Source organism: Ancylobacter sp. (genome assembly GCF_965229075.1).
In the GTDB taxonomy this organism is placed as follows: Bacteria; Pseudomonadota; Alphaproteobacteria; order Rhizobiales; family Xanthobacteraceae; genus Ancylobacter.
Map to the genome: position 1 here is coordinate 890,681 of NZ_CBDDIO010000001.1, position 55,719 is coordinate 946,399.

Annotated in this window: 54 protein-coding genes (2 of these 54 only partly in view); 12 read left to right on the top strand and 42 right to left on the bottom strand. The window is 66.3% G+C overall.

The genetic code is table 11. The features are described 5' to 3' along the window. Positions 1–216, bottom strand: the start of a protein-coding gene (locus tag ACO07Z_RS04440) for a DUF3363 domain-containing protein (protein WP_421697560.1). 1,893 nt of this gene lie to the left of the window's left edge; 216 of the gene's 2,109 nt are visible here — the first part of the coding sequence; it begins with the start codon at positions 214–216; its stop codon lies off the left edge, out of view. Positions 217–824: 608 nt separating this feature from the next. Continuing rightward, positions 825–1,265, bottom strand: coding sequence for a helix-turn-helix domain-containing protein (locus ACO07Z_RS04445; protein WP_421697561.1), 441 nt, complete (start codon positions 1,263–1,265; stop codon positions 825–827). On the opposite strand from ACO07Z_RS04445, the gene ACO07Z_RS04450 reads away from it, so the two are divergent. Together ACO07Z_RS04450 and ACO07Z_RS04455 are read left to right on the top strand one after the other, a co-directional pair. Further along, positions 1,213–1,878, top strand: a complete 666-nt coding sequence (locus tag ACO07Z_RS04450) for a hypothetical protein (protein ID WP_421697562.1) — start codon at positions 1,213–1,215, stop codon at positions 1,876–1,878. The genes ACO07Z_RS04445 and ACO07Z_RS04450 overlap by 53 nt on opposite strands. A gap of 152 nt (positions 1,879–2,030) precedes the next feature. Further along, positions 2,031–2,288, top strand: coding sequence for a hypothetical protein (locus ACO07Z_RS04455; protein WP_421697563.1), 258 nt, complete (start codon positions 2,031–2,033; stop codon positions 2,286–2,288). Between the two features lie 218 nt (positions 2,289–2,506). Here the strand turns inward: ACO07Z_RS04455 and ACO07Z_RS04460 are convergent, their stop codons facing one another. Beyond that, positions 2,507–3,529 carry a hypothetical protein gene (locus ACO07Z_RS04460; RefSeq protein WP_421697564.1) on the bottom strand — a complete coding sequence of 341 codons (1,023 nt, stop codon included), beginning with the start codon at positions 3,527–3,529 and terminating at the stop codon, positions 2,507–2,509. A gap of 612 nt (positions 3,530–4,141) precedes the next feature. On the opposite strand from ACO07Z_RS04460, the gene ACO07Z_RS04465 reads away from it, so the two are divergent. Beyond that, entirely contained in the window at positions 4,142–4,972 is an 831-nt protein-coding gene (locus tag ACO07Z_RS04465; protein WP_421697565.1) for a putative phage abortive infection protein, read from the top strand. A gap of 539 nt (positions 4,973–5,511) precedes the next feature. Here the strand turns inward: ACO07Z_RS04465 and ACO07Z_RS04470 are convergent. The 7 genes from ACO07Z_RS04470 to ACO07Z_RS04500 all read right to left on the bottom strand — a co-directional run bounded on the left by ACO07Z_RS04470 (position 5,512) and on the right by ACO07Z_RS04500 (position 18,433). After that, positions 5,512–12,129: a hypothetical protein gene (locus ACO07Z_RS04470; RefSeq protein WP_421697566.1), complete on the bottom strand. Its 6,618-nt coding sequence runs from the start codon at positions 12,127–12,129 to the stop codon at positions 5,512–5,514. Between the two features lie 661 nt (positions 12,130–12,790). Next, entirely contained in the window at positions 12,791–14,011 is a 1,221-nt protein-coding gene (locus ACO07Z_RS04475) for a glycosyltransferase (RefSeq protein WP_421697567.1), read from the bottom strand. Beyond that, entirely contained in the window at positions 14,008–14,898 is an 891-nt protein-coding gene (locus ACO07Z_RS04480) for an aminoglycoside phosphotransferase family protein (protein WP_421697568.1), read from the bottom strand. Before ACO07Z_RS04480 ends, ACO07Z_RS04475 begins: the two co-directional genes overlap by 4 nt. Continuing rightward, positions 14,895–16,064, bottom strand: coding sequence for a hypothetical protein (locus tag ACO07Z_RS04485; RefSeq protein ID WP_421697569.1), 1,170 nt, complete (start codon positions 16,062–16,064; stop codon positions 14,895–14,897). Before ACO07Z_RS04485 ends, ACO07Z_RS04480 begins: the two co-directional genes overlap by 4 nt. Continuing rightward, a complete protein-coding gene (locus ACO07Z_RS04490) occupies positions 16,048–17,436 on the bottom strand; it encodes a nucleotidyltransferase domain-containing protein (protein WP_421697570.1) in 1,389 nt (462 codons plus the stop codon). The genes ACO07Z_RS04485 and ACO07Z_RS04490 overlap by 17 nt, the downstream gene beginning before the upstream one ends. Before the next feature lie 221 nt (positions 17,437–17,657). Continuing rightward, a complete protein-coding gene (locus tag ACO07Z_RS04495; protein WP_421697571.1) occupies positions 17,658–17,885 on the bottom strand; it encodes a helix-turn-helix domain-containing protein in 228 nt (75 codons plus the stop codon). A gap of 5 nt (positions 17,886–17,890) precedes the next feature. After that, positions 17,891–18,433, bottom strand: coding sequence for a hypothetical protein (locus tag ACO07Z_RS04500; RefSeq protein ID WP_421697572.1), 543 nt, complete (start codon positions 18,431–18,433; stop codon positions 17,891–17,893). A 106-nt stretch (positions 18,434–18,539) separates the two neighbouring features. On the opposite strand from ACO07Z_RS04500, the gene ACO07Z_RS04505 reads away from it, so the two are divergent. Further along, entirely contained in the window at positions 18,540–18,911 is a 372-nt protein-coding gene (locus ACO07Z_RS04505; RefSeq protein WP_421697573.1) for a chlorophyllide reductase, read from the top strand. A gap of 27 nt (positions 18,912–18,938) precedes the next feature. Here ACO07Z_RS04505 and ACO07Z_RS04510 read toward each other — a convergent pair whose 3' ends face one another. The 13 genes from ACO07Z_RS04510 to ACO07Z_RS04570 all read right to left on the bottom strand — a co-directional run bounded on the left by ACO07Z_RS04510 (position 18,939) and on the right by ACO07Z_RS04570 (position 33,676). After that, positions 18,939–19,640 carry a response regulator gene (locus tag ACO07Z_RS04510; RefSeq protein WP_421697574.1) on the bottom strand — a complete coding sequence of 234 codons (702 nt, stop codon included), beginning with the start codon at positions 19,638–19,640 and terminating at the stop codon, positions 18,939–18,941. Beyond that, positions 19,637–22,360, bottom strand: a complete 2,724-nt coding sequence (locus ACO07Z_RS04515) for an ATP-binding protein (RefSeq protein WP_421697575.1) — start codon at positions 22,358–22,360, stop codon at positions 19,637–19,639. The genes ACO07Z_RS04510 and ACO07Z_RS04515 overlap by 4 nt, the downstream gene beginning before the upstream one ends. A gap of 17 nt (positions 22,361–22,377) precedes the next feature. After that, on the bottom strand, positions 22,378–22,968 hold the full coding sequence (gene kdpC, locus ACO07Z_RS04520) for a potassium-transporting ATPase subunit KdpC (protein WP_421697576.1): 591 nt from the start codon (positions 22,966–22,968) through the stop codon (positions 22,378–22,380). Between the two features lie 14 nt (positions 22,969–22,982). Beyond that, complete coding sequence (kdpB, locus tag ACO07Z_RS04525; RefSeq protein WP_421697577.1) at positions 22,983–25,025, bottom strand: potassium-transporting ATPase subunit KdpB; 2,043 nt, start codon at positions 25,023–25,025, stop codon at positions 22,983–22,985. Positions 25,026–25,033: 8 nt separating this feature from the next. After that, entirely contained in the window at positions 25,034–26,725 is a 1,692-nt protein-coding gene (kdpA, locus tag ACO07Z_RS04530) for a potassium-transporting ATPase subunit KdpA (RefSeq protein WP_421697578.1), read from the bottom strand. Positions 26,726–26,736: 11 nt separating this feature from the next. Beyond that, entirely contained in the window at positions 26,737–26,826 is a 90-nt protein-coding gene (kdpF, locus tag ACO07Z_RS04535) for a K(+)-transporting ATPase subunit F (protein WP_421697579.1), read from the bottom strand. Between the two features lie 231 nt (positions 26,827–27,057). Beyond that, positions 27,058–28,131, bottom strand: coding sequence for a 2,3-butanediol dehydrogenase (locus tag ACO07Z_RS04540; protein WP_421697580.1), 1,074 nt, complete (start codon positions 28,129–28,131; stop codon positions 27,058–27,060). 30 nt (positions 28,132–28,161) lie between these two features. Next, positions 28,162–28,515, bottom strand: coding sequence for a carboxymuconolactone decarboxylase family protein (locus ACO07Z_RS04545; RefSeq protein WP_421697581.1), 354 nt, complete (start codon positions 28,513–28,515; stop codon positions 28,162–28,164). 9 nt (positions 28,516–28,524) lie between these two features. Then, the gene (locus ACO07Z_RS04550) at positions 28,525–29,310 is read right to left on the bottom strand and encodes a glucose 1-dehydrogenase (protein ID WP_421697582.1); all 786 of its coding nucleotides are present in this window, start codon (positions 29,308–29,310) and stop codon (positions 28,525–28,527) included. Positions 29,311–29,367: 57 nt separating this feature from the next. Beyond that, positions 29,368–30,477 carry an acetoin dehydrogenase dihydrolipoyllysine-residue acetyltransferase subunit gene (locus ACO07Z_RS04555; protein WP_421697583.1) on the bottom strand — a complete coding sequence of 370 codons (1,110 nt, stop codon included), beginning with the start codon at positions 30,475–30,477 and terminating at the stop codon, positions 29,368–29,370. A gap of 12 nt (positions 30,478–30,489) precedes the next feature. Next, the gene (locus ACO07Z_RS04560; RefSeq protein ID WP_421697584.1) at positions 30,490–31,512 is read right to left on the bottom strand and encodes an alpha-ketoacid dehydrogenase subunit beta; all 1,023 of its coding nucleotides are present in this window, start codon (positions 31,510–31,512) and stop codon (positions 30,490–30,492) included. 30 nt (positions 31,513–31,542) lie between these two features. Next, complete coding sequence (locus ACO07Z_RS04565) at positions 31,543–32,526, bottom strand: thiamine pyrophosphate-dependent dehydrogenase E1 component subunit alpha (RefSeq protein WP_421697585.1); 984 nt, start codon at positions 32,524–32,526, stop codon at positions 31,543–31,545. Positions 32,527–32,587: 61 nt separating this feature from the next. Next, a complete protein-coding gene (locus ACO07Z_RS04570) occupies positions 32,588–33,676 on the bottom strand; it encodes an ATP-NAD kinase family protein (protein ID WP_421697586.1) in 1,089 nt (362 codons plus the stop codon). Between the two features lie 339 nt (positions 33,677–34,015). Here ACO07Z_RS04570 and ACO07Z_RS04575 point away from each other — a divergent pair, with 339 nt between their 5' ends. Continuing rightward, positions 34,016–36,031: a sigma-54-dependent Fis family transcriptional regulator gene (locus ACO07Z_RS04575; protein ID WP_421697587.1), complete on the top strand. Its 2,016-nt coding sequence runs from the start codon at positions 34,016–34,018 to the stop codon at positions 36,029–36,031. Positions 36,032–36,042: 11 nt separating this feature from the next. Here ACO07Z_RS04575 and ACO07Z_RS04580 read toward each other — a convergent pair whose 3' ends face one another. From ACO07Z_RS04580 to ACO07Z_RS04600, 5 genes are all read right to left on the bottom strand, one after another. Next, positions 36,043–36,300: a hypothetical protein gene (locus tag ACO07Z_RS04580; RefSeq protein WP_421697588.1), complete on the bottom strand. Its 258-nt coding sequence runs from the start codon at positions 36,298–36,300 to the stop codon at positions 36,043–36,045. Between the two features lie 82 nt (positions 36,301–36,382). Beyond that, on the bottom strand, positions 36,383–36,916 hold the full coding sequence (locus tag ACO07Z_RS04585; RefSeq protein ID WP_421697589.1) for a GNAT family N-acetyltransferase: 534 nt from the start codon (positions 36,914–36,916) through the stop codon (positions 36,383–36,385). Positions 36,917–37,083: 167 nt separating this feature from the next. Then, positions 37,084–37,638 carry a phage tail protein gene (locus tag ACO07Z_RS04590; protein ID WP_421697590.1) on the bottom strand — a complete coding sequence of 185 codons (555 nt, stop codon included), beginning with the start codon at positions 37,636–37,638 and terminating at the stop codon, positions 37,084–37,086. A 10-nt stretch (positions 37,639–37,648) separates the two neighbouring features. Continuing rightward, positions 37,649–38,218, bottom strand: coding sequence for a phage tail protein (locus ACO07Z_RS04595; protein ID WP_421697591.1), 570 nt, complete (start codon positions 38,216–38,218; stop codon positions 37,649–37,651). A gap of 154 nt (positions 38,219–38,372) precedes the next feature. Continuing rightward, on the bottom strand, positions 38,373–38,942 hold the full coding sequence (locus tag ACO07Z_RS04600) for a phage tail protein (RefSeq protein ID WP_421697592.1): 570 nt from the start codon (positions 38,940–38,942) through the stop codon (positions 38,373–38,375). Between the two features lie 229 nt (positions 38,943–39,171). Here ACO07Z_RS04600 and ACO07Z_RS04605 point away from each other — a divergent pair, with 229 nt between their 5' ends. After that, entirely contained in the window at positions 39,172–39,339 is a 168-nt protein-coding gene (locus tag ACO07Z_RS04605; protein ID WP_421697593.1) for a hypothetical protein, read from the top strand. Between the two features lie 101 nt (positions 39,340–39,440). Then, positions 39,441–41,234: an asparagine synthetase B family protein gene (locus ACO07Z_RS04610; protein WP_421697594.1), complete on the top strand. Its 1,794-nt coding sequence runs from the start codon at positions 39,441–39,443 to the stop codon at positions 41,232–41,234. A gap of 28 nt (positions 41,235–41,262) precedes the next feature. Here ACO07Z_RS04610 and ACO07Z_RS04615 read toward each other — a convergent pair whose 3' ends face one another. Genes ACO07Z_RS04615 through ACO07Z_RS04625 form a run of 3 tightly spaced genes read right to left on the bottom strand, consistent with a single transcriptional unit; the run spans position 41,263 to position 43,291 of the window. Continuing rightward, complete coding sequence (locus ACO07Z_RS04615) at positions 41,263–42,099, bottom strand: sulfotransferase domain-containing protein (protein ID WP_421697595.1); 837 nt, start codon at positions 42,097–42,099, stop codon at positions 41,263–41,265. Then, positions 42,096–42,998 (bottom strand): hypothetical protein, encoded by a 903-nt coding sequence (locus tag ACO07Z_RS04620; RefSeq protein WP_421697596.1) that lies wholly within the window; start codon positions 42,996–42,998, stop codon positions 42,096–42,098. The genes ACO07Z_RS04615 and ACO07Z_RS04620 overlap by 4 nt, the downstream gene beginning before the upstream one ends. Positions 42,999–43,009: 11 nt before the next feature. Further along, positions 43,010–43,291, bottom strand: coding sequence for a PqqD family protein (locus tag ACO07Z_RS04625; RefSeq protein WP_421697597.1), 282 nt, complete (start codon positions 43,289–43,291; stop codon positions 43,010–43,012). A gap of 124 nt (positions 43,292–43,415) precedes the next feature. Here ACO07Z_RS04625 and ACO07Z_RS04630 point away from each other — a divergent pair, with 124 nt between their 5' ends. Beyond that, positions 43,416–43,715: a DUF6916 family protein gene (locus ACO07Z_RS04630; RefSeq protein WP_421697598.1), complete on the top strand. Its 300-nt coding sequence runs from the start codon at positions 43,416–43,418 to the stop codon at positions 43,713–43,715. Positions 43,716–43,736: 21 nt separating this feature from the next. Here ACO07Z_RS04630 and ACO07Z_RS04635 read toward each other — a convergent pair whose 3' ends face one another. Further along, positions 43,737–44,141 carry a RidA family protein gene (locus tag ACO07Z_RS04635; RefSeq protein WP_421697599.1) on the bottom strand — a complete coding sequence of 135 codons (405 nt, stop codon included), beginning with the start codon at positions 44,139–44,141 and terminating at the stop codon, positions 43,737–43,739. Between the two features lie 133 nt (positions 44,142–44,274). Here ACO07Z_RS04635 and ACO07Z_RS04640 point away from each other — a divergent pair, with 133 nt between their 5' ends. After that, on the top strand, positions 44,275–44,868 hold the full coding sequence (locus tag ACO07Z_RS04640) for a TetR/AcrR family transcriptional regulator (RefSeq protein ID WP_421697600.1): 594 nt from the start codon (positions 44,275–44,277) through the stop codon (positions 44,866–44,868). 14 nt (positions 44,869–44,882) lie between these two features. Here ACO07Z_RS04640 and ACO07Z_RS04645 read toward each other — a convergent pair whose 3' ends face one another. From ACO07Z_RS04645 to rpsU, 4 genes are all read right to left on the bottom strand, one after another. Beyond that, positions 44,883–45,083, bottom strand: a complete 201-nt coding sequence (locus ACO07Z_RS04645) for a hypothetical protein (protein WP_421697601.1) — start codon at positions 45,081–45,083, stop codon at positions 44,883–44,885. Positions 45,084–45,100: 17 nt separating this feature from the next. Continuing rightward, a complete protein-coding gene (locus ACO07Z_RS04650) occupies positions 45,101–45,295 on the bottom strand; it encodes a hypothetical protein (protein WP_421697602.1) in 195 nt (64 codons plus the stop codon). A 141-nt stretch (positions 45,296–45,436) separates the two neighbouring features. Next, complete coding sequence (locus ACO07Z_RS04655) at positions 45,437–45,646, bottom strand: cold-shock protein (protein ID WP_421697603.1); 210 nt, start codon at positions 45,644–45,646, stop codon at positions 45,437–45,439. Positions 45,647–45,830: 184 nt separating this feature from the next. Then, positions 45,831–46,103 carry a 30S ribosomal protein S21 gene (gene rpsU / locus ACO07Z_RS04660; RefSeq protein WP_244376799.1) on the bottom strand — a complete coding sequence of 91 codons (273 nt, stop codon included), beginning with the start codon at positions 46,101–46,103 and terminating at the stop codon, positions 45,831–45,833. A gap of 310 nt (positions 46,104–46,413) precedes the next feature. Here rpsU and ACO07Z_RS04665 point away from each other — a divergent pair, with 310 nt between their 5' ends. Next, positions 46,414–46,779, top strand: coding sequence for a response regulator (locus ACO07Z_RS04665; protein ID WP_421697604.1), 366 nt, complete (start codon positions 46,414–46,416; stop codon positions 46,777–46,779). Between the two features lie 24 nt (positions 46,780–46,803). Here the strand turns inward: ACO07Z_RS04665 and zigA are convergent, their stop codons facing one another. The 3 genes from zigA to ACO07Z_RS04680 all read right to left on the bottom strand — a co-directional run bounded on the left by zigA (position 46,804) and on the right by ACO07Z_RS04680 (position 49,800). Next, complete coding sequence (gene zigA / locus ACO07Z_RS04670; RefSeq protein WP_421697605.1) at positions 46,804–48,018, bottom strand: zinc metallochaperone GTPase ZigA; 1,215 nt, start codon at positions 48,016–48,018, stop codon at positions 46,804–46,806. A gap of 80 nt (positions 48,019–48,098) precedes the next feature. Further along, complete coding sequence (locus ACO07Z_RS04675; RefSeq protein ID WP_421697606.1) at positions 48,099–49,448, bottom strand: MFS transporter; 1,350 nt, start codon at positions 49,446–49,448, stop codon at positions 48,099–48,101. 208 nt (positions 49,449–49,656) lie between these two features. Then, positions 49,657–49,800 (bottom strand): hypothetical protein, encoded by a 144-nt coding sequence (locus ACO07Z_RS04680; RefSeq protein ID WP_244376795.1) that lies wholly within the window; start codon positions 49,798–49,800, stop codon positions 49,657–49,659. Positions 49,801–50,442: 642 nt separating this feature from the next. Here ACO07Z_RS04680 and oxlT point away from each other — a divergent pair. Beyond that, positions 50,443–51,750 carry an oxalate/formate MFS antiporter gene (gene oxlT / locus ACO07Z_RS04685; RefSeq protein WP_421697607.1) on the top strand — a complete coding sequence of 436 codons (1,308 nt, stop codon included), beginning with the start codon at positions 50,443–50,445 and terminating at the stop codon, positions 51,748–51,750. A 74-nt stretch (positions 51,751–51,824) separates the two neighbouring features. On the opposite strand, the gene ACO07Z_RS04690 is transcribed toward oxlT, so the two are convergent. The 3 genes from ACO07Z_RS04690 to ACO07Z_RS04700 form a co-directional block, all read right to left on the bottom strand. Further along, complete coding sequence (locus ACO07Z_RS04690) at positions 51,825–52,619, bottom strand: carbon-nitrogen hydrolase family protein (protein WP_421697608.1); 795 nt, start codon at positions 52,617–52,619, stop codon at positions 51,825–51,827. After that, positions 52,619–53,674, bottom strand: a complete 1,056-nt coding sequence (speB, locus tag ACO07Z_RS04695) for an agmatinase (RefSeq protein ID WP_421697609.1) — start codon at positions 53,672–53,674, stop codon at positions 52,619–52,621. Before speB ends, ACO07Z_RS04690 begins: the two co-directional genes overlap by 1 nt. Before the next feature lie 124 nt (positions 53,675–53,798). Beyond that, complete coding sequence (locus tag ACO07Z_RS04700) at positions 53,799–54,542, bottom strand: alpha/beta fold hydrolase (RefSeq protein ID WP_421697610.1); 744 nt, start codon at positions 54,540–54,542, stop codon at positions 53,799–53,801. Positions 54,543–54,723: 181 nt separating this feature from the next. Here ACO07Z_RS04700 and ACO07Z_RS04705 point away from each other — a divergent pair, with 181 nt between their 5' ends. After that, positions 54,724–55,719, top strand: the 5' portion of a protein-coding gene (locus ACO07Z_RS04705; protein ID WP_421697611.1) for an ethanolamine ammonia-lyase subunit EutB. Its footprint extends 393 nt past the window's final position; only the first 996 of its 1,389 coding nucleotides appear in the window; its start codon is at positions 54,724–54,726; the stop codon falls past the right edge of the window.

The following is a 55,719-nucleotide window of genomic DNA, read 5'->3' on the forward strand; positions in this document are numbered from 1 at the left end:
CGCCATCGTCTTCGCGCCGCGGCCCCGTGCGTTGAACCGGCCGCTGCCGCCACCCTCGCCGGCGGACCCACTACCGATCCGCACACCGCCACCGGCATGGCGCGCGGCGATCAGGGCCTGCTGGACGAACGGCAGTTCGTGCGTCTTCAGACGCGTCCCCCGGCTTCGGGGACGGCCCGGTTTGATGCGGAAATCATCGTCGTTGCGACGTGTCATGACCGCAGGTTTGGCCGCGCAAACGCTTCCCGCAAGTCGAAATTCAACTGATCAAAGTATAGCGTTGAAACGTCGGCTATGGCGTGCCAGTGGCGGAGCACACATTGCACGTGCAAACGAAAATGATAGCTGTGTCAACCACTTGAACAACGTCAGCGCGAATCAGCACCTTCAAAACTGCAACTGAGACTCGTTTTCCGAACGGAAAACAACGTGCAGACAACATCTTACGGGCACAGCCCGCGCGGATTGAAAATCCGCTTTATCTTGCCATCAATCCCTTCTAACCTGCCGCGATCGCACATAAACTAACAAAGCATGTAGAACATACTACGAAGGAGCAAGCGAGCAACGCTGGCGGCGGCCCTAGCCAACCTATGACGCGCTAACGCCGCCCCGGCTGCTACAGCCGGCCTGGTAGGGTGACTATCGATGATGCCGCGAGTTGGCGGTCAGAAGGCCGATTAGGCCGCAGTCGCGCTGCCGTCGAACCTGCACTGAAGATACCAATCAGCGTCCGCTGCCGTGCAGAAACGCTGCAACGAACCTGCCGTCGAGCTGCGTTGATCCCGCAGTTTATTCACACGTCTGCTGCGGCTGATGCGGCGTCAGTCGGACGCTGACGGCTTACGAAAGCGGACACCTATCCCACCGTCAAACTCGGAAATGAACTCGATGCCGGCGCGCTCCAGGGCGCTGCGGAGCTTGTCGTTCGTCCTTCGACGTCCGCCTAGCTTTCCGTCTTCAGCTTCCAATCGTGCAAGCGTCGGTTCGGACACATCTGCCGCCCTCGCCAAGTCGGCCTGCGACCAACCCAACAGCGCTCGGGCCGCCTTCACTTGTCGCGTCGTGATGAGCTCAGGTCCCGGTTCTTCATCCTGAGTTGACACGAGTCGGGCCCTATTTGATATTATTTCTATCGTTTCGACGGCCGGACTAAGTGCGGTAACACTCAGCCCGGCCTGACCACAACCCAAGCTGCTTGGAGCTCGGATCATGGCTGATTCTGAGATTAGCACGAGTCTGTCCCGGCCATCCCGGAGGGACATTCTCTCTGCCGCCCTGCTGACGGTCGGCGGCTCTTCCTTCAACAGTTCGGCTGCCGCCGCACCGCTGGATGACAGCGAAACGGATGCCACTGTGCTCGCGTGGAAAACGTGGCGCGCCGCGCATCGGCGCACGCTCGCCCTTTGCCGAAAGCAGCAGCGCCTGGAGTCCAAACTCGCGCGGACGATCGGCTTTCCGCAGGCGGTTCTTACTGCGGCCGAGTTGCCGTCCCCGATGCGGGTGAGCTCTCTGCGGCAGTTCGACGAGCTTGCGGCCGATGTGCCGTCGCTTCGCACTCGGCGCGCCGAAGTCGCGGAGGCGCTGCGCGCACATCAGCAGCGCTGGGACGACGCGGATCGCGCCATCGGCTACTCCATCGCCCGGCAGGAAGAGGCGGCGGCGTCCGCCGAGGAAGAGCAACTGAATGCGAAGCTCTTTGCGGCAGACGCCACGTCTCTGCGTGGCCTCTCCGCGAAGCTCGACGTGCTGATCGCCGTCGGCGCTGACGGAGCCGAGGGGCGGCATTTCCCGTGGCCCGAGCTGCGACGCATCCGCAGGGATGTTGCACGACTAGTGCAGTTGCAGCCGCAACGGGAAGCCACCTTCACTGCTTGACGCAGTGCTCGCGCCAGCGCCGGGAGGGCGGACGCTCGTCCGCCCGTTCCGGGGCGACGGCCCCTCCGCTTTGGTTGACGCTTCTCACTATCATCGTGGGTGCGGAGGTCCCTCGGTTGGGCGCTGGAGGACATCGACGCGACCGCATCCGGATGGAGGTGTCGAACCCACGTTCGCTGCTCGATCTGGCGCTGGCCGGCGCCTGGCAGGTCGTGCTGCCGTGCTTCGTCGGCGCTGCGCATCAGAGCCTGATCAGGACGGGGCCGGTGATCGAGGAAATCTCCCACGACCAATGGCTAGTCGTTCATGGTGAGGACCGGAATAGGCGCGGTGTGCGCGAGACAATCGACGCCATCGCCCGTCTGATCGCTGCAAATCGCGCTCTGTTCGCTCCAATGCAGGACGCCTGATGGCATAATGCGCCAGAAACAGAACGTTCGACGACTGCGAATGGCCGTTTCGGGGCCGTATCCAGACGGTCCTCTCTCGGGTGTCGCGGGTCGGATAGCCTCCATTGAAAGCGAGCTGATCTCGATGACGGCTTACGACCCCATTTCGGTCCTTCAGTTCGCTTCGACACTTCACCGGAAGCGGACGCAACAATGTGATGCCTCACAACTCGAGATCGTCAAGCTTTGAAAAGCTCGCGGTGCATCTCTACAAATTCTGTTCGGCTAAGCCTATTGGTCGCGTTTATATCAATCTCCAGGTAATTTTGCCTCACAAAGGATACCAGCTTCCTGATATCCTCTTTCAATAGGTCGCGTGCAGTAGCTATGGCCTCATAGGCCTTTTCTTCTTCTTGGCGCGTCTCGTTGTCGTAAGAGGTGCCGCCAAAGACTAGGCGCATCCAGCTTGCCGTTTCCCGATAAAATCGATCGTAAGAAACCGTTTGGTGCAGGTGCAACTGTAAGTCACGCATGATCGCTTCGAGCTCGGTGTCAAAAAGGCGAAACTCTGATGAGGCGACAACCTCGCTCAGACCATCTGAAATGTGAACCGCCTCCACATCCAGATAATCCGGTATTCGCTCAACATGAGCGTCCAAAGCGCTCGTGTTCATGTTTCTCATGAACCATCGAATGTTGCGCAAGTCCCGTTCTCTCTTGATTTCGCCTTCCGGTCTATTCTCCAACTCGCGGGGGCGTTTGGGATTTTCAGCGACGATTAATTTGAGTGCGTCGACCAAGAGTTGGGTCAGTAATTTCATGTCGGACTTATTGTTATAATCCGTTCGCACTGAAAATTGAGAGATTCTATGTCTGTCGAAATCAAACGGCAGTTCTTTGAGATCAGAGATGTCACTGTTGATCAACATGATCACCCGACTCCATCCCAAATGCGCTACTGCGAGACCCAACTCAAAAGTAACATTCGGGTTGGGGCATTTCTTGCCTTTCGCTGAGGTCACCACTGGTGTGATGTCGCCGATGAAGACGTCAGACTTCCGGATTTTTTCCGCGATTTCTCCGGGGATATAAGGAGATCCAGGCGAATTGCTGGTGGCCTCCGAAATATAAACATCAACATCACCGTCATCCATGGCATAGACCGCGCCTTTCAACGCTCTCCTTATTGGTTTCGTCGTGACCTTGCCTTCGAGGTCACTCTGCCATGAGAAAAAGACCTTTAACTTTTGATTCTCGGTCACTCTTAGGGTCCATGTTGTTACTCGCTCGATGGTTAATGTTCGTCGCTCTTAGCTCCAACGTCAATTCGCTGAGTCAGAGCTTTCCCTCGCCTTGCCGTTAGGCGTCATGAGGTGTCTAACCGTAAATCGTAAACACGGGTGGACGTCTCCACCGCTAGGGAACACCAAAGAAGCAATCGACGAGTGTCCGCACTTGTAATGGTTACGCTTGATAGTTGACTGACCGCTTCCCACCTTTTGCCGGTCATTGCCGCGGGCGTTAGCTCCGTTCATCCGGCTAATGTTCTCGATTTCCCACTTCAACGCATGGTTCGGTGTACCGATTTCCACTTTGTACGCGAACAAGGGGAATTTCATGTATTTCGAGATGTCGCGCGGTGGTCTATCAGATTACAACATGTTGACGGCCCAGAACATCTCCAACGCTCAGGAGATGTTGATATAAGAGTGCGTTCGAAGCAGCTTCTGGCGTGCAACCTATCGGCTTCCGATGAAGTCTATCAGCGTCGTCATTAGTTCAACCAAAATCTCCGGGCGAGCGCATGCGGGTGTCACTGCCCTCTTTCGCCAATCAGAATTGTGATATCCTGTCGCTGCTTTGGGGAAATCACAATGTGGCAAACTTGGGCCTACGCGGGTGCGGTTGTTGTTCTGCTTCTAGTCAACTGGAGATACCAGTTGCTCCGGCGCGGCTTCGATAGCATCGTCCGGCCCAAGAACCGCGACAGCACTACCAGCTTATATTGGTTGTTCGTGGCGGGCCTGATTGTCCTGGTCGCGGTGTTGGGGCTCGCCCTCTACCTCGAAGCCTGGAGATCTGGCAACGACCTCACGCTTGGGACCTTCGGGGACTTTGTGGGTGGCGTTGTAAACCCGGTTTTGACCTTCCTGACTTTCATGGGCCTGCTCATCACCATTTTGCTCCAGCAGAAAGGCCTAGCGGACGCCAAGAACGGCGCTAAAGAGGCAACTTTCTTCGAAATGCTGAACCTACACAACTCCATCGTCAACGCGATGGACGTGCACCGTAAGGACAGGGAAGTGATGCATGGCAGGGATTGCTTCCGGTATTTCGCCAAGCAGATCAAAGAAGGTTATGACAACAGCCTCAACCCCACCGAACGACAGAAGGCGCTGGATGGGCACGAGGCTCTCTGGACAGATTTCTCAGGCGATCTCGCGCACTATTACCGCTATCTATACAACCTCATCCGTTTCATTGATGAGAATTTTGACGACCGAATGCGGTATATCCGCATCCTGCGAGCGCTGATATCTAACGATGAGTTGGTCGTGCTATTTTATAACGGGCTCACGGACAGGGCGGACAAATTCAAGGCTTACATGGAAAGGTTCGCGCTGCTCGACAATCTGCCGCCAAATCGCTTGTTCCATCCGACCCACCAAACATTCTACGCTCCAGGCGCGTTTCATGAGGCTTAGAATGTTCTGGACGCTGCCGCGTTTGCCGCCCCACCGCCACTCGTGTCGCGCGAGCTGCGGCCGTCATGCGCTTAAGGTTGTCCTGCGCTAAACACGACTATCAGGCGAGCCAGCCAGTCGCTCTGCAGGTCACGGCGGTCTGGTAAGATGTCAGTTGTTGCGAATGGTTGAGCCTTGATTCGCAGTTTGCTCCCCGCATGGCCGATGACGGCGTCCGCGAGGCAACTGCGAGCCCGAACTCTGCGGCCGAGATCAGTGCGCATTGCTGTCGAAGTGCAGTGATCACCTGAATGGCCGCTTTCCCAAGTCTGCCGCCCAGAAGCGGTCAGGCAGGACTCCACCCCCAGCCGGTCATGGCCGCGGGAGATCCGCTACACCAGCGCAACGGCGCGATCGGGGCCGGAAGCTGACGGGCCGCTCTCGACATTTCGACTTGCCAAAGCGGACGTAAATTCGACCTCGCTTTCGATGCCATACTTATGGGGGTAACCAGCACGCTATCGCAACGATCGCAGCCACCCTGACAATATCGCTCCGTCTTATAGCGAAGCCGCGTCGCCTTTCTCCAATTGGTCCAAGAAGCTACGGTAGAGCTCAGGATCGATCGGGACATGAGCTTCACGCGCAAGCCACTCGTCGGGAAGACCAGCGATAGCCCGAAACCGCGGGCGAAAATCGCGTCTCCGGTCGGCATCAATCTCCTCAATTGCGCGTCTGGCGTGCTTCGACAGGCGATGTGGTATCCAAACCTCGCCGCGCTCGTTGATGATCGCGAGGAGCGATCGATGTGTGAACGCGCTAGTGTCGCCGGCTTTGCCGCTCGATTTGCCTCGGTGATATTTCTGCAGCTTCAACGCGACGACGAGGCGCTGATCCGTCGCCGTGAGGAACGACGTTAGCGCCGAGCGACTGACGAATATTCGAGAGCCGGCTTCGCTCCACGCTTGTTCGCCGCGCCCGCCCTCAGCGCCCCAAGCCTCCGCGTAGAATGCCTTGGCGTTTTCGATCCGCCATTCTCGGACGACCGGATCGCCTGGGGTTGCGCTCAACACCTGAACGGTGGCGCCTGTAGGGAACGGCCTGTCGAGCGCGGAGATGCAGCCATAGGGATCGTGACGATCCAGTTGCCGCTGCGTGTTGGGAGTTTCCGCCACCCACGCTTTGACGCTGTGACCTTCCTGTCCAAAGTGGCGAGCAATTTCCTCTTCGTCGTCCGGTAGCCAACGGAAAAATGGCTCGTCGGAAAGGAGGGTCATCACGGTCGAGCGGGCATCGCTCGCGTCTGCCGCGACGCTGCTAAGGGTCAGCGTCGTATCCGGGTCGATCGACCAGCGACCAGCGGCTGGAATCCAGTCAGATGCAATTTTTCCATCCCGTATGCCCAGAACCGGGGCCAGCAGGCGGATGTCTTCGCCGACCGGGCGTCGAGCAGCGCCGCTGTCCGACATCGGGACGTCCGTGTCCTTGGGAAGATCGAGCGGAAACGGATCGGTCAGGTCTGCAAGCCACAGCCCGTCATCGCGCGACAGGCGATATTCGTTGAGAAAAGCGCCCCAAGCGTCCCCGCTCCAATCTTCGCCAATGACCGGACGCTCGGCCAGGAGTTCACCTGCGACGAGCATAAGCGCATGCCAGCCGAGATAGCCTCCGTAAAGATCGCGATCGGGGACATAACCAGATGACCAGGTTTCGTTGTATTCGCTGCTGCGCGGGCATTCGTGCATCGCGCGTATGGAAGGGTCCCACCCGCGAACCCGGCGCCCAATGCGGTCTTCGATCTCCCAGCCGGGACATCCGAAGACCCGACAAAGGCCTTCGACTTGATACTTGTTAAAGTCGTAGTCCAAGTGGAATGGGTTGTCGGGACGGGGCGATATGTGCGGGCGCGAGACGTACCGAAACTCGGTATAGTCGGCTCGGGGAGCCTGCGGGTGTGGCGACACGTTCGTGGATGAGATTGAGGCCAGCATCTGCGCTTGCTCTGCAGACTCCAGCACTGGCGCGATCATGCCGAGAGCATCTTTTGCGAAGGAGCGCATGACGACATGGGGGAAGTCGATCGACATAGCGATCCGTTCGAGAAAATCTCGGTGCTGCACCAAAGATGCAGGAGAATCCTTGGCAATTCGGGCGAGAGCGATCAGTAACCAAAGCCGTGAATGCAGCGTGTAGAATGGCAATTTTGCGTCGGTGAAGGGCGAGCCCGCTCTATCGTCAAAGCGCTCGATCAGCTTGCCGATGATGTCGTACCGCCCAGTTTCAGCCATGCGCCGCACGGCATGCGCGGCGCGCCACCGCATTCCCGCGACGGGATGACCGAGCCTTACCGATAAAAGGCCAACTATCAGATCCGTCTCATCATTCGGGACTGCGAGAGACGAATTCCAAGGGCCATCGCCAACTTCATCCGGCAACTTCACCGCGCTTTTCGCGAGGAATCGCTCAAGACCCTCGGCGATCGCCTCATTGCTGACGTCAGCAGCGAGCCGGGCCGCCAGCGCCAGCCATGCATTGCCACCAAGATTTCCGGCGTCGCTGCGCAGCCCCGCCACGACGTGCTCGACCAGAGCAACCCGGCCAGCCAGGAAATACCGTTCAAGTCCTCGCCACCCGCCCCACGCGTCCGTGCTGGAGCTAGCCAGTTCAGCCGCGTGTTTTGAAGCCAAACGCAGCCCGAGCTCCGGTAGCGCATCGCGCATGGCTGCCGATGATGCGCTCCAGCCTTCGAGGTGGTTGTCCAGCGCGCTTATCTTGTCGGCCAGCGACGCGGCCGTGGCTTCAACGACGGCGCGAACGAATCCAAGACGCTCCGCTGGGGTGGCCGTCCGTTGTGCAAGGGCGAGCAATGTGCGCACCGGCCATCGACGTCCGGTTTGGTCGACTTCCTCGCTGAGTATCCGACGGTCAATCTCATCCGGGTCGTTGAGATCGACCGGGAAGGGCTGTGCCTCAGGTTCCGGCCGAGCGGGGGCCACGGCAGGGCTAAGATCGTCTCGCGGGCCGAGGCGAGACAGAAGTCCTTCGATCCGAATTCGAGCTGCCGAGGCCTTGGGCAGACGTTCGGTTGCGAGGCGAGCGAGGCCTTCAACCGTATCGCGCGCCGGGGTCAATTGGTCGTCTCGATCGATCTCGACCAAAAGGAGGTTGAAGAACCATTCGTGGCGCTCCTGAGGGAGTTGCTTGACCACCTCAGTCGCAAAATCCGAGATATTCCAAGTCCAAGCCTCTCCCGGCGGGGCCAATCCGAAAAGCGCCGCTGCCGTTTCGGGCGAAAGCTTCGATTGCCGCACTAGGACGGTGAGCGCGGGACCGAGCGAGAGTCTCAGGCGCGCAACGTCACGATCATCCAGACGGTTGATCATCGCCAGCGTTGCCCGACCGGCAATGGGCACCATCGTGTTCGCATACTCGATCCACGGAAAACGACCGTCTTCGCCCTGGTTCAGTTCGAGGATGCGAGCGAGCGTGTGCGATGCCTCCGGAGACAGCTCGGCACCTTTGTAGTGCGCGGTAAGCTCCAACAGATGGTTCGTCCGGTCGAAATCGTCGGATCCGATAGCTTCCGCAAGATCGAGTGCCCGGCGAAAGTATGCCGCGGCCTCCTCGGTGCTTACCCGCCATACGGCGCGGGCAAGGCCGCCGTAGGCCGTAACCCGGGACCCGACATCGGTGTCGAGTTGGATCTTTCTAGCGACATGAGAGGCGAGGACGAGAGCTGCATCGTGACATTGAGGTACACGGGACAACCGTGCGACGAAGTCGGTGAGTTCCGGTGTGAAGAGTCCGGGCGCGGTTGCGAGCCAATCGACCATCTGTTTGACGAGGGCAACGTCGAATGCTCCCAGCGCGTCAGCCAAATAGAAGACCGCCCGAAAACCGATCCTGGCGAGATAGGCTTTACCGTCGCGATACGGATAATTCGATGACTTCTCGACGTCGGTGATTACACGATTAACCGCTAGGGCGAGCATCTCGGAACGCGTCGTTCGAAGCGGCGGGCGAATGATGTTTGCCAAGTCCTGCGCAAATGGCAACAACGGCATGATCCGGCCGCTGAGCGCGCGTGAATAGTTGGACCGCTTCTCGCCATTCAGGCTATCGCGACGCCGCCTCTGACGCCGACCAGGTTCGTATTTCGGTTCCGCCAGCCTTCGCTCCAGCGCACGAGCAAACGCCGCGGGTCCGCGCGTCCGCAAACTTCTGGGCACCAAGTCGATCAACTCGGCCGGGACGATGTCCAGCAGCGTGGCGGGCCGACCTCGCAGAGCGGATCGCACGCCTGCGGCAAGCACCGCTACATCAACGGTCCGGTCGATCGGGAAATAGCTCGAATAGTCATGGATCGATTGAACTTTGAACCCGGCGCCGGCGAGGAGCAGCGAGGCTTCATGATCGAGCCCGACATCGGCGGCGCGGGCCGATGCAAGAACGCTTGCCATCGCCAGGCTGCCGTCATCTCCCGTGGGGGCTGGAGCAGAAGCCATCGCGGCGACCAGCTTCTTATCACGGGTGGCGTCGCGGTCACCGAATTTGAGCGCGGCGGCAAACAGGGCACGGGATGGGAGCGTACACCGCGCCAGACGGGCGAGGACACGGGAGGTGGGCGGATGACTGGAGAGACAATGACGTTCCAACAGGTCGAACAAGTCGCTGAACTTTGCGTAGGCCGCTCCGTCTTCGCGACGAGCGAAAAACTCAGCGACCCGTACGTCGTTGCCCAACAGCATCTCGACATAGGCAAAGCCGATGTCATCCCACTCTCGCGACGCATTCGTGTTGCTGAACCGCGTGGTACGTTGCGAGCGCGCGGCCCAATTGTGCCAGTCGATAGATCGACGGGCATGCCGGCGGGCTTCATCGTGATCGCCGGCGAACGCGTTTGCCAACGCCAGCGCCGCGTGCTTTCCTCCCGGCCAGCCGACATAAGTTGTCGCAAGTCTGCGCAAAGCCTCCGGATCGCCGGATACCGCAGCAAGATCGGGATGCTCGTAGAGAAAGCGGTCCGATCGTTCATGGCCGGCCGCGACCAGCGAGGCCTCGAGCAGCAGGCGAAACAGATCGTCGCGGCGCCCAAGGTCTCCCGCTAGCGTAATCGCTGCTGTGATGCGGGCCAGTCGAATGTCGCGGACACTGACCTGCGAGGCGCCGGTCGGAACACGCAGACTATAGGCCAGTTCGATGAGCTGATCTGCATCGCGAAACGAGGTCAGCAATGCCGGCAACGCCCTCGCTGCGTAGTTCGATGAAACCTGACGCTCTTGCAAGGCCGCGATGACACGGTCTCGGCCAGTGTGGTCGCTACCGTATGTCGTTCGGATCAAGGTTTCGGTCGGCTCATCGCGGAACATCAGGCCGTGCGGCGTTCGTTCGAGCAGTGGCGCCAAGTCGGCAGCGAAGCTTTCCACCTGCTCGGCGATCAAACCGTGCGCCGCAGCGAGCTCTTCAATTGGCACGGGCGGCGCAAGCAAGGCTATCCCGGTAAGCAAGAGATCGATGTCAGCATCGCTCGCGCCCCGAGCGCGGGCCGTTTCTCGGGCGTCTTCCAGTCGCTTTCGCAAGAGCGCGTCCAAAAGATCGCCAGGTTCGGTCGGAGAATCCGGGAACGAAATCGGGTCGAAAGGCCGACCCGCCACAATGAGACTATCCAGGCAGCGGGGATTGCGGCCCGACCGCGTCAACAGCGCAGCGATTTCAGCTTGAGAGCAATCGGTCGCTCGGCTCGCGATTAGGGTGCGAGCCTCGAAATCCGTAAACAGCGGTATTGGAAATTTCCGATGGAAGCTACCGCCCGTTGCGAGAGCAAGCCGCTCAGTCCGGCAAGAAGCAATGATCCGGACGCCATCGATCGGAGTTGTGCTGATGCTGCGCAGAAGCAGGTGGGCAAAAGATTGAGTGGCTGTCTCCTGTGCAGCGAGCCCGGCGTGATCGATGGCGTCCAGTACCAAGGATAAATGGGCGTCCTGGCGCGTGTTGCGCGCGGAAGCGACTGATTGTGCAAGGCGTCGGCGGAATGCCTTCAGCAGTACCGTGACGTCGGCAATGGGCAGAAGGATGTCGCAGAGGCCATCTCCCGCCAGCAAATTTGCCAAGTGAACCAAGGTTCGCTCGGGGAGGTGGCGGTTGTCCGAGGGATCTCGCCACCGGCCGGCACCGAAACCGTCGAACAGGACGACTGGCCCATCAGCTTTGAGCTGCTCGGCCAAGCCCTGCATCAACACCGTCTTGCCCATCCCCCCTGCCGCATGCACGACAAGCGGAAAGCCAGGTTGGCGCGCGAGCTGCAACACGTCGGCCATGACCTCCCGCTGGACCATTTCCCCAATATCGGGAAACGCGTCGGGCGTCGGATACAACCTCTCCTCGTCCTCCACCTCGAGTTCAGCCAAGACGGCAATCCGATCGATTCGCTTGTCCGCCTCGCTGCCCGGACCGGCTTTGAGCCTGATCAGATTCCGCAGCTTGAGCAGTCGCTTTTCTGCATCTGGATCGCCGGGCTCGCCCCAGGATGCAAGGGTCGCGGAAATCCCGCGTTCGGCGTCGACCAGGCTACCCTTGCTGCCAACCAGCTCCAGTCGTTGAAGCAATTCGGCTTGCGAATGCGGGTATTCGCGCAGGGCTTCCGCGATCTGGCTCGCTTGACGGGCCACGTCGTGCTCAGGTTCCGAACCGGTAAGGAGGGCCGATATGGCCTTGCCAAGGTTGGCGTGGATGGGCCGGTTGGTCGCGAACTCGTACCTGACCACTTCCACGACATGGCGGTCACCATGGGCGACTCGCAGTTCAGCGTCCGAAGCCGCAAATTTTCTCAGCGTGGAAGCGAGGTCGGACGCCCTCACCGCCTTATCGGCACTCGCGATCGAGTATTTGAACTGAACGACGATCACACGATGCGCGTGGGCGACATCGGTACCGCCATGATATCGGACCAGATCGGCAATCTCGACCGCACCCGTTCCTAGCTCTTGCTCGTCCTCCTCATCGAATCCCTCGAGGGTGATGCTGATAAGGTCGGTCGAAGGCGGAAGAAGTTCGAGAGCCGTGCGCGCAGCCCACGCCTCATGGTAAGCGTGTCCAGCCTTCGACGCTCGAACTTTGTCAAGCGCTATCGGCGTGACCGCCCCATCTTCGCGGTTATCTGTAATCGGCTGATCTGCCAATGGAGTGGTCCCGCCCTGAGCGCATCCTTCCAGGCTATACCGCTAGCATGGACTTCGCGAGGGGACGGATTTCACTATCCCCGCGGTTCGCGAGCACCCCATCATGGTGTTGCAGGATGCGAAGAGCATAAATCTCGGCGATGCGTGTTCCCGCGCTCCAAGCGGAAGCTCGTCCGCTTTTGGGGCGGCCGAGGCGCGGTCTCGAATGGCCGATTTGGCGGCGCAAAGCGGACGTCGCTGAAAGACGGCGAGGGACAGGTATGGGCCAACGCGCGTCATAGGGTTATAGCGAACACATAGTTCTCTTCTTGGTCGCTCGCGGCCCGCCATTTCGGCCTCGATCCGGCATCTCCGGCATTGCCGACCCGCCTTATGCGACCGATGATGCGCGTGGAGCGACGCGCCTTCCGGAGACGGCGCGGGCGTGGCGCGATGCGGCCTCCGCATGCCGTGACGGCGCGCAGCTGATCGCGCCGCAGTTCTGAACTTCCCGCCCGTTGTTCTCTGCCGGCGCGCCACATCGGTGATGTCGCGGCGCTGATTCGAGGTGGCCTGAGGGCCGGGGAGCCGCCGGTCGGGCTGGCGGCTCCGGTGCAATCGGCACCGTGCCGGCCGCGTTCATGCCGCTTCCGGCGCCGCGTGCACGGGACCCACCCGCCGCTCAGCCCATCAGGTCGATGATCCGGCGCAGGACCGCCGGGCGCTGGGCCATCACAGCCTTTTCCCAGCCATGCGCTTCGGCGAGGCGGGCGCGCAGGGCCGGGCCCTCGGCCCGCACCCGGTCGAGGGCGGCGTGGATGCCGGCCACCGTGGGGGGCGCGCCCGGCGCTGGGGTGAGTGGCACGGCGAGCCCCAGCGCCTGGCAGCGGGCGGCGAGCTGCGGCTGATCGCCGAAGAACGGCACGGAGAGCATCGGCACTTCGTGGATGATGGCCTCGTGCGTCGAGTTGAGGCCGTTATGGCAGACGAAGGCGGTGGCGTGGCGCAGCACTGCGGTCTGGTCCACCGCCGGCTCGACCCGGACATTGGGGCGGGTGAGCCGTTCGATATCCGCCGGGGTCACCTGCTTGCCGCCCAGCGTGATCAGCCCGCGCGCGCTCGGATAGGTGGCCAGCGCATCGGCGACGGTCTCCAGCACCATCATCGCCAGATCCGGGCACTCCAGCCACACCGCCGTGCCGAGCCCGGCATAGACCTTGAGGCCGTTTTCCGCGCCGGGGCCGAAGGGATCGGGCGTGGTTGGTCCGGCATGGTCGGCCGGCCAGTAGGAGCCGAAGAAGGCGAGCGGTTCGAACGGTGCCCGCTCCTCCGGCAGCAGGAATTCGGGCGGCTCTGAATAGATGTTGAGGTCCGCGCCATCATCGATGAAGAACGAGAAGGGCGAGGCGTCGGCGACGCCGTGGCGCGTGCGTAGCGTCTCCACCGCCGCCTGGCAGGCGTCGGAAATGTGCAGCCCGGGATGCGCGCGCAGGGCGGCCAGCGCCCGCTCCGGCTGGAGGTTGTGGCCGGCCCGCATATTGACCCGGGGCACCTTCAGGTGAAAGGCGGCGATCCGGCCCAGCACGGCGAAGGTGTCGTGAAGAATGAGGCTAGGCTCCAGCGGCGCGATCTCCCGCACCACGTCCTCGCCCCAATAGCCGGCGAAGCTGACCGCACGCAGCGCCATCGGTGTCGAGGTGCTGTCGGGCGTCATCATCGGGCGGTTGGCATAGAGGTCGATGAACCGCGCGCCGGTGCGCTCGATTTCCGGTTGCGCCCAGGCATGGGCGAAGAAATCGACCGGGATGCCCTGCTCGCACAGGCCGGCGACAAGCGGCAGCATGCGGTTCACATGGCCCTGACCGGGAACGGTGAAGGCGACGACACGACGCTTCTTAATCATGGTTTCAGGCTCTCGGGCAGGGGATCGGCTGCGGCGATCCCGATCAGGCATTGGATGGGTTCGGCGAGGGTCGGGTCGGCCATGCGCAGGCGAAGCCGGGCGCTGAGGGCCACCGCGGCGATCCGCCAGAACGCTTGATCGGCGAGCGCCTCCGCCTGGCCGCCCGCGCCGGTATAGGTGTAGCAAAATACCTGCCATTGAGCGGTATCAAAATCCTCCCGATAGAGGCCCCAGCGATACCAGCTGCGCGCCAGGTCCATGCCGGGCGGGCCGATGCGGAAATGCTCGTTATCGATCACATGCAGCCGGCCGGCCGGATCGACGACCATGTTCTCGCCGCAGAGATCCGTGTGGATCAGCGTCAGCCCGGCCGCGGCCGGTGCCGTGCGTCGCACCCGGTCGGCCAGCCGCGCGGCGATCCCCGCCGGCAGGGCGCCAGCCGCCGCCAGTTCCCCGAGATAGGCCAGCACCTCGTCCGCGATTGCGCCGAGCGGCGCGCGCATCGGCAGGGGCCGCCCGGCTGCCTCGGGCACGGCGTGCAGCTCTGCCAGGATCTGTGCCGCCGCTTGCAGATGCTCCGTTGCCGGCGCGCCGGCCGGCAGCGGGCGGCCCTCGATCCAGGCTTCAATGAGGATTTTGCCGAACCGGCCCAGCACCGGCGTGAAGGCCGGCGGCACTGCGCTGCGCAGCGCCTGTTGCTGCTGTGCCGCGGCCTCTGTTTCCAGCCGGCGCAGCTTGATCACCGTGCCGCCGTCGAGGTCGACGCGAAATGACGCCCGCGCATCGGTACGTTTCGCCTCGGGGTTCAGCGGAACGATCCGGCTGGCACGTGCCCCGAAATCGGCCAGGGCGGCCAGGATGTCTGTGTTCGCTTCCGTTTCCGTCATGCCGGCATCTCCACCGTGGCAAGGGCGTGCAGCCAGCACGTTGCCGGCTGGCGGTAGACATCCGGCCCCAGCCGGAATCGATAGACCGGAACTTGCGACACCAGCCGGCCCAGCTGGTCGCCGACCGGCGGCAGGGGCGAGGCGTCGCCCCGCATCAGCGCCGTGAAGAAGGTCGGCGCCTCGCCGCCGACGCGACCGCCATGCAGGCAGCCCGCCAGCTGCGTTGCCGCCGCCGCTTCCGGCAGCCGCTCCAGCACCCAGCCGTCCTGATCCTCGGCAATCTCCGGCAGCAAGATCGCCCGCAGCGGCGCGCGGGCGATCTGCGGCGCGCCCAGCCGTCCGGCGAGTCGCGCCAGCGTCAGCAGCAGGCCGGCGGGCTCGGGCGATGGCGAGCCCGGTGGGCCGGTGTCGGCTGGCCCGTCGAGACGCGGGAGCGGGGCAAAGGTCGCGGACGCTTCCCGCAGGCGGGGGAAGGTGTCGAGCGTGCCTTGCCGCAGGGCTGCCACGGTCGGAATGCCGCAGGCAACCGGCGGCGCGGCATCGAGATGCACGAAGACCCGGTCATTGGCGATCAGGGCGCCACCGCCGGAAAGCAGGGCGTGGCACAGCAGCGAGGTCTTGCCGGCCCGCTTGCGCCCCGTCAGCACGATGGCCTGACCGCCGACCGCGAACGCCGCCGCGTGCAGGTCGAGCACGCGGCCGGCGGCGGCCACGGCGCCGGTGAGCGCCTCGCGTATCATGCCCGCCAGAAACAGCTGCCCGGCATGGGCGCCCTCGGGCGCGATGACATCGACCCGGCGGCCGGTGACGACGAACTGGCAGCCGGTGAGCGGGTCGGCGAGCCGCCAGCCGGCGGTGCCGGCCCAGCGGTCGAAGGCCAGGGTGCGTGTCTCAAGGCGGATACACGGCGTCGGCTCCGGCTGCGGCCCATGTTGCCGCCTCTCGGTCCATTCATCCGTGAGTTCCCGCGCCCGGCGGTTCGAGCGGATCATGCGGACCTGCAGGGCGCCCGTTCCCGAGGCGGCCCGCCCACACCACGGTGTCAGGAACTCATCGAGCCATGCGCCGTCGGCGGGATCATTGCCGCACACGTCCACGCCCGCCGTGCCGGTGGCGTAGGTCGCCGACCAGGACGGGTCGAACCCATCGTCACACGCTGCTGTCACCGCCCGCCTCGCTGATGCGGCCGAGCCGCCGACGTGCATGCGTCTCCGGATGCGGCGGATCGGGCATGGGAACCTCGCCGCCGCGCAGCCAGAGCTCCAGCTTCTGCTGCTGCCGGGTCGGTTCATGTTCGAAGAAGATGAACCGGTCCCGCCCGCGTCGCCGCATCAGCCAGATCGTCGCATAGGCCACGCTGTCGCGGCCGTGCCGGGCCAGCATCAGCACCAGCCTGACCGGGTAAAGCAGCCGTACCCATGGATTGGCCGGCGCCAGTCCGAAGCGGGCTGCCAATTCGGCCTGCGGGATGAAGACGCGCTGGCAGATGGCCGCGGCCCGGTCGCGCCAGCTCGGACTGCGCCACAGGGTCCGCAGGGCCTCGCCCATATCCGGCGCGGGCTTGGCAGGGCCGGCGTTCGGGTCGGCGGACGGCCAGCGCCGCTGCGCCATGATCAGCGCCCTTCGGCGCATCTGCGCTTCCGCCGCCGCCGACAGGGGGACGAGATCGCCGGCGAGCGGCCGCAGCGGCCCGGCAGCCCCCTCCGGCAGGGGATAGCCCAGACGATCACGCACCAGCGCCAGCGTGAGCGCGGCGGATCTTGAGACTTGCCAGTTCCGGGCGAGTTGCCAGAAAAGCGGCCAGTCGAGCCGCTGCTTCTCCTGGTCGAGCAGCAGCGGTATGTCGCACAGGCTGAGCAGCTTCACCCCGAACAGATGGTTCAGGGCCGCGTGCATGCAGAGATGCAGCAGCGTGTCCTCGGGCGACAGCACGAGAACCTCGGCCCCGCAGATCCGCGCCGGCCGGGCCCGCTGCCAGAGACGGTCGAGATCGCTGGCGGGAAGATGGGTCGGCATCGCCAGATCGTAATGCAGCTCGATCGGCGGCCCGTGCGGATGCCAATAGCGCTCCAAATGGTGCAGGCCGGCATGCGCCTGCATCGAAGGCGTCTCGCCTTTCTGATGGAAGCCGCAGGCTTCGAGAATGCCGGCCGCCGCCGCCAGATCCTCGCGCCGGACCAGCAGGTCGACATCGGTCATCGGCCGTGCCGCGGCATCGGGATAGACAAGCTGCGACAGATACAGGCCCTTGAGGACGATGACCGGCAGGCCCGCAGCGGCAAAGGCCGCCAGGACCGGTGCCATCACCGTCTCGCTGCGCCGTGCCCGGGCCCGCGCGAACAGGTAAATCCGTTTGAAGCCGCGCCAGATGGGCGCCGGAACGCCGAGCGCCTCGCGATGCGGCGCCAGCGTCCGGTAGAGCAGCGGGGTGCACCAGTGCAGTGTGGCTTCGGCGAGGAGGGCTTCCCACTCCGCCGGCGACAGGCCCGCCAGAAATCGCCAATCGTCGCCCGGCCGCTGCCCGACCGCCCGGCACAACCGGCTCCAGGCGGCTCCCGTGCCAGTGGCGGGAGGTGCGAACAGCTGTTCCAGCTTCTGCCAATCCCGCGGCACGTCCGCTCGACTCCCTCGTGGCCGGTCGGCTCACCTCGTCGCCCGCCCGCGTCTGCGGGTCAAGCCGGTTTTACCACCGCGCAACCCCTTATGCCGTAGCCGCGATCCGGGCATCGGCAGGCTGGAAAACGCGCCGCCGCGTGCGCCTAGGGGTCTTCGCTCGCGTCGCCGTCGGGCTCATAGTGGAGAATATCGCCCGGCTGGCAGTCCAGAGCGCGGCAGATGGCCTCCAGCGTGTCGAAGCGTATGCCTTTGACCTTGCCCTGCCTCAGCAGGCTGAGATTGGCTTCGGTGATGCCGATGGAGGCGGCGAGTTCCTTAGACTTCACATTGCGCCGGGCCAGCACCGCCGCGAGGCTCACTTTGATGGGCATGGCGTTCAGACGAACTGGCTGTTTTCTTCGGCGAGAACAGCGGCTTTCTCCATCGCCCAGGCCAGCGCGGCGATGACGCCGGCGAACAGCGCCAGGATCATCACGTCGGAACTGATGTCGAGGACGATCTGCATGCGGCCGCCGTGCCACCCCAGCGCCAGCGTGAACAGCATGCCCGCGACCGGCTTGGCCAGAGCGCTGGCGCTGGCGCCCAGCGCGAAATCCCGCAGCCCGGCAATGCCCTCGGGCGCGAAGGGATGGCCGGCCGCGAACTGCGCGAGGCAGGCGCGCAGCCGGATCAGGCCCCAGCTGAGCGGCAGCAGATGCAGCAGCGCGGTGGCGATGCCTACCAGCCGCAGGGTCGGGCCGAAAGCCGCGTCAGGGGCGCCGGCCAGCCAGTAGAACACCGCCAGCGCCGGCAGCAGAATCGCGAGCGCCAACGCCACACTGTTCAAGGCGCGGAAGCCGAGACGCGCGGCCGGCGAAAGGCCGAGGATGGCCGCCGAACTCATGTCGCGGGCTTCGGCCGGGCTGCGCTGGCTTTTCATGCTTTCCCCCTGGGTCGGGCTTATTATGTCCAAAAATTATCGTTTGACAATAATTTCAGAAAGCCGCTAGGCTTCAATTATCGTCTTACAATAACGGAGCCGCCCCATGAAAGCCACATCGTTTGCGCTGCTGACACTCTCCGTCGGCCTCGCTTTTCCCGCTCATGCCACCCCCTCCACGCCCAGCGGGACGATCTCGGTCGCCCAGGTCGTCGAGCTCCTCCAGCGCGCGCCGAAGGACAATGCCGCCCGCAACGCGGCGTTGGCCTATCTCGCGGGTGTCGGGGAGGCCACCGGCCTGCTGGTGGCGGAGGCTGGGCGGCGGGGCGGCGTCACGCTCACCTGTGCGCGGCCGCTCGGCATTTCCAGCGCGGCCGCGCTCGCCGCGCTTTCCAGCGTTGATCAGGCGAGCCGGGACAAAACCGCCGCGACGCCAATCCTCATCGACGACATGCTGAGCCGCGCGGGCTGCCGCTAGCGGACACAGGCGGGTGGGCGCCGCGCCTCACCCCTCCCGCAGCCGGTAGCCGACGCCCGGCTCGTTGAGAATGAAGCGCGGATTGGCGGCGTCGTCGCCCAGCTTGTCGCGGATATGGCCGATGGCGATGCGCAGATAATGCGTGTCGTCGGCATGCGCCGGGCCCCACACCGTGGTGAGGAACTGACCGTGGGCGATGAGCCGGCCGGGGTGGCGGGCGAGCAGGGCGAGCACGTCGAACTCCTTGCGGGTCAGCTTCACCTCGCGCCCGTCCACCCGCACCGTGCGGCTGGCGAGATTGACGGTGAGGGCGCCCAGCACCTGCTCGGCCGGCTCCGCTCCCCGGTCCCGGCGCGCGCGCAGCAGCGCCCGCAGCCGCGCCATCACTTCGCCGACGGAGAACGGCTTGGTGACATAGTCGTCGGCCCCGGCGTCGAGCGCGGCGATCTTCTCGGTCTCCTGGTCGCGCACCGACAACACCAGAATCGGCACACGCGACCATTCGCGTATGGCGGCGATCACCGCCTTGCCGTCCATGTCGGGCAGGCCGAGATCGAGCACCACGCAGTCCGGCGCCGAGGTGGCGGCGAGTTCGATGCCCTGCCGCCCGCGCTCGGCCTCGGTGATGTCATAGCCGCCGCTGCCGAGCGCGATGCGCAGGAAGCGGCGGATCGGGGCGTCGTCTTCCACCACGAGGATGCGGGCAGGGGGCGTGTCGGGCTCGGTCATGTGCTGTCGTCGGTGGGCGCCGTGGCGAGGGGCAGGCGCAGCGCGATGGTCGTGCCGCGTCCGTTCGGCCCGGGCAGCGCGCGGGCCGTGCCGCCGTGAGCCTCCACCAGACCGCGCACGATGGCAAGGCCGAGCCCGGTGCCGGCCGGGCGCCCGTCGCCCTGGGTGACGCGGTGGAACAGATCGAACACCTTTTCCTGCTCGCTGTCGGGAATGCCGGGACCCTCATCGCTTATCGCGACCAGGGCCTCCGGCCCTTCGGCATGGGCCGACACGGTGATGGCGGTGCCGGGCGGGGCGTATTTGGCGGCGTTCTCGATCACATTGGTCAGCGCCTGGCCGATCAGCACCGGGTCGACATCCAGCATGGGCAGGTCGCGCGGCAGGTCGACCGCGAGATGATGGCCGGCCAGCGAGCGCGCGAGGTCGGCGCGCACCCGGCCGACGATTTCCGCCAGTTCCACCGGCGCGCGGCGGGGCGTGAGCGCGCCATGGCCGAGGCGCGTCATGTCGAGCAGGTTCTGCACATAGCGGTCGAGCCGGCGCGCCTCGTCGAGTGCGGTGCCCGCGAGTTCCCGCCGGTCGGCGCGGGATAGCCCGTCGGGATCCTCGGCCAGTGCCGAGACCGTGCCGATGACAGTGGCGGGCGGGGTGCGCAGATCATGGCTCACCGAGTTGAGCAGCGCCCCGCGCAGCCGCTCGCTCTCGCCGGACACACGGGCATCCGCCAATTCCTCGGCGAGGCGCACCCGCTCCACCGCCACGGCGACCTGATCCTCCACCGCCAGCAGCAGGCGGCGGGTCTCGGGATCGAGGCTGCGGCTGCGGTCCTTGAAGCGCACGCCGATGACGCCGAGCGTCTTCTCGCCCGCCGCCAGCGGCACGAACAGCCATTCGCTCATCGGCAGGGTGGCGGTGCCGGAACCGGCGGGCTCGTTGCGCTCGAACGCCCAGCGCGCCGCGCCTTCCGCACGCGGGTCCAGCTCCTCGATGGACGGATGGCCCTGCACCTGTTCCAGCGCGCCGGAGGGGTCGGGCATGAGGATGAGCGAGCGGCAGTCCAGCGTCGCGGCGATGTGGTAGGCGCCGGCCCACAGCACATCGTCGGCATTGCCGGCGGAGGCGATCTTGCGGGCGAAATCGTACAGCGTCTCGGTGCGGCGCTGCGCCACCCGCAGCCCCTCAACTTGCGCCTTCAGCCGCCCCGCCAGCGAGCCGGTGAACACCGCGCCGACGAGGAAGACGAGGATGGAGACGATGTCCTCGGGGTTGTTCACCGCCAGCGTGTAATAGGGCTCGGTGTAGAGGAGGTTATAGGCGAGCGAGCCGAGCAGCGTCGCCACCATGGAGGGGCCAAGGCCGAAATTGGCGCCCACCACCAGCACGGCGGTGAGATAGATCGCGGATATGGCGCCGCCGGGAATCGCGTCCCAGGCGCCGACCGGCCAGGCAATGAGGCTCGCCACGGCGGTCGCCGCCACCGCCGCCACATAGCCGCGCCAGTCGGGATCGAGCTTCGGCCAGACGAAGCCGCCGCGCCGGGCGGGCGGCCTGGGGTCGCTGACGATCGTCACCTCGAAATCCGTCGCCGCGTCGAGCAGCCGCTCGGCCACCGGCTCGCGCAGCAGCCGCGCCAGCCGTCGCCAGCCCGCCCCATGGGTGCGCGGCCGGCCGATGACCACGCGCGAGACGTTGCGGCTGCGGGCGAAGCGCAGAAGCTCGGCCACCGCGTCGGATTCGGCGTGGAGGGTGACGGTCTCCGCCCCCAGCGTCTCGGCGAGGCGAAGCGCGTCCAGCGTGGCAGCGCGCGCGTCCGCCGGCAGCGTCTCATGGCGCGGGGTGAGGACGGTGGCGACGATCCAGGGCAGGCGCGCACGGTCGGCCATGCGCCGCCCCGCCCGTACCAGCGCCTTGGCCACCGGCGCCTCATTGACGCAGACCAGCAGCCGCTCCTGCGTCGGCCACGGGCCTTTGACGGCGTTCGCCCGCATATAGGCGAGCATTTCCGCGTCCACCCGGCTCGCGGCGGTGCGGAGCGCGAGTTCGCGCAGGGCGGTGAGGTTGCCGCGCGAGAAGAAGTTCTCCAGCGCCCGCCCCACCTGCTGCGGGACATAGACCTTGCCGTCCTTCAGCCGCTTGATCAGCTCGTCCGGCGGCAGGTCGATGAGTTCGATGCCGTCGGCGCGCTGCAGCACATGGTCGGGCACGGTCTCGGCGACGCGCACCCCGGTGATGCGGGAGACGATGTCGTTGAGGCTCTCCATGTGCTGGATGTTGAGCGTCGTCGTCACGTCGATGCCGGCGTCGAGCACCTCCAGCACATCCTGCCAGCGCTTGGGGTGGCGCGAGCCGGGGGCGTTGCTGTGGGCGAGCTCGTCGATGAGGGCAAGGCCGGGACGGCGTGCGAGCAGGGCGTCGAGGTCGAGCTCGCTGAGGCTCTGGCCGCGATACTCGACGACGCGGCGCGGCAATTGCTCCAGTGTGCGCAGCAGGGCGGCGGTTTCCGCCCGGCCATGGGTCTCCACCAGCGCGACCACCACATCGACGCCGGCCAGCTGGCGGGCGCGCGCTTCCTCCAGCATGGCGAAGGTCTTGCCGACGCCGGGGGAGGCGCCGAGGAAGATTTTCAAGCGCCCCGGCGCGCCCCGCCCGCGCGCCTCGATGCGGGCTTCGTCGAGAAAGGCTTCGGGGGCGGGGCGTTCCTCGGCTTGGGTGGGCATCGCAGCACGCAGATCCGTTAGCGCTTCAGATCGTCAAGGGCGAGGTTCAGCGCCAGCACATTGACGCGCGGCTCGCCGAGAACGCCGAAGCTGCGGCCGAGGATAGAGCGGTTGACCAGCGCGCGCACCTCGTCTTCCGGCAGGCCACGCGCCTTGGCGACGCGGGCGACCTGCAGCGCCGCCGCCGCCGGCGAGATGTCGGGATCGAGGCCCGAGGCCGAGGCGGTGACGAGATCGGCCGGCACCGGTCCGCCGCCGAGCGCGGCGACGCGCGCCTTCACCGCCTCGGCGAGGACGGCCGAACTCGGCCCGAGATTGGAGCCGGTGGAACTCGCCGCATTATAGGGGTCCTCCACGCTTTTCGCCGGATCCGCCGGATCGGCGCCTGTCGTGGCGGAGGGGCGGCCGTGGAAATAGCGCTCCGCGGTGAAGGACTGGCCGATGAGCGCCGAGCCGACCACGCGGCCGCCGACTGTGACCGGCGAGCCATTGGCCGCAGCGGGGAAGGCGAGCTGGGCGATGCCTGTGACGGCGAGGGGATAGGCGAAGCCGGTGAGTGCGGTGAACAGGGCCAGCAGCACCAGCGCCGGGCGAAGAGCTTGGGTCATATGGCGGCCTCCTCTCAGGCCAGATGCAGCAGGTCGACGACAAGGTCGATGGCCTTGATGCCGAGGAAGGGAACGATGAGCCCGCCGAGCCCATAGATGAGCAGGTTGCGGCCAAGCAGGGCGGAGGCGGAGGCAGGCGTGTAGGCGACGCCCTTCAGCGCGATGGGGATCAGCGCCACGATGACCAGCGCGTTGAAGATGACGGCGGACAGGATGGCCGATTGCGGTGTGCCGAGGCCCATCACGTCGAGCACGCCGAGGCCGGGATAGGCGGCCACGAACAGGGCCGGCAGGATGGCGAAATATTTCGCCACGTCATTGGCGACCGAGAAGGTGGTGAGCGCCCCGCGCGAGATGAGCAACTGCTTGCCCACCAGCACGATCTCGATCAGCTTGGTCGGGTCGCTGTCGAGGTCGATGAGGTTGCCCGCCTCCTTGGCCGCCGGGGTGCCGGTGTTCATGGCGACGCCGACATCGGCCTGCGCCAGCGCCGGCGCGTCATTGGAGCCGTCGCCGCACATGGCGACCAGCCGGCCTTCCGCCTGCTCGCGGCGGATCAGTTCCAGCTTCTTCTCCGGCGTCGCCTCGGCGAGGAAGTCATCCACCCCCGCCTCGGCGGCAATGGCGGCGGCGGTGAGCGGGTTGTCGCCGGTGATCATCACCGTGCGGATGCCCATGCGGCGCAGCTCGGCGAAGCGCTCGCGAATGGCGGGCTTTACCACGTCCTTGAGATGAATGACGCCGAGCACGCGCCGGTCCTGCGCCACCACCAGCGGCGTGCCGCCGGAGGCGCCGATGCGCTTGACGATCTGGTCCACCGCCGGGCTGAGCGGCGCGCCGGACAGCGCCGCCATGGCGTCGGACGCACCCTTGCGCAGCGCACCGCCGCCGGGCAGGTCCACCCCCGACATGCGGGTATGGGCGCTGAACGGCACATAGGTGGCGCGCGCATCCAGCGTCGCGGCGAGGCCGAAGCGGCGCCGGGCGAGATCGACGATGGACTTGCCCTCCGGCGTGTCGTCGGCGAGCGAGGCGAGCAGGGCGGCTTCCGCCAGCTCCTGCTCGGTGACGCCCGGCGCCGGCTCGAACGCATCGGCCATGCGGTTGCCGAAGGTGATGGTGCCGGTCTTGTCCAGCAGCAGCACGTCGATATCGCCGGCCGCCTCCACCGCGCGGCCGGATTTGGCCACCACATTCGCCTTCACCAGCCGTTCCATCCCGGCAATGCCGATGGCGGAGAGCAGGCCGCCAATGGTGGTGGGGATGAGGGTGACGAACAGCGCCACGAGATAGATCACCGGCAGCGTGGTGCCCGACCAGGAGGCGAACACCGGGAGCGTGACCACGACCAGCAGGAAGACGAGGGTGAGGCCGGCCAGGAGGATGTCGAGGGCGATCTCGTTCGGCGTCTTCTGCCGCTTGGCGCCTTCCACCAGCGCGATCATACGGTCGAGAAAGGTCTCGCCCGGCTTGGCGGTGACGCGCACCACCAGCCAGTCCGACACTAGCCGCGTGCCGCCGGTGACGGAGGAGCGGTCGCCGCCGGATTCGCGGATGACCGGCGCGCTCTCGCCGGTGATGGCGCTTTCATCCACCGAAGCGGCGCCTTCCACGACCTCGCCATCGGTCGGCAGCGTGTCGCCCGCCTCGACGAGGATGAGTTCGCCCACCTCCACCCGCTCCACGTCGCGGGCGCGGAAGGCGGTGCGGTCGCGCGCATCCGCCAGCACCTTGGCTTGAGCCGAGGATTTGGTGGCGCGGAACGCGTCCGCCCGCGCCTTGCCGCGCCCTTCGGCGACGGCTTCGGCGAAATTGGCGAACAGCACGGTGAACCAGAGCCAGATGGCGATCTGGATGCCGATGGCGGCGTTGGGCCCGCCGGTGAGCGCCTCGCGGAGCGCCAGAACCGTGGCGACAAGGCTCACCAGCGCGGTGGAGAAGATCACCGGGTTGCGGGCGAGGCTGCGCGGGTCGAGCTTGCGGAAGGCATGGAGGACCGCCGGGCCGAGAATGGCCGGGGCGAACAGGCCGAAAGCGGGGGAAGAGTGCTTGCTCATGGCAATTCTCAGAAGGTCCGGCCGGCCAGCAGGGAGACGTGCTCCGCCAGCGGACCGAGGGCGAGGACGGGGAGGAAGGTCAGCGCGCCGACGATGAGGATGGTGGCGACCAGCAGCGCGACGAACAGCGCGCCATGGGTGGGGAAGGTGCCGGCGGTTGGCGGCGCGGTCTTCTTCGCCGCCAGGCTGCCGGCAATGGCGAGGATGGGGATGATGTAGCCGAAGCGGCCGAGCATCATCGCGATGCCGAGAAACGTGTTGTGCCAGACCGTGTTGGCGGTGAAGCCGGCAAAGGCCGAGCCGTTGTTTCCGGTGGCGGAGGAATAGGCGTAGAGCAGTTCGGAAAGCCCATGCGGGCCGGCATCCTGCACCGAGCTCTGCGCCGTGCCGGCGGCGATGGCGAGGGCGGGCAGGATCAGCGCGCCGAGCGGCATGACCAGCAGCGTGAGCGCCGCCAGCTTCACCTCCCGCGCCTCGATCTTCTTGCCGAGATATTCCGGCGTGCGGCCGACCATCAGCCCGGCGAGGAAGACGACGAGGATGACGAAGAGCAGCATGCCGGTGAGGCCGACGCCGACGCCGCCGAACACGACTTCGCCGAGCTGGATGTTGAGCATGGCGACCAGCCCGCCAAGCGGCGTGAAGCTGTCATGCATGGCGTTGACCGAGCCATTGGAGGCGGCGGTGGTCGCGGCGGCCCACAAGGTGGAGCCGAGAATGCCGAAGCGGACCTCCTTGCCTTCCATATTGCCGGCGCCCGCCTCGACCAGCCCCGCCTGCAGCGGGTTGCCGGCCTGCTCGCTGGCATAGAGCGCGGCGAAGCCGGCGAGGAACAGCAGCGCCATGGCGGCGAACAGCGCGCGGCCCTGCCGGCGGTCGCCGACCATGCGGCCATAGGTGAAGCAGAACGCCGCCGGCAGAGCGAGGATGGCCAGCGTGGAGAGCAGATTGGTGATCGCCGTCGGATTCTCGAACGGGTGGGCGGAATTCACATTGAAGAAACCGCCGCCATTGGTGCCGAGCTGCTTGATGGCGATCTGGCTCGCCACCGGCCCGAGCGAGAGTGTCTGATGCGCGCCTTCCAGCGTGGTGGCGTCAAAGGCGCCGGCCAGGGTCTGCGGCAGGCCGCAAGAGGCGAAGACCAGCGCCAGCACGAGCGCGGCCGGCAGCAGGATGTAGAGTGTGCCGCGGGTGAGATCGACCCAGAAATTGCCGATCGTCTTGCCCTGCCGTGTGGCGAAGCCGCGCGCCACGGCGGCGGCGACCGCCATGCCGGAGGCCGCGGAAACGAAATTCTGCGTCGTCAGCCCCACCATCTGGCTGAAGTTCGAGAGCGTGGTCTCGCCGCCATAGGACTGCCAGTTGGTGTTGGTGACGAAGGACAGCGCCGTGTTGAAGGCGAGAGGCGGCGACAGGCCGGCAAAGCCTTGCGGATTAAGCGGCAGCCGGTCCTGGAACAGCAGGATGAGGTAGAGCAGCACGAAGCCGGCGGCGTTGAAGGCGAGCAGCGCCAACGCATAGCCGGTCCAGCGCTGCGGCTTCTCCGCCGCAGGGCCGGCGGCCGTGAGCAGCGCCCGTTCCACCGGGGCAAGGAACCGGACATCGCCGGCGAAGGTCGCCGCCATGTAGGCGCCGAGCGGGACGGCGAGGGCGATCAGCAGGCCGGCGAACAGAAGGAATTGCAGGAGATCGGCGTCCATGCCGTCCTCCCCTAGAACAGCTCGGGGCGCAGCAGCGCCACGAGCAGATAGGCGAAGAGGACGAAGGCGGTCGCGAGCCCCAATGTGAGTTCAAGCGTCATGGCGCGCCTCCTCACACCCTGTCGGCGGCGAGGACGGCGAGGGAGGCGAGCGCGAACAGCGCGAGGCCCCCGGCCAGGAAGGACATGTCGGCGATCATGATGAGCTCCGGTTCAGACTGACCCGGAGCTACGCCTCACCCGCATAAAGCCGATAGGTGGAACCGGCCGACACGCATAAAGCCGGCGTAAAGTCCGCCCGCGCCCCGACCCTCGCCGGGGCGCGGGCGGCTGTCAGGCGAGGTCGATGAGGATCTTCAGCTCGGTGCCGGCGGGGCTCAGCAACTGCTCGAAGCCTTCCGCCACCACATCGTCGAGCTTGATGCGCCTTGTGACGACCTTCTCGGCCGGCAGAAGCCCGGAGCCGATGAGCGCGGCGACGCGCGGCCACATCAGCGTCGAGTAGCACCAGGAGCCGCGCAGATCGATGTCCTTGAAGGTGAGGGTGAACCCGTCCACCGCCGGCTTGCCGACATGCAGGCCGACCTGCACCACCACGCCCTGCCGACGCACCGCCTCGATGCAGGTGGCGGTGGCGGCTTCCGCGCCGACGCATTCCAGCGCCACATCCACCCCGACATGGCCTTCGGTCTGGTCGCGGATCGCCTCGACCACATTGTCGCTTCTAGGGTTGAGGGTGATCACGTCGGGCAGCACCGCGCGGGCCATGGCCAGCCGGTTGTCATTGGTGTCGGACAGAAAGATCGTCGTCGCGCCCGCCGCCCGCGCGGCGAGGATCTGCAGCTGGCCGATGGGCCCGGCGCCGGTGACGAGCACGGAGGAGCCGGGCCGCACCCCGCCGCGCTCGGCGGCGTAGACGACGACGGCGGTGGGCTCGATCAGCGCTGCCTGTTCGTCTGTTACATTATCCGGCATGGCGAAGACGTTGTAATCATTGACAACGGAATATTCCGCCATGCCGCCCCACGGCCACATGAGGCCGACAATGCCGAGCTTGTCGGAGAGCTGATAGAGGCTGCGCTTGCCGTAATGGTCGTCGCGCGGGGAGATCAGCGGCTGGATGGACACGCGGTCGCCGGGCTTCACATTGGTCACCTCGGCGCCGATGGCGACGACGGTGCCGCCATATTCATGGCCCAGCGTCTGCGGCAGCTGGGCGCCGGTGTAGGGATGCGGCGCGGTGGGGATGAAGATGGGGCCGGCGGCGTATTCGTGCAGGTCGGTGCCGCAGATGCCGCAAAAGCGGTTCTTGACCAGCACGTCGCGCGGGCCGAGCCGGGCGCGGTCCGGCTTCGGCACGTCCTCGATGCGCACATCGCGCTTGCCGTGGAAGCGGGCGGCTTTCATGGAAATGTCCTTGAAACAGGGGGATGGGCGTCAGCTTTTGGCGGCGAGGGCGTCGAAGGCTTCCAGCGCCCGGCTGGCATAGACGGCGGAAGGACCGCCGCCCATTTCCAGCGCGACGGCGAGCACCTCGATGAGTTCCTCGCGGCGGGCGCCGTGGCTGGCGGCGTTGGCGACGTGGAACAGGATGCAGTCGGCGCAGCCCTGATGCACGGCGAGGGCGACGGCGATCAGTTCCTTGGTCGCCGCGCTAAGCGCGCCGGGGCGGGAGGCCTCGCCCATCAGCGAGCGGAAGGCGCCCATCGGGCCGGGCGCCGCCTTGGCCAGCGCGCCGAAGCGCCGGTTCATGTCCTTGAGCTGGTCGTGGATGTTTTCACTGCCGGCCATGACCGTTCCTCAGATGAAGACCATGCCGCCATCCACCATCAGGGACTGGCCGGTCATGAAGTCGGAATCGGTGGAGGCGAGGTAGCGGGCGACACCCACGAGATCGTCCGGCCGCGAGGCGCGGCCGAGCACGGCGGTGGCGGCGAAGGTGTCGAAGGCCTCGTTCTCCTTGGTGGTGAGCTTGTTGTCGCGAAAGCCCTTGTCGATCACGTCCCACATCGGGGTGGCGACGACGCCGGGGCAGAAGCAGTTGGCGGTGATGCCCTCCTTGCCGAAGGCGCGCGCCGCCGCCTGGGTCATCGCCACCACGGCGAATTTCGAGGCGCAGTAATGGGCGAGCGGCTCATAGCCCTGCTTGGCGGCGATGGACGCGGTGTTGATGATCTTGCCGCCGCCCCCTTGGTGCCGGAACGTCTTCACCGCCTCCTGCATGCCGATGAGCACGCCGAGCGCGTTCACATCGGTCACGAAGCGCCAGTCCTCCTCGGTGATGTCGAGGAAGGGCCGGGTCTGGGCGACGCCGGCATTGTTGAACAGCACGTCGACGCGGCCGAAGGCCTCCGCCGCCTTGTCCAGCATGGCGCGGACCTGCGCGCGCTCGCGCACATCCACCGCCACGCCGATGGCCTTGCCGCCAGCGGCCGTGATCTCGCCCGCCAGCCTATCGGCGGCGTCCTGCGCGAGATCGGCGACGGTGATGGCGGCACCGTCGGCGGCGAGCGCCCGGGCGATGGCGGCGCCAATGCCACCGGTGGCGCCTGTTATGACGATGCTCTTATCCCTGAGTTTGGGCATGATTCCTCCTTCGCCGTCCGCGACCGCGCGACGGCGTTGTGATGTCTGGGGGGTGGGTCAGGCGATGTGGGCGAGGATCAGTTCATTGACCCGTGCGGCCTTCTCCATCTGCACCATGTGGCCGGCCTCTTCGATCACCTCTACCGTCGCGCGGGTGCCGAGCGCCTGCGCATGGGCGGGCGGGATCACCTTGTCGCTGGCGCCGAAGATCACCAGCGCCGGCACCTCGGTGGCGGCGAGGGCATCGGCCAGCTGATCGGCCTGCCGGCCGCCGGCGAACAGCGCGGCGGAAAGGGAGGTGAGCGCTTCCGCCACCCCGTCGAGACGCTTGTATTTCAACAGGTCATCCACCAGCTGGCGGGTGACGGTGTCGGGATCGTGGAACAGCTGTTCCAGCACGGGTTTCAGGTCGCGCCGCGAGGTCGCCTGAACGAAGCCGTCGGTGTAGCCGGCATTGATCGCGTCCCCGAGGTCGGCCGAGCCGATCAGCGTCACCGAGGCGACGCGGTCGCGCGCGTCGAGCGCGGTGCGGCCGGCGACGGCGCCGCCCATGGAATGGCCGACGAGATTGGCGCGCGGAATGTCGAGCGCGTCCATGAAGCCGAGAAGCGCGGCGGACAGCCCCTTGAGCGAGGGATCGGCGAGCGTCTTGTCGGACTGGCCGTGGCCGGGAAGGTCGAGCGCGTAGACGGTGGCGGCTTCCGCCAGCGCGTCGATGTTGAACAGCCAATTGTCGAGATCGCCGCCGAAGCCGTGGATGAGGATGACGTTCTCCGCCCCCTCGCCGCGTTTGGCATAGCGCAGGCGTCCGGTCGGCGTGTCGATGAAGTGGGTGCGCGGCGCCTCCTCCTCCGCCGCCTCGGCCGCCGCCTGCGTCGCATATTCCGCGACATAGGCGTCGATCTCGGCATCCGGCACCTCGTCATCGGCGATGACGCCGATCAGCGCCTTGACGGGGTAGACCGTGTCCGGCTCGCCGATTACCCGGCGCAGCGTGCCGGTTTCATGCGCCTCGACCACGCCGGCGATCTTGTCGGTTTCAACCTCGACAATCTCGTCGCCCGGCGCGACCGGCGAACCGGCGGGCTTGAGCCAGCCGGTCACCTTGCCTTCCGACATCGACAGGCCCCATTTGGGCATGACGATGGGCTTGATGCGTTCATTCATCGAGAAGGCTCCTTACGCCGCCGACTTCACGGGATCGGTGGTCTTGTGGACCGCCGCGACGATGGCGTCGGCCGAGGGGATGTAGAGGTCTTCCAGCACGGGCGAGAACGGCACCGGCGTGTGCGGCGCGGTGACCATCTGCGGCGCCGCTTTCAGCGCGCCGAAGGCGTTCTGCGCGACATAGGCGGCGACATCGGTGGCGATGGAGCAGCGCGGATTGGCCTCGTCGATGACCACGAGCCGGCCGGTGTTCTCCACGCTCTCGATCACCGTGTCCCAGTCGATCGGCGAGAGGGTGCGCAGGTCGATCACCTCCGCCGAGACGCCGGAGCGGGCGAGCGTGTCGGCGGCCGCGAGCGCGCGCGGCACGGTGAGGCCGTAGCCGACCAGCGTCACATCCTTGCCGTCGCGCACGATGTTGGCTTCGCCGAAGGGGATGGCGTAGCTCTCTTCCGGCACATCGGCCTCCGAGCCGTAGAGCGCCTTGTGCTCGCAGAAGATCACCGGGTCGTCGTCGCGGATCGCCTGAATCAGCAGGCCCTTGGCGTCATAGGCGTTGGATGGACATACCACCTTCAGCCCCGGAATATGGGTGAAGAGCGGGGTGAGCATCTGCGAGTGCTGCGCGGCGGCCCGGAAGCCGGCGCCGACCATGGCGCGGATGACCACCGGGGTCTTGGCCTTGCCGCCGAACATGTATTTGAACTTGGCGGCCTGGTTGAAGATCTGGTCGAAGCACACGCCCATGAAGTCGAGGAACATCAGTTCCGCCACCGGGCGCATGCCGCAGGCCGCCGCGCCGATGGCGGCGCCGATATAGGCGCTCTCCGACAGCGGGGTGTCCATCAGCCGGTTGCCGTGCTTGGCGTGCAGCCCCTTGGTGACGCCGAGCACGCCGCCCCAGGCGTCCATCTCGCCGGGCGCGCCGGCGCCGCCGACAATGTCCTCGCCGAGCAGGATGACGGTGGGATCGCGGCGCATTTCGAGGTCGAGCGCCTCGTTGATCGCCTGCTTGTAGCTGATCATGCGGGCCATGGGTTTTCCTCCGGTTCTTGGTTGTTTGGCTCAGTAGGCGACATAGACATCGGTGGTGAGGTCGCGGGCGCCGGGCAGCGGCGCGCCCTTGGCGGTCTCCACCGCATCGTCGATCAGCGCCGCCACTTCGCGGTCGATCAAAGCGAGGTCGGCCTCGCTCACCACCCCGGCGGCGGTGACGCGGGCGCCGAACAGCTTCAGGCAGTCGCGGTGAGCGCGGTTGTAGTCGTTCTCGCCCTTGGCCTTGTAGGTCTGGGCGTCTCCCTCGAAATGGCCGAAGAAGCGCACGGTCTTGCATTCGAGCAGCGCCGGCCCGCCGCCCTCGCGGGCGCGCTTGATGATCTCGCCCGCCGCCTCGTAGACGGCGAAGAAATCGGTGCCGTCCACCGTCACGCCGGGCAGGCCGAAGCCGGCGGCGCGGTCGACATAGGAATCGACGGCGGTGGCGTATTCGACCGAGGTCGATTCCGCGTAGCCATTGTTCTCGACCACGAACACGACCGGCAGGTTCCAGATGGCGGCGAGATTCATGCTCTCCAGCACGGTGCCCTGATTGGCCGCGCCGTCGCCGAAGAAGGTGAGGCCCACCCCGCCATCGCCGCGGAACTTGGCGGCGAGGCCGGCGCCGCAGATCAGCGGCGCGCCGGCGCCGAGAATGCCGTTGGCGCCCATCATGCCCTTGGAGAGGTCGGCAATGTGCATGGAGCCGCCCTTGCCCCGGCAGCAGCCCGTCACCTTGCCGTAGATCTCGCCCATCATCTCGTGGACATCGACGCCCTTGGCGATGCAGTGGCCATGGCCGCGATGGGTGGAGGCGATGCGGTCGATATCGGTGAGGTGCATCATGATGCCGGTCGCGCAGGCTTCCTCACCGGCATAGAGGTGGACGAAGCCGGGAATGTCGCCCTTGGCGAATTCCACATGCAGCCGCTCCTCGAAATCGCGGATGGTGCGCATGGTGCGGTAGGCGGTCAGCAATTCGTCCCGGGAGAGGGGAAAGGGATTGTTGGTCATGGCGTCGTCGTTCCTCCTTGGGATGCCGGGCGTTGCCGGCGGTTATTGTCGGGGCAGGGCGTCACGCGCCCGCCAGCAGAGGGGCGTGGTGCGGGGCAGGGTGCGCGGTGCAAGCGGCGTGGCGCAGCAGCAGCTTCTCGCGGGCGGCGAAGCCCATGACGGCGGCGACATCGACGGTGCGGAAGGCGGCGTCGCGCAGGCAGATCGTCACCTGCTGATGCCCGTCGAAGAAAAGCTCGCGCTCGCCGTCGAGCGCCACCGAGCCGGCGGCGATATCGGGTGAGAACACGGTCCCCGAGGGCATGCGGCGCCAGCTCTCGACGCCGACGGGCGTGACGAGGCCGGGCGCGATGGGTGCGTGCACCACCATCGGGGCCGTTGCCGCCGGGGCGAGGGTGAGGGTGAGCCCGCCCGGCGCGCGCCGGCTCACCGGCTCGATCAGCCCGGCAATGGCGGCCATGCCGATGACTTCCGGATCGGCGAAGGTGACATAGAGCTCGCGAAACGTCTCCGCCCGCCACAGGGCGCGGGCGCCGACGAAGCGGTCGGTGACGAGGGCGACATCAACCAGCGCGATGTCCGGCGGCCCGCCGTCGATGCGCACCTCGATCAGCTTGTTGGCGGCGAAGGCGAGGGCGCCCGGCACCTGGCCCATGGCGGCGAGGCCGGTGGCGAGGCCGGTTATGGTGGGCTCGCGATGTTCGGGAAAGGCGTTATTGGTGCCGGTGGAAATGCCGGCGATCGGCACCTGCCCGCACTCCGCCACCACGGCGCGATGGGTGCCGTCGCCGCCCAGCACGATGATGGCGGCGATATCGCCGGCCTCGCGCATCATCCGCGCGGCGCGGCGTGTGTCGTCCACCGTGCCGGTGACCGGCATGGCGAGATGGGTCAGCCGGGGAAAGCGCGCCTCGCCCTGCGCATTGGAGCGCTCCATGCCGCGCAGCACATGGGTGGCGATGCCGCCGCGCTCGGGCATCATCACCACCTCCTCGATGCCGCAGGCGGCGAGCGCGGCCAGCGCGCGCAGCACGATGTTGGCGCGGTCCGCCACCTGCACGCTGTTGGCGCTGGCGACGACGCGGCGAATGTCCCGCGCCGAGATCGGATTGGCGATGATACCGACCTTCGGCGGCGTCGATGACGTCATCCGGCGTCCTTCCCGTGGCGTTCGTCCCTGCGGGCCGCTCCTTGCCGGGCGGCCTCGTTCTGTGGGCTCTCCCTCCGCAAGCGGCGGGCCAAGTGGCGTTATCGCTCCAAGTCTTTGAAATCGTTGATGCCGGGAAGTCGGGGCGCCGGCAGCAGGGTGCGGCGCCACCGCCGCACCTGTGGCGCCCGACGCCACAGCTGTGGCGCGCGCCGCACTTCGTGACGGGCGGGGGCGGGCGGGCGCTTGCACCGGCCCGCCAAGGGGACGACACTGCCGGCAAACGGGAGGTCACATCCCGATGCCGGCACGCTCCGGCGCCAACATTCCGGGAGGACGCCGATGAGACGGGAACAGGCCGCTCATATCGACGAGCTCGTGCGTGCCGCCAGCGGGGCGACGACCCGGCGCGACGCGGTGATCCAGGATTCCTGGCGGCGCTGCGTGAGCGAGCACCGCCTCGACCCCGAGGTGCTGCGCGAACCCTGCATCCTCACGCCGTCGCGGCTGCGCGAGCACCGGGACGCGATGGAGGAGTTCACCCACACCGCCCGCTTCGGCGTGGAAACGCTGTACCGGCAGGTGGCCGGGCTCGGCTATGTGCTGCTGCTCACCGACGCCAAGGGCATCACCGTCGATTTCATCGGCGATCCCACCTTCGACAATAATCTGATGCGGGCGGGGCTCTATCTCGGTGCCGACTGGAACGAGCAGCATGCCGGCACCTGCGCGGTCGGCACCTGTATCCACACCGGCGAGGCGCTGGTGGTCCACCAGACCGACCATTTCGACGCCACCCATATTCCCCTCACCTGCACGGCGGCGCCGGTCTACGACCCCTCCGGCGCGCTGGCCGCCGTGCTCGACATTTCCGCACTGCGTTCGCCGGAGCCGAAGGAGAGCCAGTTTCTCGCGCTGCAGTTCGTCAAGGGCGTCGCCAACAAGATCGAGACGGCCAATCTGGTGAACCGCTTCCGGAGGGAATGGATCATCAAGCTCGCCGCCTCACCGGAATTCGTCGATGTCGAGCCGAGCTATGTGCTGGCGGTGGACGGTTCCGGGCGGGTGCTCGGCTTCAACAACGCCGCCCGCCAGCTGCTGCTGCGCGAGGCCGGGGCAGAGGGGGCGGGCGCCCCGCTTGGGCTGGTGGGGCGGCGGCTGGGCGATTTCTTCGAGCTCGACGTGAACGATCTGCCGCGCTTCTCACACGCCCTGCCGGCGGGGCAGCGGCTGCTGCGGCTCGCCCGTTCCGGCACGCCGCTGTTCGCCGCGACCCTGGCCCCGCCGAGCCGGCCGGGGCGGCCGGTGGCGGAGCCGCCGGCGCCCGCTTTGCCGGCGCCGCTCGCCGGGCTGTTCCGCGACGACGCCGCCATGCGGCAGGTGGCGACGCGCGCGGCCAAGCTGGTGAACACCCAGATGAGCCTGCTCATCAGCGGCGAGACCGGCACCGGCAAGGAATATCTCGCCAAGGCGATCCACGCCGCCAGCGCCCGCGCCGCCCGTCCCTTCGTCCCGGTGAACTGCGCCGCGCTGCCGGAATCGCTGGTGGAGGGTGAACTGTTCGGCTACGAGGCCGGCGCTTTCACCGGTGCGGCGGCGCGCGGCAAGAAAGGCCTGGTGCTGGAAGCGGATGGCGGCACGCTTTTCCTCGACGAGATCGGCGACATGCCTCTGCCGCTGCAAACCCGGCTGCTGCGCGTGCTGGCGGAGCGCGAGGTGACGCCGCTCGGCCGCTCCAAGCCGGTGCCGGTGAATATCCGCGTCATCGCCGCCAGCCATCGCGATCTCGTGGCGGAGGTGAAGGCCGGGCGCTTCCGCGAGGACCTGTATTTCCGCCTGTCGGGGGCGGTGCTGGTGCTGCCGCCCTTGCGCGAACGGCGCGATCTCGACTGGCTGGTGGGGCGGCTCATCGCCGGCCGCAGCCATGCCGGCGGGGCGCGCTTCAACCTCGCCGAGGAGGCGATGGCGGCGCTGAAGGCGCATGACTGGCCGGGCAATATCCGCGAACTCGCCAACGCTCTGGACTATGCCTGCGCGGTGGCGGAGAGCGGGATGATCGGCGTCGAGGATTTGCCCGACCGGCTGCAACCGCGCGCGCCGGCCCGGACGGGTGGCGAGGCGGCGCTCACGCGGGTCTGGGCCATGCCGCCGGGCGAGGCGCTCGTCTGGTCGGCGGATCGCCCCTGCGCGGCGAACGGCACCGGCGGGCGCGAAGAACTGATCGCCGCGCTGGCTGCGCATGGCTGGAACGTCTCGGCTGCGGCGCGTGATCTCGGCCTCGACCGCACCACGGTACACCGGCGCATGCGCCGCTTCGGTCTGGTCACTCTGCGGCAGGGAGCCAGCCAGTTTTCCTGATCGCGGGCTGCTCAGCGCCCGCCTTCTTCCGCGCGCTTGCGGGCATAGAGCGCGCCGCCGATCCCGCCCATCAGTGCGCTGTTGGCGTAGATCACCAGGAGTGGGGTGAACGAGTCGAACAGGCCGAACCGCACCGCCGCCAGGGCCGCGAGCACGGCGAGGAGGACGATGGTCAGCGCCGCCGGCACCAGCTGGCGCACGCGGAAGGCGATAAGGGCGGAGGCGCCCAACAGGGCGAAGCCGGAGATCAGGGCGAAGGGGTCGATCATCAAGGGTTCCTGCGCGGGTGCCCTTGGGGAAGGGCGCGGTCCCCCTATAGAGGAGGCGGGCCGCGACTTCCAGAACATGCGCTCAAACGCTGTCGCCGGTTTCGGCATGCGCCTCGGCCGGCGCCTGCGGCCCCGGCGCGCGGATCATCAGCCAAGAGGGGCCGTTCTCGCCGGCTGGCACGAAGCCCTTGCGCCGATAGAGCCGCTGGGCGGGATTGTTCTTCTCGACATGGATGGAGACGGGGCGCCCGAGCCGGGCAGCCTCAGCGCAGGCCATGTCCAGCAGCGCGCCGCCGATCCCCTGGTTGCGCGCCTCGGGCACGAGGCTGATGTCGACGATGCGGTGGTCACCCGAACTGCGGTGGATATAGAGGCGGCCGATGGGGACGCCCTGCCGCTCGACGATCAGGAAGGCCGCGCCGGCGTAGTAGCGGGTGTAATGCGCCACCTGGAGGCGGAACTGGTCGGCCAGAAAGGCAGACCGGACCGCGTCGGGCCAGCCATTGCCCTCGAATTCCGGCCCGCGCACGCTGGCGAACAGCGCGGCAAGGAACGGGGCGTCCTCGGGGGTTTCGGGGCGAAGGGAGAGGCCGAGATGGCCAAGGCCAGCGGGCAAGGGCGACTCCAAGGGTACTCGCGTTCCGGGCCGTTCGTCCATGGCCAATAGCAGGGACGGTTGGAAGCACAGCGCATAGGGGCCTTTGCCCCGGCGATGGACCTAGACGGCACCCGAAGACCGCGCAGCGTGCGAAGAGACGGCGCGGGACGGAGCCCACACACAGGTTAGTCTTTATCGGGGTACACGCCCATGAGCGCGATGCAGTATCTTATGGCGAGGTAAGGCTGCATGTTCTCGTGCGGCTCGCTTGAACCGACGTAATCAACAGCCTTGCCGGAGAGCTTTGTGTCGAACGCCGTAGACTTCGCCACAAAGCTCTCGACGACGGATGTGGAATTCTCGACAAGATGTCGAGCGATGAAGGCAGAGGTCGGTACGTCAGTGAATTTCGGCTTGTCCTTGGTCAGGCCGTTGTAGGTCGCGACCATGTGCGTGTGGCTCGGCATCTCGGTCACTTTCAGGGTCGTCTCCACGGCGCCTTCCGTGTCGCCCCATGCTGCCGGGGAAAGGTCCTTTCCAGTGCCACTTCCCCGCGGCGCGCGGCCCGTCAGATTGGGCAGGGCGAAGGTCTTATTCCCATCCCCGCCGAAACGATTGCTTATGATCGAAAACAGCGCTGGATTTTGCTCGATCGGGATGAGAGCGCCATTGCAGTCGGACCAGTATTCCGGGGCGTATTTGAACGCCACCATCCTGATTTCGCCCATAAATGGATCCATTCCATCCTCCTCAGCCAAAAAACGGATAAGATCCCGTAAGGGCTATGATGAACATAAGGTTGAGAGTCGGCATGCAATTATTGTGAGGCGTGCAGCTGTCTTTCGGCCCATTGCTTGAAAGGCCGAGCGTATCGTCGGCAAGAAGCCTTTGTTCAAGACCCGTCTTATCGGCGACATAGGGCAGCCCCTTGGGCGGGGCGGGGGTGGCTGGGGAGGCTGCCTTGGCAAAGACCACTTTCGGGCCCGGCACGGCGCTGGTGGCCGGTGCTGTTGAGCCCAGGAATGCGTGCTGATGTGGAGGGAAGTTCTTCCCGTCCAACGTGACGTGTTCTGTCCCGCCTGTTTGGCCAGGCCAGCGCCCGGTCAATCCGGGCCCTTCGCCGCTTCCGATCGGCACACGGCCGCGCAGATCGGGCAGGGCGAACGTCTTCTCGCCATCGCCTCCCCAGACCGATCCTATGACCGAGAAGAGGGCGTGATTCTGGGCAATGAGCAGCAGGCTGCCGTTGCAGGGGGCCCAGCCCCGGGGGGCGTAGGCCCCCGCGAACAGGCGAATCTCGCCGATACAGCAATCAACCATTCGCATCCTCCCATAGTCGTCTTGGCTTGAAGAGGGCGCCGGGAGCGATCAATGGCAGCTCCGTCGATGACGCCCAGGTGCTGCTGCTTGCCTGCGGGTTGGGCGGGGCCTGAACGTGGCCTGTCGCCACCGCCACTCTGTCGCGGGCAGGGTTTCACCACGGCTGTTCTGGCCATAACCCGTACGTGCAAATGCAGCAGTGCATCACGGCGAAAGGCTGCATGTTGTTGTGGGGCAGGGCGGTGCCGGCGGAGGTTCCGCCCCAGGTCTCGATGGACTCGACGTTCATCTGCGTCAGGCCGCTAGCGGCATCGGTGCCGAAGGCGTAGCGAGCGTTCTTTGCGGGCAGGTCGTCACTGTTGTAGGCGGCGACATGGGCGTTCTGGGCGTTTCCCATGGTTCCGACCATGGTGCAGGCATTGAAGGAATGGGAGTGTCGCGGCATCTGTTTGGTGGTCAGCGTGACGTTTTCCGCTCCTCCCGCCTTTCCCAGGTTAAAGTCGACATTCAAGGCCTTGTCCGTTCCGAAACCGATCGGTACACGCCCCCGCAGATCCGGAAGAGCGAAGGTCGAGCGGCCATCGCCCCCGTAGGTGTTGCCGAGAAGGGCAAATAATGGCTGATAAGTCGCAACATTGAGCAACCGGCCATCGGCAATCAGCCAATTGTCGGGAATTCTTTTGTACGCGAAGAACCGAATCTCTCCGAAGAAACCTTCACTCATCATGGCTCTCCGCTAACAGCCGACATGATCGCGAGGTGGAGCAAGCGATGGCTGCTACGACCCCGAACTACAACTAGAAGATCACATTTTTTTAAGTACGCAAGTGAAAGTTGTGGTCCGTTCTGAGGTGTCCTGTTGCCGCTCGGGCCCTTGCCTTGATCGGGGAGGGTGCTACAATCCTGAGCTGAGTAGCGAGGTGTGGTTCGCGCCGCGGGGCGAGGGGGTGGCAATGGAAATTGACGATCATCAGGGCTGTCCGGCCGCATCGGCGCAGGCGACGGTTCCGCCCGAGGGGCCGCGCAAGATGTGGGAATCCCCGCTCATCTCGATCATCCCCGCCGCTTCGGCACAAGGCTCGCCGTCGGGCAACAGCGACGGCACCGGCGGCACCTCGTGAGCACCGCCTGACAGACCGGGATGGGTTTTGTCGGAAGCTACGGGCAACGGCTGGATATCGCGGCAGTTACCGCCGTGTCCATTCGCACGCGCAGTGCCGGGATGGTCTTTCAGGGGAACGATTTCGCCGGTGGGGTGTGCGACGGGTCTGTCGGCGCGGGGGATGGCCGGTTCAGCCTACTCTTCGACGGGCGGCTGGATAACCGTGACGATCTCTGCCGTGCCCTCGCCGCCCCGCATCTGCGCGAGGCCGATGATGCCACCCTGGCGCTTGCGGCCTTCGCCGCCTGGGGGGCCGGGTCCTTCGACCGGCTGATCGGCGATTATGCCTGCGCGGTGTGGGACGCTGGCGAGCGGCAGGTCTACCTCACCACCGATCCCGGCGCCTTGCGGACGCTGTTTTTCTGGTCCGATCGCGACCGCCTGCTGTTTGCCACCGAGCAGCGGGGACTTTTCGCCTCTCCGGACGTCCCGCGCGAACTCGACCGGGACCAGATGGCGGCCTGGCTCTGCATGCTGCCGCGCGAGCCATTGCGCACCTTCTTTCGCGGCATCAACCGTGTGCCGCCCGGCCACCTCGTGCGCTGGTCGGCGGGAAAGGTCACGCTGGAGCGCTGGTGGCGTCCGGAGGACATACCCGCGCTTCACCTGCCTCGTGACGAGGATTATGAGGAGGCGCTGCGCGAGGTTTTCAGCGCGGCGGTGCGCGCCCGCATTCGTCCCGGCGAGCGCATTGGCAGCCACCTGTCCGGCGGGCTCGACAGTTCCAGTGTCACAGCCTTCGCCGCGCGCGAATTGGCGGCGCACGGGCGCGGCCTCATCGCGTTCACGGCGGCGCCGCGCCATCCGCAACCGGCCAGCCGCAACCGCTTCACTGATGAATGGCCGCACGCCCGCGAGGTGGCGTCGCTTTATCCCAACATCGAGCATGTGCGGATCGACAACGATGCCGAGCCTCTGCTCGATGCCCTCGATTTTCGGGAAATGGGCACGGACTGGCCGCTCCTGAACACCAACAACACCGTGTGGGGCAATGGCATCAACCGGGAAGCCCGCCGGCGCGGCCTGCAGGTGATGCTGCAAGGCGCCGTCGGAAACATGACCATCAGCTATGATGGTCATGAGCGGCTCGCGAGCCGCCTGCGTGACGGCGATATTGGCGGCAGCCTGCGGGTTATGCGGGATCTGCGCAAAGGCGGCGGACGTTCGTGGATGGGGATTGCCGGAATGGCGGCCGACGCGCTTCTCCCCATTAATCTTCGGCGGCAGCTGCGGCGTGCGGTGGGCAAGAAGGAACCGGAGCTGTTTGACTACTCCGCCATTCGTCCCGAGTTCCTGCGGCGGTCGGGGCTAGAGGCGCGCGCGATGGATATAGCGTGCAACCTTCGCAATGTGGCCGGCCGTGACAGCCGTGCGCTTCGGCTCGCGTGCCTGGATCGTGGCGATCATCGCGGCCATGCCGCCATGGCGACGCGCCGGCTTTTCGGTATCGACGTGCGCGATCCCACCAGCGACCGGCGCGTGGTCGAACTGTGCCTGTCCATTCCCGAGGAACAGTTTGCGCTGGGCGGCGTGCCGCGTTCGCTCATTCGCCGGGCGATGCGGGGCGCCCTACCGGATGTCGTGCGCGACGAGCGACGCAAAGGTCTTCAATCCGCCGACTGGCGGGTGAATTTCGATGCGGCGATCCCCGGGCTGCGGGCGGAAGTGGCGCGGCTGCGTAACAGCCCCTTCGCCAGCGAGTGCCTGGATCTCCACCGCATGGACGCGCTGCTGGATGCCTGGCCGGGCATGGCGGATGCCAACCCGCAGTCGAACTACGAGTACGTTCTCGCCTTCAGCCGGGCGCTCACCGCCGGCCGGTTCATCCGCCGCGTCGAGGGCGGCAACGGGTAGGCTGCCCCGCGTGAGGGTGCCGGCGGCGTCAGAGATAGTCGAGGCGTGCCATGACCCGGCCCTGATCCGAGACCAGGCGCTCCACCAGTTCTGGCGCCAGTGCCGTGCGCCACCCCCCGACGCGCCCCTCGCGGAAAAACGGCGCGGTGGAGCCCCGGTACCTCTCGCGAAACCCCGTGCGACCTTCCTGGCCGGCAAGCACGCTGAAGCGGCTGGCCTCCAGGCTCCGGCTCACCACCTCGCGTGTGTCGTCGAGATCGAGAAACCGGCACAGCGCGGTGAAGCGTCTCAGCGGGTCGGCCAGCAGGTCCTCATAGCGCAGCGGCAGCAGGCGCAAATCCGGGGCGTCGAGCCAGCTCTCGATATGGGCGCTCCAGGACGACACCCACTGCTCGATATTCATGTTGAGCCGGTGCGACGAGCCGCCCAAGCGAAAGCTTGCATCAGCCATGCGGTCGACGGCGGTCGCGGGCGACCAGCCGAAATGATGCGATGCCGACACCGCCACGTCGCGCGGGTCCCGCACGATGTAGATGACACGGTTGATCGCAACAGCCGGGATCGCCGGCTCGCGGGCGCCGGGCGGGGCGAGATTGGAATCGTGCGTCTTGTAGAGGCCTGGCAGCTCTTGGGCGATGCGACGGCTGGTGAGGGGGCGAAGCAGGGCGACCTCCTGCGGATTCAGGTCCGCATGTTCCAGGCCGGCATGGAAGTCCTGCAGGGACCGCGAGGTGAGGTTCCCGATCCGGGCCAGATCGGCATTGAGATCGATCGGCTGGCCGCCGCGCAGATGGCTGGCCAGGAAAGCCCGCAGCCAGGTGTTGCCGGACTTGGGGTAGGAGGCGATGAGGGTCAGCCCGCTCATCCGCGCACGGTTGCGGCAATGGCGTCCAGCCAGCGCTCGGGCGGCGCATCCGGCTGGCGTCGAAGGGTGTAGACCGGCACCGTGCCGGCGATCAGGGCACGCACGTGGAACATGGACGTCTCGGCCCCCAGCGCCCGGCCGATCTGTGGCCGAAATGTCTCGGCTTCCACCGCGGCGAGGATGTCGAGCGGCGCCGACAGACGCTCGATACCTTCCGGCTCGCCACGAGCGGCCCAGCGGAGCAGAAAGAGGGCGCGCAGGGGGACGGGAGCGCGCACCCCCGCATCCGCCTCGATGAAGTGGAACTTGTTCTGCCCGCGCCGGTTGCGCTCCAGGCCTTCCGTGGGGAGCGCCGCATCTTCAAGCGCATCGCGCCACAGTTTCAGCCGCGGAAAGGAGGGCCGCACCCGGGCGGGAGTGCCGGTGTCGAGAACGCAGACATCGTCCGACACGACCGCGTGCCCGCGCCGGGCGAAGCGCAGCGCCAGCGTGGACTTACCCATGCCGGAAGGACCGCAGAAGGCGACCGCGCCACCCTCGATCACCACGCTGGAGGCGTGCAGTGGCAGCAGGCTTCGTTGATGGCAGACGAGGCCGAGCACCGAGCCGAGCAGGAACAGCCGGATTTCAGATTCGCTCGCCTCCGGCTGCGGCGCGATGGTGATGTCGCCCGACGGCTGCACAAGGAACCGCCCCACCATCGGCACCACCAACAGGCCGGTGCCGGTGCCGTCGATCTGCAACCATGGGCCGATCATCCGCCCGCCGGGCAGGGTGTCGTCAACCTCGCCAAGCCGAACCGTGAGGTCTGGCGGCCGGGCGTCGCCCTGCCACTCCAGAAGCTCGGGCAAGGCGATGGCGGAACGGACGCGCCAGCCGCAGAGAAGGCGATCGGTCATGAGTGGCGCCGTCACCCACTGACATCGATGAGGTTCTGAGCTTCGAGCTGCGCCAGAAAGGCGAGCACCTCCCCGTCGATGCGGGCTTCCTCGCCGTCATATTCGGCCTTGAGCGACCCACAGAGGTCACCCACCCGGACAGGGCGTTCGAGCCTTTGCCAGATGCGCGAAGCGATCGGGTTGAGACCGAAATAAAGGCCCTGCTCGACATCCAGCAGAACCTGCGTATCGCCGATGGCGGCCTCGAGCGGTTGAGATCGCCGAACGACCTCCGAATTGGGCGACAGGGGCATGGAGCGCGCTCAGGTTGCCACGATTTCTCCTACACCTATCGCGACAGAATGCTACCGTCTAGTGCAGGCCGACGGGACGTACACAACGTGCGGTGGGCGCATCGCGAGGGACAGGCAGGGGCACATGGACATTGCCGCGTTGACCATTCAGCATTTCACGCCACATCTCGGCGAGCGTTTCGCCGTCGAGGTGGGGCTGGCCGCGCCACTGCACATCGTGCTGCGCGCTGCCGCGGCACTGCCGGCGCAGAAAGGGCCCGGCCCGCAAGACGGTTTTCAGCTGCTGTTTGAAGGCGAGGGCCCCTATCGTTTGGGCCAACTCACCCATCGCCTGCATCATGAGGCGCTGGGGGAGCTGGAGATGTTCCTCGTCCCAATCGCCGCGGATGGCGGGAGATTCACCTATCAGGCGATCTTCACCTGAAGCCGCTCGTTGCGGCGCCGGTCAGCGCGGCGCCGCGCTCGTCTGGGGCAGACGCGCAATGACCTTGATCTCGAAATCGAAACCGGCGAGCCAGTTTACGCCGACGGCGGTCCATGCGGGATAGGGCGCGGCGGGAAAGGCCTTCGCCTTCGCCGCCAGGATCGTGTCGAACTGGCGCTCGGGGTCGGTGTGAAACGTGGTCACGTCGATGACATCGTCGAAGCTGGCCCCGGCGGCGGCGAGAACCGCTTCAAGATTGCTGAAGGCCTGGTCGACCTGGCGGGCGAAATCCGGCTCGACACTGCCATCCGACCGACTGCCGACCTGGCCGGAGACGAACAGCAGATCGCCGGAACGGATGGCGCCGGAATAGCCGTGCTTTTCATAGAGGGCGTGCCGGCCGGCGGGGAAAATGGCGTCGCGCATGGGTCTGTCCTGTCGTTCAACCCGCTCCGGCACTTCCCGGCGCGAGACGATGTGATATACGGTTCGTATGTGAAATTATCGCATACGAGACGTATGTCAACCGCAACGCTTCGGGTAAGGGGGAGGGCGCGGCATGGCCGTGGGACGGCGGGCGGAGAAGATGGAAGCGACGCGCGCCAAGCTGATCGCCGCGGCGCGCAAGGCCTTCGCCGAACAGGGCTATGCCGAGGCCTCGATGGATGAACTCACCGCCGCCGCCGGGCTGACGCGCGGCGCCCTCTATCACAATTTCGGCGACAAGCGCGGCCTGCTGGCGGCGGTGGTGCAGCAGATCGACGGCGAAATGGCCGCGCGGGCCCAGGCCCTCGCCGTCCGCGAGGCATCGCCATGGGAAGCCCTGCTCGCCGAGGGGGCGGCCTATATCGAAATGGCGCTGGAGCCGGAGGTGCAGCGCATCGTGCTGCTCGATGGGCCCGCCGTGCTCGGCGATCCCTCGCAATGGCCGAGCCAAAATGCCTGCCTCGCCACGACGCGGCGGACGGTCGAGACGCTGGTGGCCGAAGGTGTGCTGAAGTCGGTGGACCCGGAGGCGGCGGCGTGCCTGCTCAACGGGGCGGCGCTGAATGCGGCGCTGTGGACGGCGGCGAGCCCCGAGCCGGCGCAGGCGCTGCCAAAGGCGCTCGCGGCGTTTCGCTGCCTCGCCGAGGGGCTGAAGGCGGCGGGCTAAGCCGCGCGCGCGGCCTATTTTGCGGGGTGGGCCCCGGTCTGCTCGTCCAGCAGCGATTCGACGGCGCCGATGGCGACCTCAAGGGTGGCGATCTTCTGCAGCGTCTTGTCGGAGGGCAGGGCGTCGATTTCGGCGGCGCGGGTGATGAGGTCGCGCTGCTCGGTCAACAGACGGTTGCGCAGGGTCTTGAGCTTGGTGGCAAGAGAATCGGGCATGGGGGCTTTCGGGCAGGCTAGCGCTTGACGGTGCGGCGGGCGGGCTTGGTGGGGGCGGGCGCGGCGGCGCTGTCCGCGGCTTCCCGGGCGAGGCGCGCCTCGCGCAGGCGGGCGATCTTGGCGTCCCGGCTCACTGTGTCGCTTTCGATCATCGACATGGCGATGCGCGACACCGTTTCGGCCTTGCTCTCGGATTGCGAAAGTTTGGGCACGAAGGGTGTTTCCGGTGCTTTTCTCGCCATGCGCGACATCCCTTTGTAAACGCGAAAAAGGCCGGGTCTCCCCGGCCTTCCCACTTCTGCCTCAACGGTCCGCGCCAGTACATCCGTGGTCACTGACCGGAAGCAGTCTCGTCACGCAGCCTTGAGGCTGCCGGCCGAGCTCTTGCCGCTGCGGCGGTCGGTCTCGAGCTCGTAGGAGATCTTCTGACCCTCGTTGAGGCCCATCAGACCGGCGCGCTCAACCGCCGAGATGTGAACGAACACGTCCGGGCCGCCGTTGTCCGGCTGAATGAAACCAAAGCCCTTCTGGCCGTTGAACCACTTCACAGTACCTGTCGCCATGACTAAATCCTTTCAGTCGACATAGAGATTTGATGGCGCGTCGGAACGCGCGCATCAGGTTGACATCGATTTGAGAGGAAGTTCGCTACGGCGCAAAGCTGCGCAAAACAAAGTTCAACGTCCAAGATCGATATCTGATCGTACCGGGGTTGCGGAAATCTCACAACCCCTGGCAAATTTATTTTTATTCGGCCACCGGGGCGGCGGGGCGGGGGGCGCCACGGCCAACCATCGGCTTCTTCTTCGGCGCGGCGATCAGCCCTTCGCGGATGGCCTGCTTGCGGGCGGCCTTCTTGCTGCGGCGAACCGCTTCGGCGTCTTCGCGCACGCGGCGCTCGGAGGGCTTCTCATAGGAGCGGCGCGCCTTCATCTCGCGGAAGATGCCTTCGCGCTGCATCTTCTTCTTGAGAACGCGCATAGCTTGTTCGACATTGTTGTCGCGAACGAGGACCTGCAATTCGTGTCCGATCACATGCAGCGAGGCTGCTGGTTGAGCGGTTCGTGAGAACCGGCGCGGTCGCCTGTCGTGGGATGACGGGGGCGAGGGGAGACGCGACCCCACGGGGCGCGGCATTGAAGGCGACTTCATAAACCCTTCCCGCCCTTCGCGACAAGCGGCAAGAACGCGACGAGAACTTCGGATCTTTGCCCGTCCGCCGTCGTGCGTCACGAAAATGTGGCATGGCAGGAACGGGATCATTCTTCGACATGCCGCGTTGCCGCTCGCCATGGCATTGTGCCTTGTGCAATGCCGGGGGTTTTCGACGATGCAAATCGCAGTGCTGGTGGTGGAAGACGAGCCGCTGGTGCGCTTCGACATTGCGGACTATCTCGCCGAAAATGGGTTCGAAGTGCATGAGGCCGCCAGCGCCGACCAGGCCCTGGCGATTCTGGAGGCCATCCCCGCCATCCGGCTGGTGTTCACCGATATCGACATGCCCGGCAGCATGGACGGGCTGAAGCTCTCCGCCGCCGTGCGCAAGCGCTGGCCGCCGGTGCAGATCATCGTCACTTCCGGCAACCGAATCGCTGGTACGGCCGAAATGCCGGAGGGAAGCCTGTTCTTCGCCAAGCCCTATCGCCCCGCCGACATCGCCCGCTCGATGCAGGGCCTGCTGGCGGGGCACGCCTGAGCTACAGCGGGCGCCGCGCGCGGCTCAGGCCGGCACGCGCTCCCAGGCGGGGAACGGATCGGGCAGATGCTTCAGCGGCTCGGGGTCGAACAGGGTCGGCCGCAGCGGGCCGACCAGGCATTCGTCGAGCGCCGCGCGGATGCCGGCCTCGTCAAGATTGACGCCGATAAACACCAGTTCCTGCCGGCGGTCGCCATAGCCGGGCGTCCAGTGCTGGCGCAGCCATGAGCGCCAATCGGCCTGAGTCGGCCAGTGCTCGGTCGGAATCGCCGCCCACCACTGGCCGATCGAGCCGGTGCGGCAGATGGCGCCGGCAAGCGACATCTCGCCAACCCGGCGCGGCCGCGTCGCCAGCCAGAACAGCCCCTTGGCCCGCACCAGCCCCGGCCAGGTGCGGGCGAGGAAGGCGTTGAACTTCTCGGGGTGGAACGGCCGGCGCGCACGGTAGACGAAGCTGGAAATGCCGTACTCCTCGGTTTCCGGCACATGGTCGCGAAAGCCGTTCAGCTCCTTGAACCAGGTGGGGTGCTCGTGGGCGCGCTCGAAATCGAAGCGGCCGGTGCCGAGGATGTCCTTGAGCGGCACATGCGCCTGATCGGTCTCGATGATCAGCGCGTCCGGGTTCAGCGCCTTGACCACGGCGCGGACTTGCCTGCGGCGCGCGGGCGCGACATCGGACACCTTGTTGAGCACGATCACGTCGGCGAACTCGATCTGGTCTGTGAGCAGATCGACCAGCGTGCGGCTGTCCTCGTCGCCGGCGACTTCGCCGCGATCCCGCAGGAAATCGCGCGAGCCGAAATCCTTCAGGAGGTTGGCCGCGTCCACCACCGTCACCATGGTGTCGAGCCGGGCGACATCGGAGAGCGAGAAGCCATCCTCGTCGCGGAACTCGAAGGTGGCGGCGACCGGCAGCGGCTCGGCGATGCCGGTGGATTCGATGAGCAGATAGTCGAAGCGGCCCTCCTCGGCGAGGCGCTTCACCTCGGCGAGCAGATCGTCGCGCAGGGTGCAGCAGATGCAGCCATTGGTCATTTCGACCAGCTTTTCCTGCGTGTGCGAGAGATTGGCGTCGCCCGCCCGCACCAGCTCGGCGTCGATGTTCACCTCCGACATGTCGTTGACGATCACCGCGACGCGCAGCCCGTCGCGGTTCGCCAGCACATGGTTGAGCAGGGTGGTCTTGCCGGCGCCGAGAAAGCCGGAAAGAACCGTGACCGGAAGACGTGTGTCAGGCATGGCGGCGCTCCACATGCAAAGTGATACAATGTATCATTTGCATGTGGGGCACGCCGATGCAAGCCGGTCAGTGGGCCCTGCTAGGCCTCGATATCCACGTCGCGCGTCTCCTTGCCGAGCAGCAGCGCCAGCAAGGTGAGGCTCGCCATGGCGGTGAGATAGACGCCGACCCAGAACGGGCTTCCGCCGCCCCACGCCCACAGCGCGACGGCGATGAAGGGCGCGACCGCCGCGCCGAGGATGGAGGAGACGTTGTAGGCGATGCCCGAGCCGGTGTAGCGCACATTGGCCGGGAACAGCTCCGGCAGCAGCGCGCCCATCGGGCCGAAGGTCATGCCCATCAGGCTGAAGCCGAGGATGAGCCAGGCCATGACCCCGAAGGTGCCGCCGGCGAGCATCGGCACCCAGAGAAGGCCGAACGCCATGATGGCCAGCGTCACGCCGATCAGCGTGCGGCGGCGGCCCCAGCGGTCGGCCCACGGGCCGGAGACCATGGTGAAGACGCCGAAGAACACCACGCCGATGATCATCATGATCACAAACGTTGTGTAGTCGTAGCCGAGGCCGGGAGTCTTGGCTTCCACACCGGCGCGGCCATAGGTCAGCGAGAAGGTGGTCATCAGGTAGAACAGCACATAGGTCGCCAGCATGTAGAACGTGCCGAGCACCAGCTGGCGGAAATGCGTGCGGAACACCGAGGCGAGCGGCAGCTTGTGCACCTTGCCGTCCGACAACGTCTTCTTGAAGGCCGTGCTTTCCACGAGGTGCAGTCGCACCCACAGGCCGACCGCCACCATGACGATTGAGAACAGGAAAGGGATGCGCCAGCCCCATTCGAGGAAGGCGTCGGACGGGCGCGTCGGGTCTTCCGAGGGCAGCAGCGCGGCGATGATGAGGAACAGGCCGTTGGCCAGGATGAACCCCAGCGGCGCGCCGAGCTGCGGGAAGGTGCCATAGACCGCACGTTTGCCGGGCGGGGCGTTCTCCGTCGCCACCAGCGCCGCGCCGCTCCATTCGCCGCCAATGGCGAAGCCCTGGGCGAGGCGCATCACCACCAGCAACGCCGGGGCGAACCAGCCGACCTGGTGGAAGGTGGGCAGCAGGCCGATGAGAAAGGTGGCGATGCCCATGGTGAGCAGCGCCCCGACCAGCGTCACCTTGCGCCCGCGCTTGTCGCCGAGATGGCCGAAGAAGATCGCCCCCAGCGGCCGTGCCACCATGGCGGCGCCGAAAATGGCGAAGGAGGCGAGCAGCGCGGTCGTCTCATTGCCGGGCGGAAAGAACAGGTGCGGAAACACCAGCACCGCCGCCGTGGCGTAGACGTAGAAATCATAGAATTCGATGGTGGTGCCGATCAGGCTCGCGAGAATGACGCGCGAGCGGGGATTGGCGACGGCGCCGGCGGACCCGGCGGCAAGCGTGGATGACATGACGGCACTCCGAACGGCAGCGTGAAGCGCGAGAGACGGCGCAGCTGGGGGATATCGGAGGCGCTTTTAGAGCGTTTTCGAGCGAAGTGGATACCGGTTCGCGTGAAGAAAACGCGACCTAAGCTGAAATGATCCAGAGCATCGGGCCGGGAAAAACAGCCGGGGCGCCGGCAAGACAGCCAGGCGCCCCGCAGGCGGAGGAGCGCGTTCAGCCCGGCGGGTCGACCTTCACGCCCTGCGGACCCACTTCGATCTGCAGCGAATTCTGGTCGCGCTCATAGGCGCGGTAGGCGAAGAAGCCGGCCACGCAGGCGAGCACGACGACGGCGACGGTCAGGACAGTTCGGTTCATGATTTTCCCCGTGGGCCTGCGCCGGCCGACGATGAGCCGACCGACGAGCGGTAACAGAACGCGGCGACCGGCCTCCCGGTTCCGTGAGGTGAAAGCGCCGGTGGCCCGACGATGGCGCGCCCGGCCCGCTTCCTCTGCGGCGTCCGTAGCGGATCGCCGGCTTGCGAACGGTGTGTCGCCCGCCGGCTGAAGAGCTTCGACCGAACAGAGAGCCGCGTGCTGCGCCGGGACGCTGGGGCAGGGCGCTTGTCATCTCCTTGCCGCGAGCTGTCTCAACGGCTGTCATCGTGACAATAGGAGGCGAAAGCTTAACTCGTCTTATCCGAATAAAGTTATGTTTGGTGCGGGGTGTTAAATAAAATCAATTGGCGTTACGTCACTATACGTTGGTATATTTCATGTTGAATCCGCTGATAGTGGTGATATCTATCGTATCAATCTTGTGACAACGTCCGGCGCGGCATTGGTTGTTTACGCTGCGTCACGAGAGGGCGCTCGGTAGTCTCGTTCCGCTCATTTTTTGGGACGGCGCGTCGGTCCTTTCCCATTCGAGAGGGACGATTACCGCGTTTCGACTGGTCCGGCGGGGCATGAAGCAGCCACGAAGAGCTGTGCGGCATTCATCAGGTTGAGGAGACGTCAATGGACACCAAGACGACGGCGGTCCGCCCCTGGGAACCCTGGTTCCAGCTCGGCTGCGGCATTCTCTGCATGGCGATGATCGCCAATCTTCAATATGGCTGGACGCTGTTCGTCGACCCGATCGACCAGGCGCATGGCTGGGGCCGCGCGGCGATCCAGACCGCGTTCACGCTGTTCGTGCTGACCGAGACCTGGCTTGTGCCGGTCGAGGCCTGGTTCGTCGACCGCTACGGCCCGCGCGTGGTGCTGAGCTTCGGCGCGGTCATGATCGCGCTGGCCTGGGTCATCAATTCCTATGCCGGCTCGCTCACCATGCTCTATGTCGGTGCGGTCTGCGGCGGCATCGGTGCCGGCTCGGTCTATGGCACCTGCGTCGGCAATGCGCTGAAATGGTTCCCCTATCGGCGCGGCCTTGCGGCCGGTGCCACCGCCGCCGGCTTCGGCGCCGGCGCGGCGCTCACCGTGGTGCCGATCGCCAACACCATCGCCGCGCATGGCTACCAGACCGCGTTCTTCTGGTTCGGCCTCGGCCAGGGGCTGATCGTGCTGATCGCGGCGCAGTTCCTCTACCCGCCGTCGTTCAAGATCGCCGCGCCGAAGAAGGCGCTGCGCATCCCGCAGAGCAAGGTCGACTATCCGCCGTCGCAGACGCTCGGCAAGCCGGTGTTCTGGCTGCTCTATCTCATGTTCGTCATGGTCGCGTCCGGCGGCCTGATGGCGGCGGCACAGATTGGCCCGATCGCGCACGATCTCGGCGTCGCCGACACGCCGGTGAGCATCTTCGGTATTTCGGCCGCGGCGCTGACGCTCGCCATCTCGCTCGACCGCATCTTCGACGGCTTCGGCCGCCCGGTCTTCGGCTATGTCTCCGACCGAATCGGCCGTGAGAACACGATGTTCATTGCCTTCGGCACGGCGGCGGTGATGCTGCTGGTGATGGTGTTCCACGGCTCGAACCCGCTGGTGTTCGTGCTGGCCACCGCCTGCTTCTTCGGCGTGTTCGGCGAAATCTACTCGCTGTTCCCGGCGACCTGCGGCGACACGTTCGGCTCGAAGTTCGCCGCTACCAATGCCGGCATGCTCTACACTGCCAAGGGCACGGCGGCGCTGCTGGTGCCGCTCGCCAGCGTCGTGGCCTCGATCTATGGCTGGTACGCGGTGTTCGCCATCGCGGTCGGGCTCAACGCCGTCGCCGCTCTGCTCGCCCTGTTCGTGCTGAAGCCGATGCGCGCGCGGCTGATCGCCCGCAGCGCGGTGGAGGCGGAAGCGGCACCGGTCGCGGTCGGCCGCGAGCAGCCGGCGCACTGAGCGCAGCTCTACGCAGTAAGGGACTCCCGGACGGTCGAAAGGCCGCTCCGGGAGTCGTCGTTTTGAGGGGGTGACTAGAGCCGCCCGTAGACTTCCGGCCGCCGGTCGCCGAGATGGGTGCTGAGACGGCGGGCCTCGCGCAGCCGGGCCGGATCGAGATCGGCGAAGATGAGTTCTTCACCATCTCCCGCCAGCACCAGATTGCCGCCCATGGGATCGCCGACGCAGCTCAGGCCCATATAATCGAGATCGCCCTCGACGCCGCAGCGATTGGCATAGGCGACATAAAGCTCGTTCTCGAAGGCGCGGGCCGGCACGACATAGAGCGACACCGCGTCATAGGGCTTCATGTTGGCGGTCGGCACCAGAACGAGGTCGGCGCCCGCCAGCGCCAGCGCCCGCACCGCTTCGGGGAATTCCACGTCGTAGCAGATGAGCATGCCGACGCCGTAGCCCGCGAAGCGGGCCAGTTCCGCCGTGCCCTCGCCGGGGGCGAACATCGCCCGGTCGAGATCGCCGAACAGATGCGTCTTGCGGAAATTGAGCAGGCGGGTGCCGTCCTTGTCGAGCAGTAGGCAGGAATTATAGATCGCCCCGCCATCGCCGCGCTCGGGATAGCCGTAGCAGAGGCCGATTCCGTGGGCGCGGGCGATGTCGGCGGCGCGGCGGGCGCTGGGGCCCTCCGCCGGCTCCGCCTTCGCCAAAGCCGCCTCGCGGCCGATATTGTAGCCGGTGAGGAACATTTCCGGCGCCAGCAGCAGGTCGGCACCGCCTTCCGCCGCCCTCGCGGCCGCCGCGTCCAGCCGGTCGAGATTGGCGGCGGGATCGTTGCCGGGATCGCCCGCCGTTTGCCAGAGAGCGAGGCGCATCAGGAACCCTTCCGCGCCTTGTGCGCCGTCACCGCCAGGCAGAAGATTTCGAACAGCACCTGCGCCGCCGCATGGGCGGTGTTGGAGGTGGCGTCATATTGCGGGGCCACTTCCACCACGTCGCCGCCGATGACGTCGAGCCCGTTGAGCCCGCGCAGCAGCTCCAGCACCTCGCGCGAGGTGAGGCCGCCGATCTCAGGCGTGCCGGTGCCGGGGGCGAAGGCGGGGTCGAGGCTGTCGACATCGAAGGAGACATAGACCGGCCCGTCGCCCAGCACCTGTTTCGCCTTGGCGATGATGGCGGGCACGCCGAGGCCGGTGACCTCCTCGGCATGGATCACCGTCATGCCGCTCTCATAGGAGAACTCCCACAGGAACTCCGCGCCGCCACGAATGCCAATCTGGATGGTGCGCGCAGGGTCGAGCACGCCGTCGAGCACCGCGTTGCGGAACGGGCCGCCATGGTGGAACTTCGCGCCCTCATAGGTGCCGGAGGTGTCGCAATGGGCGTCGATGTGGAGCATGCCCACCGGGCGCTTCTCGCCCACCGCCTTGAGGATGGAGCCGGTGATGGAATGATCGCCGCCGCAGGAAAGCGGAATCACCCCGGCCGCGACGATCTTCTTGTAGAAGGCCTCAATGTCCTCATGGCAGGAATCGAGGCTGAAGCGCGAGCGGAACGGCACGTCGCCAATGTCCGCCACCTTGGCCTCGGCGGCGGGGACCATGCCGAGCACATGCTCATACGGCCCGACGCGCTCGATGGCGCGCACGGCGCGTGGGCCGAGGCGGGCGCCGGCGCGGTTGGTGACGCCGAGGTCCATCGGCACGCCGATCAGCGCCATGTCGAGCCCGGCGAAATCGGCCAGTTCCTGCGCGTCCGGGCGATAGGGCGCGTCGAGCAGCGTGGCGGCGCCGGCCCAGGGCCAGACGCGCTTTTCGCCGTCCTTGAACTGCATTTCGGCGACGCGCTTGAAGGTTTCGTCATAGACGACGCCACCGCCGACGCCGGCATATTTTGCGCGCAGCGCGGCGAGCTTTTCCTGATCGGACATACGAGCCTCTTGGTGAGCCTTCGGGCTTCTGGAAGTCTCGTCAGGCTAGCGGCTGCCGGGGCCGGCGGGAAAGGGGGCGTGGACCTTTCCCCGCCGGATGAGGTGGGGGTGTGGCCCGGCGGGCTCAGCGGATGTTCAATAACAGCTCGGCCACGGCCTCCGGCGCGCTGAAGAACGGCGAATGGCCGGTGTCGAGCGCGTGGACATGCGCGCCCGGCACCGCCGCCTGCATCTCCCGCTGCACGGCCAGCGGCAGGCCGCGGTCCTGCAAGCATTCGATGTAGTGCCGGCGCAGCTTGCCGAAGCGGTGCGGGGTGATGGCCGAGATGGCGGCGAAGGGCGCGTGCGGGGTGAGGCGCACGAGATTGGGCAAGGCGCGGTCGATGTCATGCGCGCTGCAATCGGAATAGAGCGAACGGGCGATGAGGTCGCGGCGGGAGAGATCGAGGCCGAGCCCCTCCTTGCCGAGGCGCAGCATGCCCTGCGTCTCCACGATCGCCGGGTCCTTGAGATAGGTCGGCGTCATGACGAAGTCGCGCGCGCTCTTGGCCGCCGGCGCCATGAAGCCGGTGAGGTAGACCAGCGCCTCGATGCGCTCGGGCATTTCTTCGCCAAGCCAGGTGCAGGTGGCGCCGCCGACGGAATGGCCGACGAGGATCGCCTTGCCCTCGATGGTTTCCAGCGCCGCGCGCACCGGCGCGGCATAAATAGAAATGTCAGTGACGGCGGCGGTGGGTGTGGGGTCGAAGCCGTGGCTGGCGAGGTCGGGCGCGATCACGGCATGGCCGGCGGCGCCGAGCAGGTTCGCCACCTTCTGGAAGCAGCCGCCCCAATGCCAGGAGCCGTGAATGAGAATGAAGGTGGCCATGGCGTTTCCTCCGAGGATTTCCGGTGCGTGGTAACGGCCGGCGAGGGCGGCGTCCAGCGTGGCATGCCAGCGGTGCGGCGCCGAGAGGGGACGACCGAAGTTGCACTTTGCCGGCGCGCGGCAGCAGGGTACATTTTGCTCATGGCGCCATGTTGAGCACGGGCGCCCAAGGAACCTGCCCATGGCCTACCGCACCGTCGCCGGATCGCATGTTTACGCCTTCGCCGATCTGAGGGACCTGATGGCGAAAGCGACGCCGCTACGCTCCGGCGATATGCTGGCCGGCATCGCGGCCGCGACGGCGGAAGAAAATGTCGCCGCCCGCATGTGCCTCGCCGACGTGCCGCTGACCACCTTCCTTAACGAGGCGCTGGTGCCCTATGAGGAAGATGAGGTCACCCGGCTCATCATCGACACGCATGACGCCGCCGCGTTCCGCCCGATCTCGCACATGACGGTGGGCGATTTTCGCGACTTCCTGCTCTCAACCGGCGCCACCAGCGAGGCTCTCGCCGCTCTTGCCCCGGCGATCACGCCGGAAATGGCGGCCGCCGTTTCCAAGCTGATGCGCAACCAGGACCTGATCGCGGTCGCCAAGAAATGCCGGGTGGTGACGCGGTTCCGCAACACGATCGGCCTGCCCGGTACCATGGCGGTGCGGCTTCAGCCGAACCATCCGACCGACGATCCCGCCGGCGTCACCGCCTCCATCCTCGACGGGCTGCTCTATGGCTGCGGCGACGCGGTGATTGGCATCAACCCGGCTTCCGACAGCGTGCCGGTGCTGAGCGAATTGCTGAAGCTGATCGACGGCATCATCCAGCGCTTCGACATCCCGACGCAGGCCTGCGTGCTGACCCATGTCACCACCTCTACCGAGGTGATCAATCGCGGCGTGCCGGTCGATCTCGTCTTCCAGTCGGTGGCGGGCACGCAGAAGGCGAACGCCTCCTTCGGCATCGACCTCGCCACGCTCAAGGAAGGGCGCGAGGCGGCGCTGTCGCTCAAGCGCGGCACGCTCGGCGACAATGTGATGTATTTCGAGACCGGCCAGGGTTCGGCGCTTTCCGCCAACGCCCATTATGGCGTCGACCAGCAGACGTTGGAAGCGCGCGCCTATGCGGTGTGCCGGCCGTTCAAGCCGCTGCTGGTGAACACGGTGGTTGGCTTCATCGGG

Coding starts and splice junctions, on each gene's coding strand:
- ACO07Z_RS04635 (WP_421697599.1), bottom strand. CDS start 44,141: ATGCGCGACGCCATTTTCCCCGCCGGCCGGCACGCCCTCTATGAAAAG.
- ACO07Z_RS04510 (WP_421697574.1), bottom strand. CDS start 19,640: ATGACCGAGCCCGACACGCCCCCTGCCCGCATCCTCGTGGTGGAAGAC.
- ACO07Z_RS04640 (WP_421697600.1), top strand. CDS start 44,275: ATGGCCGTGGGACGGCGGGCGGAGAAGATGGAAGCGACGCGCGCCAAG.
- ACO07Z_RS04600 (WP_421697592.1), bottom strand. CDS start 38,942: ATGAGTGAAGGTTTCTTCGGAGAGATTCGGTTCTTCGCGTACAAAAGA.
- kdpC (WP_421697576.1), bottom strand. CDS start 22,968: ATGACCCAAGCTCTTCGCCCGGCGCTGGTGCTGCTGGCCCTGTTCACC.
- oxlT (WP_421697607.1), top strand. CDS start 50,443: ATGGACACCAAGACGACGGCGGTCCGCCCCTGGGAACCCTGGTTCCAG.
- ACO07Z_RS04505 (WP_421697573.1), top strand. CDS start 18,540: ATGAAAGCCACATCGTTTGCGCTGCTGACACTCTCCGTCGGCCTCGCT.
- ACO07Z_RS04690 (WP_421697608.1), bottom strand. CDS start 52,619: ATGCGCCTCGCTCTCTGGCAAACGGCGGGCGATCCCGGCAACGATCCC.
- kdpB (WP_421697577.1), bottom strand. CDS start 25,025: ATGAGCAAGCACTCTTCCCCCGCTTTCGGCCTGTTCGCCCCGGCCATT.
- ACO07Z_RS04555 (WP_421697583.1), bottom strand. CDS start 30,477: ATGAATGAACGCATCAAGCCCATCGTCATGCCCAAATGGGGCCTGTCG.
- ACO07Z_RS04620 (WP_421697596.1), bottom strand. CDS start 42,998: ATGACCGATCGCCTTCTCTGCGGCTGGCGCGTCCGTTCCGCCATCGCC.
- kdpA (WP_421697578.1), bottom strand. CDS start 26,725: ATGGACGCCGATCTCCTGCAATTCCTTCTGTTCGCCGGCCTGCTGATC.
- ACO07Z_RS04465 (WP_421697565.1), top strand. CDS start 4,142: ATGTGGCAAACTTGGGCCTACGCGGGTGCGGTTGTTGTTCTGCTTCTA.
- ACO07Z_RS04605 (WP_421697593.1), top strand. CDS start 39,172: ATGGAAATTGACGATCATCAGGGCTGTCCGGCCGCATCGGCGCAGGCG.
- ACO07Z_RS04445 (WP_421697561.1), bottom strand. CDS start 1,265: ATGTCCCTCCGGGATGGCCGGGACAGACTCGTGCTAATCTCAGAATCA.
- ACO07Z_RS04655 (WP_421697603.1), bottom strand. CDS start 45,646: ATGGCGACAGGTACTGTGAAGTGGTTCAACGGCCAGAAGGGCTTTGGT.
- ACO07Z_RS04680 (WP_244376795.1), bottom strand. CDS start 49,800: ATGAACCGAACTGTCCTGACCGTCGCCGTCGTCGTGCTCGCCTGCGTG.
- ACO07Z_RS04665 (WP_421697604.1), top strand. CDS start 46,414: ATGCAAATCGCAGTGCTGGTGGTGGAAGACGAGCCGCTGGTGCGCTTC.
- ACO07Z_RS04645 (WP_421697601.1), bottom strand. CDS start 45,083: ATGCCCGATTCTCTTGCCACCAAGCTCAAGACCCTGCGCAACCGTCTG.
- ACO07Z_RS04595 (WP_421697591.1), bottom strand. CDS start 38,218: ATGGTTGATTGCTGTATCGGCGAGATTCGCCTGTTCGCGGGGGCCTAC.
- kdpF (WP_421697579.1), bottom strand. CDS start 26,826: ATGACGCTTGAACTCACATTGGGGCTCGCGACCGCCTTCGTCCTCTTC.
- ACO07Z_RS04580 (WP_421697588.1), bottom strand. CDS start 36,300: ATGATCGACCCCTTCGCCCTGATCTCCGGCTTCGCCCTGTTGGGCGCC.
- ACO07Z_RS04480 (WP_421697568.1), bottom strand. CDS start 14,898: ATGACGGAAACGGAAGCGAACACAGACATCCTGGCCGCCCTGGCCGAT.
- ACO07Z_RS04495 (WP_421697571.1), bottom strand. CDS start 17,885: ATGCCCATCAAAGTGAGCCTCGCGGCGGTGCTGGCCCGGCGCAATGTG.
- ACO07Z_RS04610 (WP_421697594.1), top strand. CDS start 39,441: ATGGTCTTTCAGGGGAACGATTTCGCCGGTGGGGTGTGCGACGGGTCT.
- ACO07Z_RS04570 (WP_421697586.1), bottom strand. CDS start 33,676: ATGACGTCATCGACGCCGCCGAAGGTCGGTATCATCGCCAATCCGATC.
- ACO07Z_RS04575 (WP_421697587.1), top strand. CDS start 34,016: ATGAGACGGGAACAGGCCGCTCATATCGACGAGCTCGTGCGTGCCGCC.
- ACO07Z_RS04630 (WP_421697598.1), top strand. CDS start 43,416: ATGGACATTGCCGCGTTGACCATTCAGCATTTCACGCCACATCTCGGC.
- speB (WP_421697609.1), bottom strand. CDS start 53,674: ATGTCCGATCAGGAAAAGCTCGCCGCGCTGCGCGCAAAATATGCCGGC.
- ACO07Z_RS04615 (WP_421697595.1), bottom strand. CDS start 42,099: ATGAGCGGGCTGACCCTCATCGCCTCCTACCCCAAGTCCGGCAACACC.
- ACO07Z_RS04500 (WP_421697572.1), bottom strand. CDS start 18,433: ATGAAAAGCCAGCGCAGCCCGGCCGAAGCCCGCGACATGAGTTCGGCG.
- ACO07Z_RS04545 (WP_421697581.1), bottom strand. CDS start 28,515: ATGGCCGGCAGTGAAAACATCCACGACCAGCTCAAGGACATGAACCGG.
- zigA (WP_421697605.1), bottom strand. CDS start 48,018: ATGCCTGACACACGTCTTCCGGTCACGGTTCTTTCCGGCTTTCTCGGC.
- ACO07Z_RS04450 (WP_421697562.1), top strand. CDS start 1,213: ATGGCTGATTCTGAGATTAGCACGAGTCTGTCCCGGCCATCCCGGAGG.
- ACO07Z_RS04515 (WP_421697575.1), bottom strand. CDS start 22,360: ATGCCCACCCAAGCCGAGGAACGCCCCGCCCCCGAAGCCTTTCTCGAC.
- ACO07Z_RS04455 (WP_421697563.1), top strand. CDS start 2,031: ATGGAGGTGTCGAACCCACGTTCGCTGCTCGATCTGGCGCTGGCCGGC.
- ACO07Z_RS04675 (WP_421697606.1), bottom strand. CDS start 49,448: ATGTCATCCACGCTTGCCGCCGGGTCCGCCGGCGCCGTCGCCAATCCC.
- ACO07Z_RS04550 (WP_421697582.1), bottom strand. CDS start 29,310: ATGCCCAAACTCAGGGATAAGAGCATCGTCATAACAGGCGCCACCGGT.
- ACO07Z_RS04540 (WP_421697580.1), bottom strand. CDS start 28,131: ATGAAAGCCGCCCGCTTCCACGGCAAGCGCGATGTGCGCATCGAGGAC.
- ACO07Z_RS04625 (WP_421697597.1), bottom strand. CDS start 43,291: ATGCCCCTGTCGCCCAATTCGGAGGTCGTTCGGCGATCTCAACCGCTC.
- ACO07Z_RS04565 (WP_421697585.1), bottom strand. CDS start 32,526: ATGACCAACAATCCCTTTCCCCTCTCCCGGGACGAATTGCTGACCGCC.
- ACO07Z_RS04700 (WP_421697610.1), bottom strand. CDS start 54,542: ATGGCCACCTTCATTCTCATTCACGGCTCCTGGCATTGGGGCGGCTGC.
- ACO07Z_RS04590 (WP_421697590.1), bottom strand. CDS start 37,638: ATGGATCCATTTATGGGCGAAATCAGGATGGTGGCGTTCAAATACGCC.
- ACO07Z_RS04475 (WP_421697567.1), bottom strand. CDS start 14,011: ATGATTAAGAAGCGTCGTGTCGTCGCCTTCACCGTTCCCGGTCAGGGC.
- ACO07Z_RS04560 (WP_421697584.1), bottom strand. CDS start 31,512: ATGGCCCGCATGATCAGCTACAAGCAGGCGATCAACGAGGCGCTCGAC.